Raw genomic sequence first — 56,415 nt, 5'->3', positions numbered from 1 at the left:
CCATCGACTGGTTCTCCGTGATGGTGCTGACCATCTGCGCCCTCGTACTGTGGCTGTTCTGGTTCGCCATCCTGACGGGCTGGCCGCCGCAACAGGCCCACAATGCACTGAAACTCGTGCCAGGATTCAAGCCCGAGCTGGAACTGGTGGCCTTCTTCGTGGCCGCCGGCGTCACAGCCGGCTGGATCGCCCTGGTGCACTGGCGCATCTCGCGCCAGCCTGCCGTGCTGTGGCGCGCCGTGGTGCTGTCGTCCGGCGGCCTGATCCTGATCTGGGTCCTGATCATGACCTTGTTCCTGCCGCCGCTGAACTACAGCAAGAGCTACGCCAGCGTGGCGCACCAGATTTCCGTCCACCTGCCTCCAGGCAGCAAGTGCATCAACAGCAACGTCGGCGCCGCCCAGCGCGCCTCGTTCGCCTACTACGGCCACCTGCCGTTTGCCAGCGTAGAGCAGCAGCAATGCGATGTGTTCTTGTTGCAAGACAGCATCAAGGTTCCTGACAGCAAGGAACAGCTGCCCGAGCATCACGGCGCGGACTGGATCAAGCTATGGGAGGGCCGCCGTCCCACCGACAATGTGGAGCGCTTCCGCCTGTACCAGCGCGTCAGGTAACCCACGAAAAAACCGGGCATGTCCCGGTTTTTTCTTGCCCGCCAGGCCAGCCTCGAGCATAGATAAAATGTTGCCTTTAACTATAGTCAATTAGCTAAAATGAACGACAATTGCTTTTTATATTATAATGTCGTCCAGCGCGATGGCGGTGTACTTGCTTTCCCGCCCTTCCGTCCCTATTACTAGAGAATATTTATGACATTTTTTGCCTCACGCACCTTGCCGCTCATCAGCGCCGCCCTGTTCGCTTTCTCCTTCAGCGCCTCGGCCCAGGCGACCGTGATTGACCTCGGCGTCGCCAACGGCTACTCGGCCTTCATCTTCGGCAACATCGGCAGCAGCAACGCCAGCGGCTTTACCAGCGTCGGCGGCAGCCTGGCCGCTGGCGGCAGTATCTACCTGGACGGCTACAGCGTCGGCACGAACAAGAAGCCGGGCAGCGCCGCCAACACGCTGGTCGCCGGTAGCAACCTGAACATCGGCGGCGGCAGCATCAACGGCACGGGCGTCTATGGCGTGAGCAATGCCAACGGCAGCGTGACAGCGCCATCGTGGTACCCAACGGGCACCTTCAGCAAGGGCAATGCCTCCACCCTGGACTTTGCAGCTGCCCAGCAGCAACTGACGACCCTGTCGGGCGATGTGGCCAAACTGCAATCGACCGGCACCGTGATCTCGCAAAACGGCAACATGACCCTGGTAGGCAATGCCAACGCCGACGTGAATATTTTCAATATCGATGCGTCGAACCTGCATAACCTGACGTTGAACCTGTCCTCGCTGAAAAGCACGGCCAGCATCATCATCAACGGCACCGCCACCAGCATCACCATGAGCGGCGGCTTCGACAATTTCGCCAGCTTCGCCAACCGCACGCTGTTCAACTTCGCCAACGCCACCACCACCAGCCTGCAGAACGTCGGCATCAACGGCAGCATCCTGGCGCCGAACGCCGCGTTTTCCGGTTCGGGCAGCATGAACGGCACGCTGGTCGCCAATTCGGTCAGCTCGATCAATTATGGCCACGTCTCGATGAACGGCTCCGGCTTTAACACGGTCAACGTCTCGGCCGTGCCGGAACCCGGCACCTGGGCCATGCTGCTGGCCGGCCTGGGCTTGCTGGCCTTCATGCGCCGCCGCACGCCAGCGCGCGCACCGCAAGCACAACTGGCATAAGCTTTACGCTAAAGCAATAAAAAACACCGGGCCGCGCGAGCGTCCCGGTGTTTTTTTATGTGCTGGCGAAACGATTACTCCGCGCTCAGCCCCAGATCCGTGGCAACTTGCTGGCGCAACAAATATTTCTGGATCTTGCCCGTCACCGTCATGGGAAATTCCTCGACGAAGCGCACATAGCGGGGAATCTTGTAATAGGCGATCTGCCCCTCGCAAAACGCGCGGATATCCTCGCTGGTGGCCTGCGTGCCCGGCCGCAGGATGATGCAGGCGCACAACTCCTCGCCATACTTGGCATCGGGCACGCCCACACATTGCACGTCGAGCACGCTTGGGTGGCGGTACAGGAATTCCTCCACCTCGCGCGGATAGATGTTTTCGCCGCCACGGATGACCATGTCCTTCGAGCGGCCGACGATGCTGCAAAAGCCGTTGGCGTCGATGACGGCCAGGTCGCCCGTGTGCATCCAGCGCGCCGCGTCGATGGCCTCATTTGTTTTTTCCGGGTCGCCCCAGTAGCCCTGCATCACGGAATAACCGCGCGTGAGCAATTCGCCCTTTTCGCCGCGCGGCACGATCCGGCCTTCCGCATCGACGATTTTCACTTCCAGGTGCGGATGGACACGGCCGATGGACGACACGCGCATTTCGCGCGGGTCTTCGATCGCCGTCTGGAAGCTGACGGGCGACGTTTCCGTCATGCCATACGCGATGGTAATTTCGGCCATGTGCATCAGTTCGATGACCCGCGTCATGACTTCCATCGGGCACGGCGAGCCGGCCATGATGCCGGTGCGCAAAGTCGACAGATCGTATTGTTTGAAATCAGGATGGTCGAGGATGGCGATGAACATGGTCGGCACGCCATGCAGCCCCGTGCAGCGTTCGGCTTGCACTGTTTCCAGCACCGCCTTCGGATCGAAACCTTCGCCCGGGAACACCATGGCCGCGCCATGCGTGACGCAAGCCAGGTTGCCCAGCACCATGCCGAAACAGTGGTACAGGGGCACGGGAATGCACAAGCGGTCCCGCTGCGTCAGGCGCATGGCTACACCGATGAAAAAACCGTTGTTCAGGATATTGTGGTGCGTCAAGGTGGCGCCCTTGGGCGCGCCCGTGGTGCCGGAGGTGAACTGAATGTTGACGGCGTCGTCAAACTGCAAGGTGGCGCTCACTTCGGTCAGGTGCGCCAGGTCGGCCTCCGTGATGCCCTCCATCACCGCGTCGAAGTTATGCATGCCTGGCGTGGCGGCCGCGCCCAGGCGGATGACGTGGCGCAATTGCGGCAGGCGCGGCGACTGCAGGGCGCCCGCGCGCGAACGGGCGATCTCCGGCACCACGTCCTGCACGATGGCCAGGTAATCGCTGGACTTGAAGCTGGGCGACAGGATCAGCGCGCTGCATTGCACCTTGTCGAGCACGTATTCGAGTTCCGAACGCCGGTAGGCGGGGTTGATGTTGACCATGATCAAACCGGCTTTCGCCGTGGCAAACTGGGTCAGCACCCATTCGGCACAGTTTTGCGACCAGATACCGATGCGGTCGCCCGGCTGCAAGCCCAGCTTCAGCAAGCCGGCGGCCAGCCGGTGCACGCGCTGCTGGAATTCGGCATAGGTCCAGCGCACGTTCTGGTGCGCCACGATCAGGGCATCGTGCTGGCCGTAGCGCTCGGCGACGCCGTCCAGGTAAGCGCCTATCGTTTCGCCGATCAACGGCGTCTCGTGGGCGCCATGTACATAACTCATTGCTTGCATGCTGTCTCCGGGGTGGGTGGCGCGACGCGCTCTTGTTATCATCTTCGATGCTGAAAATTATAGCCGCAACCGCCCCCGCCCGGCATCGGCTTGCTGTAATGTGCAGGCCAGCACACCAGACACTTACTGCTCCATGACAGGCAACGCGCAGCAACCGCCCGAACAGGGCTTTATTTTGACCCGCCACTGGCGCGACACGCCCGCCGGCACGGAAGTCGATTTCTGGCTGGCAACAGACGCCGGGCCACGCCACGTGCGCCTGGCCGTGCAGACGGCCGTCGCCTTCCTTCCCATGGAGCAGCGCGAGCAGGCGGAGCTGTTGCTGCGCGGCGAGCGCCACGCCGAGCTGCGGCCCCTGTCGCTGTGCGATTTTCACCAGCGCCCCGTGCTGGGCTTATATTGCAAGCAATACCGGCACTTGCTGAAGCTGGAAAAGCAGTTGCGGGCCCACGGCGTCGACGTGTACGAAGCCGACATCCGCCCGCCCGAGCGCTACCTGATGGAGCGTTTCATTACGGCGCCGGTAACGTTCAGCGGGGAAACAGGACAGGAAGTACAGCTGAAACCGGCGCCAGGCTACCGGCCCAGCTTGAAACTGGCATCGCTCGATATCGAGACGACGGCCCATGGCGAGCTGTATTCGCTGGCCCTGGAAGGCTGCGGCCAGCGCCAGGTCTACATGCTGGGGCCGCCAAACGGCGTCGACGAGGAACGCGATTTCGACCTTGAATACTGTGACACGCGCGCACAAATCCTCGAACGCCTGAACGCGTGGATGGCGGAACACGATCCGGACGCCATCATCGGCTGGAACCTGGTGCAGTTCGATTTGCGCGTGCTCAGGGAACATGCGGAGCGCTACAACACACCGTTGAAGCTGGGACGGGGCGGCGCCGTGATGGAATGGCGCGAACATGGCGGCAAGCAGGAACACTATTTTGCCGCCGCGGCGGGACGGCTGATCATCGACGGCATCGAAGCCTTGAAATCGGCGACGTGGAATTTTTCCTCGTTCAGCCTGGAAAACGTGGCGCAGACGCTGTTGGGCGAAGGCAAGTCCATCGACAATCCCTACCAGCGCATGGCCGAGATCGACCGGCGTTTCCGTGAGGATAAACCGGCACTGGCGCGCTACAACCTCAAGGATTGCGAACTGGTCACGCGCATCTTCGCGAAAACCGAATTGCTGACGTTTTTGCTGGAACGGGCCAGCGTGACGGGCCTGGCGGCCGACCGCAGCGGCGGCTCCGTGGCCGCCTTCGAACATTTGTACTTGCCGCTGATGCACCGCCAGGGTTATGTGGCGCCCAACCTGGGCGATATCTCGGGCGACAACAGCCCGGGCGGTTTCGTCATGGATTCCCAGTCGGGCCTGTACGATTCCGTGCTGGTGCTCGACTACAAAAGCCTGTACCCGTCCATCATCCGCACCTTCCTGATCGACCCGGTGGGACTGGTGGTGGGCACCAGCGGCGACGAAGCCGATACCGTGCCCGGCTACCGGGGCGCGCAGTTTTCACGCGTGAAACACTGCCTGCCCGCCATCGTGGAACAAGTGTGGCAGGGGCGCGAGACGGCCAAGCGCGAGCGCAATGCGCCCCTGTCGCAAGCGTTAAAAATCATCATGAATGCGTTTTATGGCGTGCTGGGATCGAGTGGCTGCCGTTTTTTCGATCCGCGCCTGGCCTCGTCGATCACCCTGCGCGGCCACGACATCATGCACCGCACGCGCGAGCTGATCACTGCACAGGGGTATCAAGTGATCTATGGCGACACGGATTCCACGTTTGTGTGGCTGAAAACGGCGCATAGCGACGCAGAGGCGGGCAAGATCGGCCGCGCCCTGGTGACGCACGTCAACGCCTGGTGGGAGCGCCACCTGCGCGAGGAATTCGGCCTGGACAATGCGCTGGAGCTGGAATTCGAGACGCATTACCGGCGTTTCCTGATGCCCACCATCCGCGGCTCGGAAGAAGGCAGCAAGAAGCGCTATGCGGGCCTGGTCGGCAAGCCGGACGGCAGTGAACAGATGGTCTACAAGGGCCTGGAAACGGTACGCAGCGACTGGACGCCGCTGGCGCAGCAATTTCAGCAAGAGTTATACCGGCGCATCTTCCAGCGCGCCGCCTACCAGGATTATGTGCGCGACTACGTGGCGCGCACCGTGCGCGGCGAATGCGACGCTTTATTGGTCTACCGCAAGCGATTGCGCCGCCCCCTCGGCGATTACCAGCGCAATGTGCCGCCCCATGTGCGCGCGGCGCGCACGGCCGACGCCTACAACCTGGCGCAGGGACGGCCGCTGCAATACCAGAACGGCGGCTGGATCAGTTATGTCATCACGGTGGCGGGGCCGGAACCGCTGGAAACGCAGCGCTCGCCCATCGACTACCATCACTACCTGACGCGCCAGCTGCAGCCGGTGGCCGACGCGATCCTGCCCTTCCTGGGCGACGATTTTTCGCGCCTCGTGTCGGGGCAGCAGGATTTGTTTTAGGTCAATTTTACTGACCGGCATGGCCAAGCTGAGGTAATATCGGCGCCTGCCAGGCCAGTCCGCAGGCGCTGTGCGCCGGGGCAGCGTAAAATACGCCATGGCGAAAGAATAAGAGCTGCATGAAGAAGATGCCATTCCAGACGAGAATCGTTCGCAACATGATTTTCCCAGCTGAAATGGCGCATCATTTAACACTATGTTGAACCAGCGGGCAGTCGCACCAGCCATCTGCCCTGCTAATTTTTGAATGAATTGACACCATGACCGAGATCACGTCCTTAAGAGACATCCCGCAAAAAAATATCTTCCGCAAGGGCGACACCTTTGTGCTGTTCGGCGAGCTGTTCGGCCGCGGCTATGTGAATGGCTTGCTGGACGAAGCGCGCAAGGCGGGCATGAATATCGTCGGCATGACGGTCGGCCGCCGCGATGAAAACATGGCGCTGCGCCCGCTGAACGCGGAAGAACTGGCCGAAGCCGAAGCCAACCTGGGCGGGCGCATCATCAATGTGCCGCTGATGGCCGGTTTCGACCTCGACGCGCCAGCCGGCGAACCGACGCCGACGGCCCTGCTGGCCGACATGACCCTGAAAAGCTGGCAAGAAGACAAGCTGGACTGGGCGCAGATCGAACGCTGCCGCGAAGCCGGCATCGCCCGCTTCAGCGCTTCCGTGGCGAAAGCCATGGCGGAACTCGATAGCCTGATTCCTGACGGCAGCAATGTGTATTTCGCCCACACCATGGCGGGCGGCATTCCGAAAGTCAAAGTCTTCCTGGCCATTGCCAACCGCATCTACAAAGGCCGCGGCGAGCGCTTCATGTCCTCGCGCGCCCTGCTCGACAGCGACCTGGGCAAATTGATCCTGATGAACTTCGACGAAGTCACGGCCAACACCCTGCAGCACCTGATCGACGGCAGCGCCGCCATCCGCGCGCGCATCGAGCAAACGGGCGGCCAGGTGCGCTACAGCGCCTACGGCTACCACGGCACCGAGATCTTGATCGACGACAAATACCAGTGGCAAACGTATAGCAACTACACGCAGGGCCTGGCCAAGATGCGCCTGGAAAACGTGGCCAAGGCGGCGTGGGAAAAAGGCATCAAGGCCACCGTCTTCAACTGCCCGGAAATCCGCACGAATTCGTCCGACATTTTTGTCGGCGTGGAACTGTCGCTGTTCCCCCTGCTCGTCGCGCTGAAAAAAGAAGGCGGCGGCGCCTGGGCCGAAGAGCAATGGAAAATCTGCCAGGGCTTGCTGGAAGACGGCGTCTCGCTGCAAGACTTGCTCGACCGTATCGCCACCTACAACGGCGACGCCACCAGCGTGCAGTTCCGCAACTTCGCCGCCTGGCCGATGGACAACACGCCAGAACTGGCCGACGTCATGATCGGTACCTCGGACGACATCACCAAGCTGCACAAGGACCGCAAGGAACTGATCACCGACCACCTGAGCTCGCTGGTCCTGGAAGGCACGGGCCCGCTGATGTTCCACACCATGTCGGAACCGCCAGCACCCGTCATCTGGCTCAACCACGACATCATCGCGCGCCAGCTGAACTCGGTTCACAACTGAGCCTGATGTAGCGCAAGGCAAGCTGCACCACACCGACGGCCCGGCTCATCCCCGGGCCGTCGGCGTTTCCGGTGCCGACTTACGCGCGCACGATCGACACGCCGCCATCGGCCAGCAGCGCCGTGCCGGTGGTGAAGCTGGACGCATCGGACGCCAGGTACAGCGCCGAGCGGGCGATCTCGTCCGGCGTAGCCAGGCGCTTCAAGGCATGCAAGCCCGCCACGAAGGCCTGCGCCTCGGGCGTATTTGCCACGGCCCGTCCCAAGGGCGTGTCGGTGCCGCCCGGCAGCAGGGCATTCACGCGGATGCCCGCCGCGCCATACTCGGCCGCCAGGGCCTTCGTCAAACCGATCACGCCCGCCTTGCTGGCCGCATACGCGGCCATGCCGGCCATGCCCAGCGTATAGCCGACAAACGTCGAAGTAAAAATCAGCGAGCCGCCGCCACGCGCCGCCATGGCGGGCAGCTGGTACTTGGCCGCCAGGAAGGCACTGGTGAGATTGGTATTGAGCACTGCTTGCCAATCTTCCAGGGCAAGCTCCGGCGTGGGCCCCATGGGCCCCAGAGTGCCCGCATTATTAAAAGCGATATCGAGGCCGCCAAAGCGTTGCAGTGCCAGCGCCACGGCCCCTTGCGCGCAGGCCGCGTCGCCCACATCGCCGGCGCAGGCCACGGCTTGCGCGCCGCCGTGCGCCAGCTGCGCCACCAGCGCATTGAGTTCCTTCCGCCGCCGCGCCACCAGCACCAGTTGCGCGCCATGGCGGGCGAACAGCCGCGCCGCCGCATGGCCGATGCCCGAGCTGGCGCCCGTGATGATGGCGACCTTGTTTTTCAGTTGTTGCATGGGGTATCCCTCCAGGTAGTGAAGGGATACGATAGGACGGCTGGCCAGACGCGGCACTCCGCTTCTTGCGCTGGAATCAGCGTCTCCAAGGATGCTACATGCTGGTGTAAAACACACGCCAAGCATAAAACTTGCCAGATTGTGACAAATCAGTGATAATGCGTCTCGCGTTGCCGGGATGGCGGAATAGGTAGACGCACGGGACTCAAAATCCCGCGCTGGAAACAGCGTGCCGGTTCGATTCCGGCTCCCGGCACCACAGAACACATCAAAGAAGTACCGATAAAGCCATTAAATCCAATGTAATCAAGGATTTAGTGGCTTTTTTCTTGTCCGTTCATTCCGAGCACCAGCGATTGTTTCCGATAGCGCTGCAGCGAGGCGCGCCATGACCCGCCTGCCGCTGCTGCCCTGGCAGCATCACTGCATCTGCCGGTGATTCCTTGCCATCATGAGTAGCTCATTTCCAGACCGGCCATCCTGACAACGAAGAAGGTGACGATCCCCAAGGCCAGGAGCAACAGCATGAAGACTGCGACCACCTTGCCGCTGGCGCGCAGCACCGCGCGATTCTGCTTCGCCTTATCCTGATCCTTCTTCCCTTGATCGTAATGCCACTTGATGGCGAAGAACATGCCCGTGCCGAGCACGAGAGCCTTGAAGGTAACTAAGACTATGGGGGTCCAATCGATCATTTTGCGTATTTCCAGTCTATTACTTGACACTATCTATCGTAAGGAGCACTGCCTCAAAACGCTGCTTCGGCAGCTTCTGTTCCAACCATCCCCCAGGCATCCTGTTTGACTCTTTCATTATAGCCACCTATGAAATAACAATGGCAGCGGGCGCAGTGATGGGCCAGAGAGGAGACAACGTCAGCGACTGCGATGCAAGGATGCTGCTGTACGTTCTGAAGCATACTACTTCAAAACAATTTCCATACATCGAGACAAAATGTCCCAGTTGAAAACCATGCAAGATGACCATTTGGCTATCTGCTTGCCGTGATTGGCCGGGAACAAGGGCGCGGGCACAGCAGCAGGGAAGCCGCCTCCTCCGGCTAGCCGAACGGCCGTACGCCAAACAGCACGCCGTGCAGCCAGAACGCCAGCAGCAGCCACAGCGCGACCCCGGCGCCGATGGCGATCAAGGTGCCTGGCATGGTGCCGCCCTGGTAGCGGGTGCCGGCCGCTCGGTCGCGTCGCACGGCGGCATGCAGATCCACTGACGACCAGGCGAGGAAGCCGCCGAACAGCAGCACGTCGGCCACGCTGCCGTTGGCCAGCAGATGCGCCACGGCCCAGAGTTGGGTGCCCAGCAGCATGGGGTGGTGCACCCAGGTCTTGATGCGGTTGCGCGGCACATTGGCCGCCGCCAGTAAAATCAGCGAGAACAGCATCAGCAGACCGCTGGCGTGGCGCAAGCCCATGGGCGGCGTCCACAGCACCAGCGCGTGCTGGCGCGCCAGGGCATAGCCCCAGATGATCAGGCCCAGCCCGGCAAACGCCACGAGCGAATACAGCCCCTTCCAGCGCTTTTCGCCGAGACGCGCCAGTTGGGCGCTGCGCCAGCCGTCGGCGACGATGCGCACCGAGTGCAAGCCCAGGAACAGCAGCAAACCGAGTATCAGCACCGTCATCGTCTTCCCTTCCAGTCAATAGCAGCGAGCATAGACGACGCCATGGCCGGCGTCGTCCGCCCAGATCAACGTTCCTCGCGATAGTAGTCGCAGCCCTCGAACGTGGTGCGCAGCGCCTGCTGCAGCTGGGCGTAGCGCTCCGGCGTCAGGTTGAAACGCACGTCGATCTGGCCATCGTCATCCATCTGCATGGCCGCCTCGGCATCCATCTGCACGGACAAGCGGTTCGGATGCAGGATCACGGCATGCATGTGGCCATACCAGGCAAATTCCTGGCCGCCATATTCAATATAGGGTTCGTCCATGCCCATGGCGACGTCCTGCTCGTCATACTCGTCGGCGCGCTGCAGCATCAGGTAGACGGGTTCGCCTTTGCCGGCCGGCGCGGCCAGGGTGGTGATCAGGGCGTCGTCTTCATTCATGACGGACAACTCGGTGGCGGTAAATCCTGCGGACATGGCGTGCTTTCAACAAATAGGGGGATGACGCCACCATAGCGCAAAAGCGCTGCAAACAACATGGCGCGCGGCGAATAAAGCGTGCCGCCTATAATGGTCATTCCATCCATATTGCACAGGAGAGCGCCTTGACCGCAACATCGCCCTACACCATCCGCCTGGCCATTCCCGCCATCGCCACCTACCAGCTGCTGCGCGTTGCCGCCGGCCTGAGCGCGAAAAGCACGGAGGCGGCGGCCAAGGGCTTGCCCAACTCCCTGTTTGCCGTGCAAGTGCTGCTGGGCGACGAGGTGGTGGGCATGGGCCGCATCATCGGCGATGGCGGCTGCTTCTTTCAGGTGGTCGATATCGCCGTGCTGCCGGCCCACCAGGGCAAGGGCCTGGGCAAGCGCATCATGCGCGAGATCATGCAATTCATCGAGACGGACGTGCCGCCAAGCGCGTATGTCAGCCTGATCGCCGATGGCCAGGCGCAAGACCTGTATGCGCAATTCGGTTTCAGGCACACGGCGCCCGCCTCCGTCGGCATGGCGCTGGTACGCTAGTGCCGGCCTGGCTGGCTGCCAGCATGGCGCTGGCGCTGCTGCTGAGCGCCGCCGCCTGGCGCGCCGAGCGCCTGCTGCAGCGGCGCGGACGCACGACGCGCTGGCTGTGGCTGGCGGCCATCGCCGCGTCGGCCATCGCGCCCCTGGCGTGGCTGCCCGGCGTGCTGGCGGCCATGCCGCCGGAGCAGGCGCAGCTGAAACTGGGCTGGTTTGTCTTATCCAGCGGCATGCTGATACTGCTGGCGCTACGCAGCGTCTGGCTGCTGTCGCACCAGCGCCGCTGGCAGAAAACATCGTTACTGGGCACCCCCGTGTACTTGAGCGGCGGCATCGGCCCCTGCGTGGCGGGCCTGCTGCGGCCGCGCATCGTGATGCCCGTCTGGCTGCAACTGATTCCTCCCCGACAACAGGCGCTGCTGCTGGCACACGCACAATGCCGGCTGGCAGCGCGCGACCCGCAGCTGCTGGCCCTGGCCTACGCCTTGATCGTGCTCATGCCGTGGAACCTGCCCCTGTGGTGGCAGCTGCACCGGCTGCGCTTTGCCATCGAAGTCGATTGCGACGCGCGCATGCTGGCGCACGGCCACGCGTTGCGCGACTATGCCACGGTGCTGCGTCGGCACGGCCAGTATTACTCGGGCTTGACGGGCGCCGCACCCATCGTGCTGGGCGACCCGCGCGCACTGCGCCGGCGCCGCCATCTGATGGCCAGATTTACCGGGAAGCCGGCGGCGAACTTGCTATAGTAGCGGCAACGCCGCGCGGCGCGCCCGAGTTCCCGGCTCCCCCCTTAGAAATCAGAGAGATACCATGCTTTACCTGCTTGCCATCGTGATCGTCATCGCCCTGCTGTACTACGTCTTCAGCGGCCGCACGCCCGCCAAACCGCTGCACAAGCCACTCATGTCCGTGCGCCAGTATGTGCCGGCGATTCCCGCAGGCGCACCGGCGCACCACTGGAACGACGAGGGGCGCTTTGCGTCGGAAGTGGAAAACGAAGCGATGTACCAACCCGCCATCGCCACACTGGCCGGCGAACACGGCCCCGGCAACGCGGAAGAAAAATGCCTGGCCCTGCTCGTCTGCGACGACGCCAATCCGTTCCAGGACAAGGCCATCGCCGTCTTCATCGATGGCCAGCTGGTCGGCTACCTGTCGCACAACGACGCCCTGCGCCTGCGCCGCAACCTGGGCCGCCAGGACCTGGTCGGCCAGCTGACCTCGTGCGACGCCGTCATCCGCGGCGGCGGCCTGTGGAACGGCAAGCGCCTGTCGTATGCCGTGTGGCTGGACTTGCAGCCCTACAATTAAGTGAACTCCCGCCACGGCCAGCGTTGTTGCGTCACACAAGAAAGTGCCGGACAGATGGCGCCGGCGCCGATGCAGACCACTGGAAGGGCAAGGAGTTCGAGACCATTATCGCCGGCAGGGGGATCGGCATTTTGATGCACATCAAATAGCTCACCATTTATTGGCGAAGACCTTGCAGATGGCCATGGCCCGTGTTTTTTTGACCCATATCAAGTTCAGCATAAGAAAACCGCCATCCGGCACGGCAATGCTGGACTTGCCCGTGTTGCCGTTCTAGCCTTGTTGCCATCCTGACTACCGAGTGACACCATGGCTTACAAATCCATCCTCGTCCACGCCGACCTGTCGCGCCATGCGCCGCAGCGCATCGCCATCGCGGCGCGGCTGGCGCACGCGCAGCAGGCGCACCTGATCGGCGCGGCGATGACGGGCCTGTCGCGCTTTACCCTGGAAAACAACCGTGGCATGCGCGGCGGCGCCGTGGCGGCGCAGATCAACGCGCTGCACGGGCAGGCGGAGCAGGCGCTGGATCAGTTCGAAACGCTGGCGCGCCAGGCCGGCGCCGTCTCGCTCGAGCGGCGCCTGATCGAAGACGATGCAGATGGCGGCATGGCCGTCAGCGCCCGCTACAGCGACTTGACGGTGCTCAGCCAGCACGACGCCAGCGAAGCGCTGCCCGGCGCCATGAGCGACCTGGTGCCGTATGTGATGCTCAACGCGGCCCGCCCCGTGCTGATCGTGCCGCGCAGCGGACAATTTACGGAAGTCAACAACACCGTGGTGGTGGCCTGGGATGGCAGCATGGAAGCGACGCGCGCCATCGGCCACGCCCTGCCGCTCTTGCGCGCGGCGCGCCTGGTGGTGCTGGCCCTGCTGCACCCGCCGGCCGGCCATGCGCAGCCGGCCCGCCATCCGGGCGCCGACATCGCCGCCTACCTGAGCCGCCATGGCGTGCCCGTCGAAGTGCGTCCCGCCATCGCCACGGGCGACATCGGCGCGGCGCTGCTGGCCATGGCCGCCGAGGTGCAGGCGAACCTGCTGGTGATGGGCGGCTACGGCCACGCGCGCTTCCGCGAAATCCTGCTGGGCGGCGTGACGGAAACCGTCTTGCGCCAGATGACCTTGCCCGTGCTGATGGCGCACTGACGTAAAAAAACCGCGCCACCCTGGCGGATGGCGCGGCTTTTACCGAAGAACAGCTAGCGCTTAGACTTTACGTTGCGCTACGGCATCGACGACGCACAAGGCCGTCATGTTGACGATACGGCGCACGGTGGCCGATGGCGTCAGGATGTGCACAGGCTTGGCGCAGCCGAGCAGGATCGGGCCCACGGCGATACCGTTGCCGGCGGCCGTTTTCACCAGGTTGTAGGCGATGTTGGCCGACTCGATATTCGGCATGACCAGCAGGTTGGCATCGTGCTTCAGTGCCGAGTTTGGCATGATTTTTTCACGCAGCTTGCTGTCGAGGGCCGTATCGCCGTGCATTTCGCCGTCGATTTCCAGGTCCGGCGCGCGTTCCTTGATGATGGCCAGCGCGGCGCGCATCTTTTGCGCCGAGGCGCTGTCGCTGGAACCGAAGTTCGAATGCGACAGCAGGGCCGCGCGCGGCGACAGGCCGAAACGGGTCATCTCTTCGGCGGCCATGATGGTGATCTCGGCCAATTGCCCGGCGTCCGGGTTTTCGTTGACGTGCGTGTCGACCATCACCAGCTGGCGCTCCGGCATGATCAGGACGTTCATGGCCGCGTAGACATTGCTGCCGGCGCGCTTGCCCAGCACCTGGTCGATGTATTTCAGGTGCAGCTGGGTGGTGCCGAAAGTGCCGCAGATCATGCCGTCGGCATCGCCCTTGTGGATCATCATCGAACCGATCAGGGTATGGCGGCGGCGCATTTCCAGCTTCGCGTATTCCTCGGTGACGCCTTTGCGGCTGGTCATCGCGTAATACGTGTTCCAGTAATCGCGATAGCGCTCGTCGAAGTCCGGGTTGATGACGTCGAAGTCGACGCCTTGCTTGAGACGCAGGCCGAACTTCTGGATGCGCGCTTCGAGCACGGGTGGACGGCCCACCAGGATAGGACGCGCCAGTTTTTCATCGACCACCACTTGCACGGCGCGCAGCACGCGCTCCTCTTCGCCTTCGGCGTAGACGATGCGTTTGAGTTCGGCCGGCGTGGATTTGGCCATCAGGAACAGCGGCTTCATGAAAGTGCCGCTGCGGTAGACGAATTGCTGCAGGCTGTCCGCGTACGCTTGCAAGTCCTTGATCGGACGCGTGGCGACGCCCGATTCCTCGGCCGCCTTGGCCACCGCTGGCGCGATCTTGATCAGCAAACGCGGATCGAACGGCATCGGAATCAGGTATTCAGGACCGAACGACAGGTTGCTGATGCCGTAGGTGGTGGCGACGATGTCGGACTGCTCGGCATGCGCCAGGTCGGCGATCGCGTGCACCACGGCGATTTCCATTTCGCGCGTGATCGTCGTCGCGCCGCAATCGAGGGCGCCGCGGAAGATGTACGGGAAGCACAGCACATTGTTGACCTGGTTCGGATAGTCCGAACGGCCCGTGGCGATGATGGCGTCGCTGCGCACGGCCTTGACTTCTTCCGGCAGGATTTCCGGATTCGGATTGGCCAGCGCCAGGATCAGCGGGTTCGGCGCCATCTTGCGCACCATGTCTTGCTTCAGCACGCCGCCGGCGGATACGCCAAGGAAGATGTCGGCGTCCGGGATGACTTCACCCAGGGTGCGCAGCGGCGTGTCTTGCGCGAAGCGTTCCTTGTCCGGGTCCATCAGTTCCGTGCGGCCCTTGTAGACGACGCCGGCCAGGTCGGTGACGTAGATGTTTTTCAGCGGGAAGCCCAGGTCGACGATCAGGTCCAGGCAGGCCAGCGCCGCGGCGCCCGCGCCCGACACGACCAGTTTGCAATCCTCGATTTTCTTGCCGACGGCTTTCAGGCCGTTCAGGATGGCCGCGCCGACGATGATGGCGGTGCCGTGCTGGTCGTCATGGAAGACGGGAATCTTCATGCGGTCGCGCAGCTGGCGCTCGATGTAGAAGCACTCGGGCGCCTTGATGTCTTCCAGGTTCACGCCGCCGAAGGTCGGTTCCAGCGAAGCGATGATGTCGACCAGCTTGTCCGGGTCCATCTCGTTGATTTCGATGTCGAAGACGTCGATGCCGGCGAATTTCTTGAACAGCACGCCCTTGCCTTCCATCACCGGCTTGGCGGCCAGCGGGCCGATATTGCCCAGTCCCAGCACGGCCGTGCCGTTGGTGATGACGGCCACCAGGTTGCCGCGCGCCGTATATTTATAGGCATTCGCCGGATCGATGACGATTTCTTCGCACGGAGCTGCCACACCTGGCGAGTAGGCCAGCGCCAGGTCGCGCTGGTTGGTCAGTTGTTTGGTGGGCGTCACGCTGATTTTGCCGGGGCGCGGGCACTCGTGATATTCGAGTGCGGCCAAGCGCAATTGTTGACGCAATTCTTCTTTTTTATCAGATGACGAATCCATGCTGTGCAGCCTTCCTGTTTGGTCGATCGGGTGTTCCGGATTTTATCAGACCGATTCTTTCAATTAGCTAGGTATTTTCCGCTAGCCACAGTCTGATATCACGAAAACGCATAACCTAGCATTGTAAGGCCGTCCGGCGGCACAAACGTGCTGAGCAGGAAAAACTATCAAATTTTAGATTTCAATTAGTTTTTATGATAGACGACCAGGGGCACGCCACAGCGGCAAGGCCTCGACGGCGCGCTCGAGATCGTCCATCTCATCCGCGCCCAGGGTGGTGTCGAACGCTGCGGACAGGATGCTGCGCATCCGCGCCAGGCGCGTCGTCGCTTGCTCCTCGTCGATGAAGCGCGTCGTTTCCGCGCAATACTGCGCGCGGCGCAAGGCATCGGCGCCGTCATCGTCGCCGTTGGGATAATAATGGCGGCCGATGTGATGCAGCGACTGCAGCAGCAATTCGATCTCGCGCAGGATGCGCAGCGCATCCTCGCCGGACAGCACGATGCGGCGGTTGGCGGGCAGCAGGGACGACGGCGCGGCCGGACTATTCAAAATTTTCATCGGTCAGGAAGGCATAGCCGTCATCGATCAGCATGTGCAGATAGGCGTCGAAGCTGTCGGCGATGACCAGGTAGCTATCGGGATCGTGCAGGAAGCGCACCACCTGCCCCACCTTGCCCGACGCCGCGGGCGTGAAATCGATATACAGCCGCGACGAGCCGCCATTGTTCATGCAATGCGAAAAACACAGGCGCTCGCCCTGCCGGACCCCGGCGTCGATGCGGGCGTCGACAATGCCGGGATCGTCGTCCAGGTAATGACCATAGATCTCGGCGATGCTGCGCTGGTTCGCCTGCCCATCCTTGAGGATCTGTTCGACCGAACTCAGGTAATACGGATACTCGAACACGTCCGAGCCCAGCATGTACACCAGCACCCTGCCGCCGGCATAGTCCTGATAATAGGTGCCGTTGTACTGGCCCAGCAAGCGCAGCAGGCTGTCCGGGCACAGTGGATACGTTTGGCGCAGGCTGGCCAGTTGCGCCGCGCTGGCGCCGCTGGCCAGGGCCAGCTCCGCCAGCGGCGCCGGCGGCAAGGCCTGGCGCAAGCCGGCTAAATAGTGGTCGACGATGTTCATGGCCGAAATATAGCAGTTGCCGGCACGCGGCAGGCGCACGCTAACGCGACGGGGCCAGATGAGCACCGGGCGCGAAACGCACGGCGATCAGCAATAACACCACCACGCCAGCGGCCATCACCATCCACGCCTGGGCCAGGCTGGACGAGTGCTGGCGGATCAGGCCGGCAATGAAGGGCATGCTGCTGGCGATGATGTAGCCGCCGCCCTGCACGAATCCCAGCAGCGCGCCGGCGCCGGTCGGCTCCGTCACGTGGTCCATGCTGACGATCAGCGACAGGGGGAACAGGGAACCGATGCCGCAGCCCAGCAGGATCACGGCGGGCAGCGCCAGTTGCGCCGGCGCCACGATCAGGCAAGCCAGGCCGCCCAGCACGGACAGCAAGACGGCCAGCAGCAGGATGCGGCGGTCGGGGAAGCGGTGGATGACGCTGGAAATCACCAGTCCCGCCAGCACTTCCACCAGGGTCAAGCCACCGAGCAGCAAGCCGCTGTCGGCCGCGCTCCAGCCCAGTTCCGTGTAAAACGGCGGCAGCCAGGCCAGCACCAGCGTGTAGGCGCCCGTGCCGATGCCGAAAAACACCATCAGCAGCCAGGCGCGGCCACTGCCCACGGGCAGGCTGGCGCCCGCCCCGCTGGCCACGTCCACGTGCGCAGCGGCAGCGCGGCGCCACAGCAGGGCGGCGGCCACGGCAGGCAGCGCCCACAAGGCCAGCAGCGCGTTCCAGCCCCAGCTTTGCGCCAGCGGTGAAGCGGACGCGGCGGCAATGGCCGCGCCACCCATGATGCCGGTCGTATACAACCCCATCAATTGCCCGGCCCGTTCGGGAAAATGGCGCTTGATGAAGGCTGGCAGCAAGGCTTGCACCAGTGCGATGCCCAGGCCGCCCAGGGCTGCCGTGGCGATCAGGCCGCCGCTGCCATGCAAGGGCCAGCGCAGCGCGCAGGCGGCAGCGATGATGGCGATGCCGATACCGATGCCGCGCGCCACGCCCAGCCGGCGCTGCAGCTGCGCACCGGCCAGCGCGCACACGCCCATGGCGAACACGGGCACGGTGGTCAGCAAGCCCGCGTCGGCATTGCTGATGCCCGTGCTGGCCTGGATGCTGTCGAGCAAAGGGCCGATGGCGGCCAGGATGGGCCGCAGGTTCAAGCCCAGCAGGATGATGGCGGCCACCAGCAGGGCCGGGGAAGCGGAAGAAGAAGGGGACGCGGCAGGTCGTGTGGAAGGCATGGGATAGTCCTTGCCTCGCTGGGAGGCACATGGTTTAATGCGTCATCAACTATGACTCGATGAAAAGTATCTTAACACAAAGATAGAAATCTATCTTGAGGTCGAGATACATGCATACCCATGACAACTACCCTGCAAGAACACACGCGCGCGCAATTTGCCGCAGCACAATGGCAGCGCGAATTACCGCAGATGGATACGCATGCCATGCAACTGGTGGGCCAGCTGGGCACGGTGGCGCAGCTGATGGCGCGCGACTGGCTCAACCCGCTGTTTGCCGAACATGGCTTGCAACCGGGCGAATTCGACGTGCTGGCCACCTTGCGCCGCTCGGGCGCGCCCTACAGCTTGATGCCGACGGCCCTGTACGAGGCGGCCATGCTGTCCTCGGGCGGCATGACCAACCGCATCGACCGGCTGGAAGCGGCAGGCCTGATCGAACGCCAGAAGCACCCGACGGACCGGCGCGGCGTGCTGGTGGCCCTGACGCCGAAGGGATTGGCACTGATTGACAAGCTGGTGTTGCTGCACGTGGAGAACGAACGCGCCATGCTCTCGGCTTTGAACTCGGACGAGCAGCGCCAGCTCGACGCATTGCTGGCCAAGCTGCTGCAGGGCATGGCGCAGGCGAAGAAAGTTTAAGTTTAGGAAAGCAGCTGCGCCAGCTCGCGCAGCGCCGCATTGCCGCGCCGCGCCAGGCGCTGCAGTTCGGCAGGGTCGCGGCTGTCGTACAGGGCCTGGACATGGCCCACGCTGGCCGCGCGCAAGTCGATATCGCTGTCGCGGTCGGGAAGCTGGGCGTCGGCCACGTGGCCCTCGACCAGGGTCAGATAGTAATGACGGGGATTGCCGCGCAAATTGGCGGCAAACTGCAGCACCAGGCCACTGTCGAACAACAGGGCGCCGCTGCGTCCTCCCTGTTCCAGCAGCACGCGAAACGCCGGCAAGGGCTGCCGCGCCGCGCGCAGGAAACCGGCAAGGTGCACCTGGTAACCGAGGTCCAGGCCATTCGCGCCCAGCTGACCGCGCTGCAGATACGCCTTGAACGACGCCTGCACCGATCGCTTGCCCCTGCGGAACAGACGCTCGTCCTCGTACAGGCACAGCTGGCCGCCGTCGCTGATGGCGTCGAAGCCCCACGCCACCAGTTCCTGCGCCTCGAAGGAGGCCAGGCCGACGGCTTGCGGGTCGCGCAGCCAGCCGTGGTCGAGCCAGGATTGCAGCAGATCGTGAATATCGAGAATGGGCATGGCAGGTTGCTCGGCAGTGGAAAAGACCCGTATTGTAGGCCAGCCTATAATAGCCGGGCCACACCATCACTCAACGCACAGACTACGCCATGGCCCCACACGACGCGCTTTCCGAATTCGACCTGATCAAACACTATTTCGTGCGCCAGCGCCCCGGCCGCGCCACCCTGGGCATCGGCGACGATTGCGCGCTGATGACGCCAGCGGCGGGCAAGCAGATCGCCATCTCGTCGGACATGCTGGTCGAGGACCGGCACTTCTTTGCCGGCGCCGACGCCCGCATGCTCGGGCATAAAAGCCTGGCCGTGAACCTGTCCGACCTGGCCGCCATGGGCGCGCGCCCCGTGGCATTTACTTTGGCGCTGGCGCTGCCGCAAGCCGAGCGCGCCTGGCTGGCCGGCTTTGCCGAAGGCCTGTTTGCGCTGGCCGACGCGTTTAATTGCGAACTGATCGGCGGCGACACCACCAAGGGGCCTTTGAATATCTGCATCACCGTATTCGGCGAACTGGCGCCGGACCAGGCCCTGCGCCGCAGCGCGGCCGTGGCGGGTGACGATATCTGGGTCAGCGGCACGCTGGGCGACGCGCGCCTGGCGCTGGCCGGCTACCGCGTGGAACAGGAGCTGGCGCCAGCCGACCTGCTGATGGCTGGTGCGCGCATGCACACGCCCTCGCCGCGCGTGGCGCTCGGTTGCGCGCTGGCCGAAGCGGGCCTGGCGCATGCGGCCATCGACATTTCCGACGGCCTGGTGGGAGACCTGGGGCACATCTTGAAAGCGTCGCAAGTGGGCGCCACACTCGACGTCGACGCCCTGCCTGCCGGCCCCGTGCTGGCGCGGCAAGACATGCAGCTACGCCGCCGCTACACGGCCGCCGGCGGCGACGACTACGAGCTGTGCTTCACGGCGCCGGCTTCCTCGCGCGAGGCCATCGCCGCGCTGGCGGCCAGCTGCGGCACGCCCGTCACGCGGGTCGGACGCATCGATGCCCAATCAGGCTTGCGGCTGGTCGATGCCAAGGAACAGCCGCTGGATCTGGCCTTGAGTTCTTTCGACCACTTCAGCGAGTAACAGATTGATGTTACTGCGAGATTTATGTTACTGCGCGTCGCTTGCCGCTTCCATTGCAATGTGTCCAGCAAAAGATGTAATGAAATTCTTCAGGCCTGTCAGCTGGGAAAGCTCTACGTACGCTCCACTATCAATAGCATCCCTTGGCGTAGCGATGACTGACGCAGCTGTGTAGAGCTGTTCTTGTACCAGGCGCTGACACAATACATCATATCGTTTCAGATAAGAGGCGCCTTGAAACTCTGCGAAAACAGGGAAGTGTAGCGATTTGTCCCGCACTGGCGAGCGCGATTTTGGTGCATCCTCGACAACCATCAGCCACCCTACAAAGGGTTTGGGTTGCAGTCCAAAGGCATTTTCTCGATAGGCTGTCCAGATATCGTGAGCTGTCCCTATTGCCTCTTCAGTCCGATTATTGAAATTATTTCCAAATGAAGGCCCAACCTGGCTCTTTAATTCAATGGCAGCGATAAGGCGTTTTTTATGAATGACCAGGAGATCCCATTTTTTGGTTGGGCGAAAGTAACCTGGCAGCGTCACCAGGGAAGAGGCTTGATGGATTTCGGCATGAGATAGTCCGTTAGCGTTCACCAAATCCAGGATAAGCGACACAAAACCATCAAGATTCTTACCGCCAGTCACACCCGCGCGCTCACCCTGATCAATTACACCCGCCTCGACCTGTTTCTGCCTGGCCTTCTCCCGGTTCCCCCAAAATGCCTTAATTGCATCTGCCGATTTTTGTTGATAATTTGCAAGGTCAAGAGCCATAATTTCTCAGTCAAAGAGCAAGGGCAAAACGTTCCTGCTCGGTTAGCAAATAAAGATCTGCGGTAACTTCGTTACATGCTTCAAAGTTCAATTCTGTAGCAGCGTTGATTAAACGCTCTCTCATTGGAGCGGATACACTCTCCCAACGAGGCAAACGTATCCTGCGTAGATATTGCGCTTGAAACCTCAAATATCCGCCTCGCATTTTTGTGGAATAAGTAGCTATGAATAAGCGTGCCACATTCGATAAAAGTACTGCTTGCAACGCTTTCAAATCCCATGTATCCGACACAATAAAATACAAATTGTGATGGGGGTAGAGGCGACCTTCTTCAAATGCCACTTGAGCATCTCCCCGTATATCCGGAATAAGGAGTTTGGGGCGATGAGATAATGATGGAGTAATGCGGTCAATTGTTCTGTACCAACTTCCAGGATTTTTTTTCGCTACATGCCTGCCAAGGATTTGCTCTCGATGATTGTCGAGATAACGACGAAGCTTTGGATATTTATCGAGATCAACCAGTCCCCCCTCATCGTTAAACGGATTAATCACACCAAAGCCGCGCCAAACAACATGACCGCTCGCTAAATCCTTGGCCATAGCCAAAGGAAGTTTTCTATCCACTTCGACATCCAGTTCATCAAATTTCCCGATGAAAACCTTGTCTGCCCCAGTAGCAACACCGATTCCCACTTTGCAGCCAACCTCCTCAAGTGCAGGATAAGACTCCTCAAGTCGGCGAATGAGTAACGTTTTATCCGACGAATCAAGTATCCATGGAGCACTACCCGAGACAATTCCAACTATTTCTCTGACTAGGTCACTCACTTCGCCTTGATCGCAGAAAGCAAGTGCCAGACTCCGCAAGAACTTCTCATTCAGTTCCGGCCGCTCCGCAATGCGGGTAGGGCCAGGGCGATTTCTCGCAATAACAGTGATAGCCGGGTATGCGCTCACTTCCGAATGAAACGCATCCGCATCCACCATATCTACGTACGCACGCAATTGAAAACCATTCGATACCATAGCCCTCAGTGGCCCACCGTACTTATTCTTCATCCAGCGATCAGAGCAGATAAAACTCAACTGCCCCCTATCCTTTAACAGGTAAAGTGAACGTTCGATGAAAGGAATATACAAGTCAGCTCTATCGTAGAGTGTTGTGAAGCGACGGCGGTACTCTTCAAGCAAAGGTCCGGGAATGAGCTCCTGTCGCACGTAAGGGGGATTGCCAACTATGACGTCAAACTCCGGACGAAGCTCTTCCAAAAGATAGTCGCCCTGCACGAGCCATATACCGGCAATACGGGTCGCTTCATCTTTGTGAAAACTGGAGCTTTCCAGCAAAGCAATAATTTTATTTTTGGTAACAATATAGCTTTCAGCGTGCAACTCGACCGCCTGGATGCAATGATCAATCGAGCCAATATCCTCGCCAGCCTGCAAACCACGATGACGCGCTGCCAGCAGCCGCTCGATTGCTGGCAGAAGAAAATCCCCATCACCGAAAGATGGCTCCAGAAGAGACATCGTGTAGAGATCAAGATTAGCTGTGTAGCCGACAAGGTCGAGAATAAAGTCGACCACGACCCGCCGCGTAAAAATGGCACCTCGTTCGTCGATACTCCGAGCATCACTTGTTCCGTGAAACATCGCTGTGCTTGCCCCAAAGCCGGAAAGGGAGAGTTGCTGTTGGGAATTTTTACGTTGATGTACAAGTGTCATATATTGAAGCGAACCGATCAGAGCATGCCAGAAAACAGCAGAAGGCAAACGTCGATTCTAACAGCCGAACGGCTCACCCCGAACGCTATCAGAATGCAAGAATGAGGAAAATTGGATTTTAGACATCTATAATTAACAAGCCCCTATCCCGGTCTCAAATGTTCGTGATGATGTCACCTCTAACGCACCGCCGCCCGCGCCAGCCCCGGCTGGTTCACCATCCAGTAGTGCTGGAAGGCCAGGCGGATGTTGTCGCGCAGCTGGGTGTCGTCCCACGGCTTCGTATAAAAACGGTAAATGGCGCCCCGGTTGATCGAGTCGAGCACCGCTTCGAGGCCCGTGTAGCCGGACAGGATGATACGGATGGTTTCCGGGTACAGCTCTTTGACTTTGCTCAAGAATTCCGTGCCGCTCATGCTGGGCATGCGCTGGTCGCAGACGATCACGTGGACCCTGTGCAGGGCCAGCATTTCGAAGCCTTCGGCCGGCGTGCTGGCCGTGAGAATCTGGTAGCCCTCGGGGCGGAACAGGCGGTGCAGCGAGGACAGCACGTTGACGTCGTCGTCGACGATGAGCAGGGTTTGCGCCGGCTGGGCGGCGGGATCGTGGCCAGGCGGCAGGCCCGCGCCGGCGGCGATCATCTGCCCCAGTTCCAGCGCCGGCAGGGCGCGGCTGAAATAAAAGCCCTGGATCTCGTCGCAGCGGTTACGCCGCAGGTATTCGAGCTGCGGGCGCGATTCCACGCCCTCGGCCACCACGCTCAGTTTCAGACTGTGCGCCATGCTGACGATGGCCAGCGCGATGGCCGCGTCATTCGGGTTGCTGGTGATGTTGCGCACGAAGGCGATGTCGATTTTCAGCTTGTCGATGGGGAAACGCTGCAAATACGCGAGGCTCGAGTAGCCGGTGCCGAAATCGTCGATGGCCACCTTGACGCCGATTTTCTTCAATTTGCCCAGCACGACGATGGTGCGCTCGGCGTTCGACATCAGCGCCGTTTCCGTCAGCTCCAGTTCCAGCAGTTCCGGCGCCACGCCATACTGCGCCAGCGCGCGCGTCACTTCGCCTTCCAGGTCGCCTTCGGCAAACTGGCGGCTCGACACATTCACGGCCACGCGCACAGGCCCCACCTCGCTGTCGCGCCACTCGGCGATCTGGCGGCAGGCGGCCTGGATCACCCAGGCGCCCACGCGCACGATCAGGCCCGTGTCTTCCAGCACCGGCACGAATTCGGCCGGCGTCACCAGGCCGTAGCCGGGACGGCGCCAGCGCAGCAGCGCTTCCACGCCGCTGATGCGGCCCGTGCGCAAGTCCACCTTCGGCTGGTAGTAGAGGATGAACTGCTCGTGTTCGAGCGCATGGCGCAACGCCAGTTCCAGGTCCAGGCGCGCCAGCACCTGCACGTTCATGCCGGCCGTGAAAAAGCGGTAGCCGTCGCGCCCCGCCTGCTTGGCGCCGCCCATGGCCGTATTCGCGTATTTGATCAGCGTTTCCGGGTCGGTGGCGTCGTCCGGATACATGGCGATGCCGATGCTGGCCGTCAGGGTGGCCGCGTGGCCGCGCAAGTCGAACGGCGCGCGCAAGGCTTCGCGCACCTGGTTCGCTACCGCCACGGCTTCCTGCTGGTTGCGGCTCATAGTGAGTATCAGTGCGAATTCATCGTTGCCCAGGCGCCCCACCGTGTCGCGCAGGCGCACGCATTCGACCAGGCGGTTGCTGAACTGGCGCAGCAGCTCGTCGCCCAGCGCCGCGCCCAGCGTGTCGTTGATGCTTTTGAAGCGGTCGAGCGCGATGAACAGCACCACGATGCGCCAGCTTTTTTCCTGCGCCAGTTCGACGGCCTGGGCCAGCGTCTGGTAGAACAGGCTGCGGTTCGGCAGCCCCGTCAAGCCATCGTAGTGGGCCAGGTGCTTCAGGCGCTCCTGCGCCTGGCGCCGCTCGCTGATGTCGCGCGCCACGGCGATCAGCAGCAGGCCGCCCGTGGACGGCCCGCCCGCCACGGGCGCCTGCGCATACCAGTGCCAGCCCAGTTCCACGGGCACCGGGCTCAGGTCGCGCCGCAGCAGTTCGCATTCCGTCACGTCCGTGGCCAGGTGGGCCGTGCCGCCCGGCAGCGCGGCCAGGGGCGGGGCCGGCGGCGACGGCAGCAAGGTGCCTGGCGCCAGCGCCAGCAGTTCGGCGCGCGCATAGCCGAGCAGGCGGCATGCGCCGTCGTTGACGTCGACCAGGGTCATGCCCAGCACGTCGACCAGGAAGATGGCGTCGGTGGCGGCGTCCATGGCGCCGCGAAAGCGCTGCAGTTCGGCCGTGCGCTGGCCCACCGTGCGTTCGAGCAAGGTGTTGTAGTGACGCGCGGCGCGGTGCAGCAGCCGCACTTCGAGCATGTTGCGGATGCGCGTGAGCACTTCGAGCGCGTCGAAGGGCTTGCTGATGAAGTCGCGCGCGCCCGCTTCCAGCGCCGCCAGCTTGGCGTCCGGGTCGGCGGCGATCACCAGCACGGGCAGGTAGCCTTCCAGTTCCAGCGGACGCAAGGCATCCATCACGTCGTAGCCGCTCATGCCGGGCATCACCAGGTCGAGGATGATCAGGTCAAACTGGTGGCGCTGGTGCAGTCCGGCCACGGCGTGCGCGTCGAGGGTGCTGCTGATGGCCGAGTAGCCGCCGCTGCCCAGCAAATGCTCGAGCAGGCGCAGATTGACGTCCTGGTCGTCGACGATGAGAATTTTCGCCGCATAGATATCGGCCTGGCTGATCATGGCGCGCCTGCTCCCTTTTGCCGGCGCTGCTGCGCCACATAGGCCAGGGTGCTGTTGATCGCCTCGGTAAATTCATCGAGGTTGATCGGCTTGGTCAGATAGCGATAAAAGCCCAGCGCCATGCTGCGCTCGACGTCGCCCGGCATGGCGTTGGCCGTCAGGGCGATGACGGGGATGTGCGCCGTGCGCGGATCGGCGCGCAGCAGTTTCAGCGCATCCGTGCCGTTCACATGCGGCAGGTTGATATCCATCAAGATCAGCTGCGGCAAATGCGTGCGCGCCATCTCCACGCCCAGGCGGCCATCGGTTGCCGTCAGCAGCTGCAATTGCGGGCAGTAGCGCACGATTTCCTCGACCAGGATCAGGTTGGCGGGATTGTCTTCCACGTACAGCAAGGTGACGGGGGCGCTGTGCTCGAGCAGCGCGCCGGCCAGGTCCGGCAGCGGCAAGGCCGCAGCGGCGGGAATGGGCACGGCGTCGACCACGCGCAGCTCGATCCAGAAGGTGCTGCCCTCGCCCGGCGCGCTGGAGACGCCGATGCTGCCATCCATCAGTTCCACCAGGCGCTTGGTGACCACCAGGCCGATGCCGCTGCCTTCTTCCGTGCCGCCCTCCTGCCCCAGCCGGTTGAAGGGCTGGAACAGCAGCGCCAGTTGTTCGGCATCGAGACCCACGCCCGTGTCGCGCACGCTGATGCGCACGCGTCCGCCCGCCTGCGGCGCGCACTCGATGGCCACCTGCCCCTGCTCGCGGTTGTACTTGAGCGCATTCGACAGCAGGTTCAACAGAATTTGCTTGAGGCGCGTGCGGTCGGCCAGCACGTTGAGGGGGCAGGCATCGGGGAAGGCCATGCCGATGCCGCGCTGGCTGGCCAGCGGCGCGATCATGTCGCGGCATTCCTGCAAGATGACGTCCAGGCCCACCGGTTCCAGTGACAGGCTGACCGTGCCCGACTCGACCTTTGCCAGGTCGAGGATTTCATTGATCAAGGTCAACAAATGGCGCCCCGATTTGAGGATATGGCCGGCGAATTCCTTCTTTTGCTCCAGGGTCGACGGCAGGCGGTCGGAACTGAGGATTTGCGCGAAGCCCAGGATGGCGTTGAGCGGCGTGCGCAATTCATGGCTCATCGACGACAGGAAGGCCGACTTGGCATAGTTGGCGCTGCGCGCCTCTTCCATCGCCATGGCCAGTTCGCCATTCGTCATTTCCAGCTGCATCGTGCGCTCGTGCACGCGCACTTCCAGTTCCTGGTTCAGGCGCATGACTTCCTGCTGCGCCTCGGTGCGCTGCTCGCCCTCGCGCGCCAGTTCGCCGTTCGAGCGTTCCAGCGCGTGCGTGCGCAGCTCGATCTCGGCCAGCATCTTGTTGAAGGAATCAACCAGCTGCGCCACCTCGTCGTCGCTGAGCTTGCGCGCGCGGCGCGAGTAGTCGCCCGTCTCGATCACTTCGCGCGCCACGTCGGCGATATCGAGGATGGGCTGCGTGATGACGAAATCGAGGCGGCGCAGCAGCAGCAAGGCCACCAGCAGCGCCAGCACCGTCACGCCCAGCGCGATGGCCAGGTAATCGGCCGTGCGGCCGGACAGCTCATAATCGGCGCGCAGATACACGGTGCCCAGCAGCTCGCCATTGTCGACGATGGGCTTGAACAACTCCACCGAGCTGCCGGCGATGCTTTCGCCTTCCTTGCCCACCTTCGCCGGCAGCGCGCCCACGCGCTCGTTCGCGCGGTAGCTGGCAAACAGGCTGCCATCGGCCTTGTACAGGGCGCCGGCCGTCACGCGCGGGCGGATGCGCATCAGGTTGAGGTTTTCCTGCGCCAGGCGTTCGTCGTCGAAGGCCAGCGCGGCCGAACTCATGTGCCCGAGCAGCTCGGCCTGGGTACTGATATCGGCCACCAGGTTGCGGTGATAGGCGCGCAAGTCGTAGACGACGATGGTGCCCAGCGAAATGACGAGCGCCACCAGGCTGGTCAGCAAGACCACCGACATCAGCTTGTGGCGGATGGAACGCAGTCGCAGCATGGTCAGGCGCCCCCCGTCTGCACGCGATAGGCCGCCAACAGCATGCGCGCGCTGATGCGGATATGCGCCTGCGCCACGGGTTTCAGGGCCACGTCGAAGCGCACCTTGTCTTCGGCCATCACAAAATTGATCATGCTGCCCATCGCGTAGACCTCATCCGAATCGGACACCGTCAACAACGCCAGGCCACGGCTGGCGGCCAGCATCTCCTGCAGCGCCGTTTTTTCCAGCGCGCCCAGGTACAGCACGTGCAGCCCGGCCAGCGCTTCGCCGCGGCGCACTTTTTTCACTTGCACGGCGCGGCCATTGACGCTGTGCCCTGCCACGCTCTGTTCGAGCTGCTCGGCCAGCGCATCGGCGCCCGCCACGCCGATCACCAGCGGCGAGTCGGGCCGGACAAAACTGCCGTCTGGCCACTCGACATAACCGGCAAACTTGTACAGATACCCGGCCTTGACCTGGCGTTCCAGCTCGCCCGGCACCTGCGCCCGCGCGTCGGCGCACAGCACGCCCAGGAGCAGCAATAGCCAGCCCAAGCGCAGGGAGTGGCGGCCGGCGCCGCGCACGGGGCGGCGCAGGGGGCCAGGATGACGCCACCAGGAGCAGTTCAGAATTGCCATGACTACCGAGTAAAGAGAATGCATACGAAGGCGCGGCACCATGCCGCTTGCCGGTTCGGGCGATGCACACCAGGGTGGCACAGCGACAGAGCGCCTGCCGGCCCAAAGTGGTAGCAAATGTATAAAAGAGTGTACGCATTTTCGCTGTGACCGGGGAAAGTTTCTTTTACCGTTGACCATGCTACAGTCTCGCCACCCTTACCACCGCATGCAGGAGTCCTCCATGAGCAACGCACTCGCCCCCCTCTCCACCGCCGTCGGCCTGGCCTTGCAGGCGAAGGGCCTGCTGCTGGCCACGGCCGAATCGTGCACGGGCGGCGGCGTGGCCCAGGCCGTCACCGACATCAGCGGGTCGAGCGCCTGGTTCGAACGGGGCTTCGTCACCTATTCCAACGGGGCCAAAAGCAGCATGCTGGGCGTGCCCGCCGAGCTGATCGCCGCACACGGCGCCGTCAGCGAGGAAGTGGCCGCCGCCATGGCGCAGGGAACGCTGGCGCACAGCGAGGCCCAGGTGGCCGTCTCGACCACCGGCATCGCCGGCCCTACGGGCGGCGTGCCCGGCAAGCCCGTCGGCACCGTCTGCTTCGGCTGGGCCATGGATGGTCGCGTACAAACAGAGCGCCGAGTATTCGCCGGCGACCGGCAAGCCGTGCGCGAGCAGGCCGTCCTCCATGCGCTGCAGGGGCTCTTGCGCTTTATCCAGTAGCGTCGGCGATGCAGGCGCGGTCGCGGCCCGCCTGCTTGGCCGCATACAGGGCGCTGTCGGCGCGCAGCAGCAAGTCGTGGCGGCCGGCGCCATGGCGCGGATACTCGGCGATGCCGGCCGAAAAGGTGCAGCCGGTCAAGCTGTGTGGCGCCTGGCGGATCAGCAACTGGCGGTAGCGGGCGGCGATATCGTCGATCTTGTGCGCGGCGATGACGCTGTCGGCTTCGCGCAACAGCAGGCAGAATTCCTCGCCGCCATAGCGGCACACCATGTCGCTGCCGCGCAGCTGGCTCTCGACCAGGCGCGCGAACTGGATCAGCACCTCATCGCCAAAGTTGTGCCCATACGTATCGTTGACGCGCTTGAAGAAATCGAGGTCGATGATGGCAATGGCCACCGGCGCATCCGCATCGGCCGCGTGCAAAATGGCGTTCAGGCAGGTTTCAAAATGGCGGCGGTTGTACAGGCCCGTCAGGTGGTCGCGCATGGCCTGTTCCTTCAGGCTGTCCTGCAGCGAATTGACGTGCAGGATCTGGTGCGCCAGCTCGCGGTTCAGGTGCTCGAGCTTGACGTTTTCCGACTCGCGCGCCGCCTGCAGCTCCAGCGCCTTGTCGCGCTCGGCTTTCAGGCTGTGCATTTCCTTTTCCAGGTTGCGCATCAGGCTGCGCGAGGCGCGCGCCGACTTGCTGCTGGCCTCGTAGGCGGCCTGGTATTGCTGCAAGAAACCATAGGCAATGTGCCATTCGCCCAGCTGGGCATTGATCTCGGCCAACCCCCGCAAAATCTGCTGCTGGTGAAACGGATTGCGCGTCCAGCTCAGCAGGCTGTGCGCCTGCGTCAGCGAGGCCAGCGCCTGCGCCGTCTGGCCCGCGTGCAGGTCCAGCTTGCCGCGCACCAGCCACGCATGCATCTGCTCTTCCAGGTCCTGGCCGCGGCGTGCATAGTCCTCGGCGCGCAGCAGCAGTTGCAAGGCGTCCTCGGGCTGGCGCAGCAGGATGGCGGCGTGCGCGGCAACGCAGAATAAAAAGGCGCGCACGGCCAGGTCTTCTTCCTGCCACGCGTAAAACGGTTCCACCAGTGCCAGCGCCTCGGCCGGCTTGCCCGTCGCCAATAAACACATGGCCAGGTTGGCCGAGACGATGGTTTGCTGGTATTTGAGCTTTTGCGTGCCGATGATCTCGAGCGCCTCGACCAGCAGGGGGATGGCGTCTTCATCGTTGCCCAGGTCATGCTGCGACGACGCCAGATTCGACAGGCTGTTGACCCGGTGCGCGGGGCTGCCGAAACGTTCGGCGATGTCGAGCGCCAGCAAAAAATTGCGCGGGCCGTCTTGCGTATCGCCACGGTTCAGGGCGTCGACGCCCAGGCGCGCATACAGCATGAACTTGTGCAGCGAGTCGGGTATCTGCGCGGCCAGGCTGCGCGCTTGCAGGAAATGCTGCTCGGCATCGGCAAAGTCGCCGCGCCGGCTCGCATACGCGCCCTGCAGGGCCGCCACTTCCATGCCCCCTTCCAGGTCGCCGCTGTGCTGGAAATACGCGCGCAGGCGCGCGCACGACGGTTCGGCCTCGCCAGCGTAATACGCCAGCCAGCAATGATTCAGTTCCGCATACGCGCCGCCGCGCGCATACTGTTGTCGTTGCGCCGCCGTCAGCGCCATCTGCGCCAGCCGCCGCGCCTGGCGGCGGTTGCCGACCAGGCAAGACAGGGATTGCTGATTCAAACGGTCAATGTCGGCTTTATCGAGACTGGAGATCGGCACTGCGTCCTCGTTCACACTCTGGGGGTGGATTTTTCACACAAAACTTGCTCTATATCAATGGTATCCTGATTAACATCATAACCAGATTCGCTGTTCCGCATGGCATATTCGCAAACGATTGTGGTAAAAATGCCAGTCGTGGCCTGGCCTGGCGCCAGCGCCGCTGTCACGAATCTTTGATTGTCACTGACGCAACAACTTGGAGTAGTCGCAATGCAAAACACGGTACATTTCATCCTGCAGGGCAAGGGCGGCATCGGCAAGACCCTGGTATCGACCCTGCTGGCCCAATGGATAGGCGGCAAGGACGACACGCCCTTGCGCTGCTATGACACCGATCAGGAAAACGCCACGTTCTCGCGCTACAAGGCGATGCAGGTCAAGCACGTGCCCGTGATGACGGATGCGCGCAACATCGACCCGAAACGCTTTGACGCGCTGATGATCGACATCCTCGACACGGACGGCAACTGCGTGATCGACAATGGCGCGAATACCTTTTCGCCGCTGATGGGCTATCTGCTGGAAAACGATTGTTTCTCGCTGCTGGAAGAATCGGGCCGCAAGGTGTACATCCACACCATCGTCGGCGGCGGCGACACCTTGCACGATACGGCCACGGGTTTTGTCGCCACGGCGCAAGCGACGACAGTGCCGCTGGTACTGTGGCAAAACGAACACTTCGGCCTGCTGCAATCGGCGTCCGGCAAGCAGTTTATCGAATCGCAGTCGTATGCCGACAACCGCGCGCGCGTCAAGGGCAGCATCACCTTGAGCCAGCGCAATCCCGACACCTTCGGCGCGGATGTCAAGAAAATGAATACGGCACGCCTGACGATGCAGGAAGTAATGCAGAACGACAAATTCAACATCATGGAAAAACAGCGCATCAAGGTCGTCTACCGCGACATCTTCGAACAACTCGACAAGGTGCAGTGGTAGATGGACCAGCACAAACTGCGCAGCCATGTGTTCGACAAAACGGGCATCAAGATCGACGTCGATGACCCGATATTCGCCCTGGTGGCGCTGAACGAAGCGGTGCTGGCGGAAACCGTCGAGCGCCAGCTGGCCCTGCTGGACGCCGCCACGCAGGCGCTGGCGGCGCAGGCGCGCGCGGCGGGCGGCTTGCCTGAGCTGCCGCCCGCGTCCTTGGCCAGCCTGGCCAGCCCTGCCGATAATGCGGCGGCGCCCACCGCCGGCTTTACGCCGCGCGAATGGCGTTTGCTGGGCGCGGCCGCCATCGTCTCCGTCGCTTGCGCGCTGCTGGTGCTGGGCGGCGCGGCCCTGCTGTATAAACTGTAGCACCGAGCGTAGCACTGTCGCGCTGCGCCAGCCACGAGCCAAGCGCAGCGTCTTCCCCCCACCCTAGCCTGGAAGCATGCATGAAACCGATCAAATTGCTGGCCATACCCGCCCTGTTGCTGTCGCTGTACGGCGCCCCCCTGAGCCTGGCCCACGCCGCCGCTGCGGCCGCCGCGACGGCAGGCACGAGCGTGCCAAATGTTGCGTACGAAAAATACACGCTGCCGAATGGCCTCGACGTGATCCTCGTGGAAGACCATAAATTGCCCGTCACGGCCGTCAATGTCTGGTATCACGTGGGTCCGGCCAATGAAGCGCCGGGCCTGACGGGCTTTGCGCACTTGTTCGAGCACATGATGTTTGCCGCCACCAAGCACGTGCCGCGCGGCATGGCCGACCAGTTGCTGGAAGGCGCGGGCGCCACCGATTCGAACGGCAGCACGGATTTCGACCGCACCAATTATTTCGACACGGTGCCGTCGAACCAGCTGGAACTGGCCTTGTGGGCCCATTCCGACCGCATGGGCTATCTGCTGGACGTGCTCGACCAGACGGCGCTGACGAACCAGCAGGACGTGGTGCGCAACGAACGCCGCCAGAGCGTGGAAAACGCACCATATGGCATCGTGCAGGAAGCCCTGTATCACCAGCTGTTCCCGAAGACCCACCCGTATTACGCCAGCGTCATCGGTTCCCACGCGGACATCCAGAACGCGAAGCTGGCCGATATCAAGGAATTCTTTACCAAGTACTATGGTCCCAACAACGCCAGCCTGGTGATCGCCGGCGACATCGACAAGGCGAAGACCAGGCAACTGGTCAACAAATACTTCGGCAGCTTCAAGAGCGGCCCGGCCGTGCCGAAACCCGATGTCGTGACGCCGCCCATCACGCAGGAACGCCGCATCGTGGTGCAGGACCGGGTCGAGTTGCCGCGCGTCTTCATGGCCTGGCTGACGCCGTCCGCCTACGCCAAGGATGATGCGGAACTGTCGATGGCCGCGCACATCCTGGCCGGCGGCAAGTCCAGCCGCCTGTATAAATCGCTGGTGTACGACAAGCAGATCGCGCAGGACGTGGGCGCGAACCAGAGCTCGAACGCCCTCACCTCGGTGTTTACCATCGACGTGACGGCGCGCCCCGGCCATCAGCCCGAAGAAATCGAGCAAGCCATGCAGGCGGAGCTGGAGCAATTGCGCGCCAAGGGGCCCAGCGAGAAGGAAATCGAACGGGCCCGCAACAGCATCGAGACGAGCATGCTGAGCCAGGTGGAAAAAGTGGGCGGCAACGCCAACCTGATGAACCAGTACAACCAGTACCTGGGCGACCCCGGCTACCTGGCTAAGGATATCGAACGCTACCGCCAGGTGACGGCGGCCGGCGTGCAGCGCGCCGTCGACACCTACCTGACAAACCAGGCGCGCGTGGTCGTGTATGGCGTGCCTGGCACGCCGGACCTGGGCGCGGAAGTGGCGACGCCGGCGCCGGGCAAGGTCAAGGCGGCGCCGGGCACGGCCATCAATACGGACGAGCCGTGGCGTAACAAGGTGCCGGCCGCCGGTCCCGCACCGAAGATCGTGCTGCCGCAAGCGACGTCCTTCACGCTGAGCAATGGCTTGACCGTGATCCACAATTACAACCCGGCCGTGCCACTGATTTCCAGCCAGCTGGTGGTGAAAAGCGGTTCCGGCGCCAATCCGCTGGCGCAGCCGGGCTTATCCAGCTTTACGGCGCAATTGCTGCAGGAAGGGACCAGTACGCGCAGCGCGCCGCAGATCGCCGATGATGTGGCGCAACTCGGTGCCTTCCTGGGCACGGGCTCCGGTGCGGATGCCTCGTTCGCCCAGCTGACGTCGCTGAAAACCACCTTCCCGCAAGCGCTCGACGTGCTGGCCGACGTGGTGCAGCACCCGCAATTCCCCTCGGCCGAGGTGGAACGCCAGCGCGCCAGCCGCATCGGCGAACTGGCGCAGCAGCGCGAAAACGCGGGGGCCGTGGCGGCCCGCGTGGAAGCGGCCGCCCTGTATGGCCCGCAACATCCGTACGGCTTTATCCAGCTGGGCACGGAAACGGCCCTGAAAGCCACCAGCCGCGCCGACCTGCAGGCGTTCTGGCAACAGCATTACGTGCCCAACAATGCGGCCCTGATCGTCTCGGGCGACATCGGCGCCGCGGAATTGAAAGCGCTGGCCGAAGCGAAGTTCGGCAGCTGGAAGGCCGGTACGGTGGCGCCTTCAGTGACAGCGGCGCCGGTCACGACAAAAGCCAGGCTGATCCTCGTCGACAAACCGGGCGCGCCGCAGACGGCCGTACGCCTGTCGACCATCGCCGTGGCCCGCACGACGCCCGATTATGCGCCGCTGCAAGTGATGAATGCGGCACTGGGCGGCTTGTTTACGAGTCGGCTGAGCAATAATCTGCGCGAAGAAAAGGGTTACACGTATGGCGTGCGCTCGCAATTCCAGTACCGCAGCCTGCCAGGTCCATTCTCGATTGCCGCCGGCGTGCGCACGGACGTGACGGGTCCGGCCGTGTCGGAAACCTTCAAGGAAATCCGCGCCATGATCGCCAAGCCGTTGACGGCCAAGGAATTGTCGAATGCGCGCAATTCGCAGGTGCTGTCGCTGCCGGGCCAGTTCGAGACGAATGCCAGCATCAGCGCCAGCATGGCCAACACGTATATCTACGGCCTGGGCCTCGACTACTACGCGACCCTGCCGCAGCGCTTTGCGGGCGTGACGGACAAGCAGGTGCAACAGGTGGCGAAGAAATACCTGCAGCCGGAAAAGCTGATCGTCATCGGCGTGGGCGACAAGGCGAAGATCGCCCCGCAATTGTCGAAGCTAAAACTGGCGCCCGTGGAATTGCGCGATGCCGAGGGTAACCTCAAGGAGGGTAACGCCAAGTAAGACTAGCGGCGCTTGAACAGCGCCAGCTTGTCGATGAACGCCGCCACGGCCACACCGGCCGTGTAGGCGATCAAGTCGGCCCAGCCGAAGGTGGAGCCGAGCACCAGGTGCCCCAGCGGATGCGCACGCAACTCGACGAGCCACGGCGCCTGGACCAGCTGGCCGAATTCCACGGCAAAGCAGATCAGCAAGGACCACGATGCCAGCTGCCACGTGCGCATGCGCGTGGCGAGGGCGCCCAGCGCAAAGACGATCATCATGGCCCACAGGGCGTCGCCCGGATATTTGCCGAGCGTGACGGGAAGAAATTGGGGATAAGCACGCGAGGCCAGGCCCAGCGCGATGACAGCCACGGTTGCGCCCACCTGCAGCAGGCGGCGGCGTTCAGGTTTTACCAGGAACATATTTCCATTCAAAGACACAATTCGGACCGAACCATTGCGGCCCGTCCGATATTGTACTGCGCCTGCCCTGCCTGCCTGGCGCCTATTTCGCCATGGCAAGTTCAACCGGCAACCTTGCGCTGCGCCGGTCAAGCGGGGCCACCTGCGCAGCCCCGCCGGACGGATAGGTTCTCAGTCGCCCAAGCCCGCATACAGCGCCGTGCTCAGGTAGCGCTCGCCAAACGACGGGATGATGGTGACGATGGTCTTGCCCGCGTTTTCCGGGCGGCGCGCCACTTGCAGGGCGGCCCACAGGGCGGCGCCCGACGAGATGCCGACCAATAAACCTTCATCGCTGGCGGCCAGGCGCGCCGTGGCGAACGCATCGTCGTTCTTCACGCAGATGATTTCGTCGTAGATGGCCGTGTTCAAAATCTGCGGCACGAAACCGGCGCCGATGCCCTGGATCGGGTGCGGCCCTTTGGTGCCTTTCGACAGCATCGGCGACGCTTCCGGTTCCACGGCAATCACTTGCAGACCGGGCTTGCGTTCCTTCAGCACTTCGCCGATGCCGGTAATCGTGCCGCCCGTGCCCACGCCGGCGACGACGATATCGACTTGTCCATCCGTGTCGCGCCAGATTTCCTCGGCTGTCGTGGCGCGGTGGATGGCGGGATTGGCCGGATTGTTAAATTGCTGCAGCATCAGGTAGCGCGGCTCGGCCGCGACCATTTCCTCGGCCTTGCGGATGGCGCCCAGCATGCCTTCGCTGCCCGGTGTAAGCACCAGCTCGGCGCCGTAGGCGCGCAGCAGGATGCGCCGTTCGCGGCTCATGGTGTCGGGCATGACGAGGGTGCAACGGTAGCCGCGCGCGGCGCAGACCATGGCCAGCGCGATGCCCGTGTTGCCACTGGTAGGCTCGACGATGACGGTATCGGCATGGATCTTGCCGGCCGCTTCGGCCGCAACGATCATGGACAGACCGATGCGGTCCTTGACGCTGTGCGCGGGATTATAGAATTCGAGTTTGGCCAGGATGGTGGCCACACTGCCGGCGGCGATGCGGTTGATGCGCACCAGGGGAGTGTTGCCGATCAGTTCAGTGACGTCGTTGGCGATGTTCATGGAAGGAATCTCCGCTATTTCAAGAAACCCCAGTCTACCGCTTTTAGCGGCAGCGCGAGCATGCGCCGCCGCCAAACGGAACAATTACTTAACGTCCAGCAATTCCACGTCGAAGATCAGTGCCGAGTTCGGCGGAATGTCGCCATTGCCGGCGCCGCGCGGGCCGTAGGCCAGTTCGCCTGGAATGATCAGGGTGCGCTTGCCGCCCACTTTCATGCCGGCCACGCCCTGATCCCAGCCCTTGATGACCATGCCCTTGCCGAGCGGGAAGTCAAACGGGCCACGGCCCACGGAGCTGTCGAACTTCTTGCCGCGCGAATCTTTCGCCAGGGGACGATACAGCCAGCCCGTGTAGTGCACGGTGACGTTATTGCCGGCGGACGCTTCCTTGCCGGTGCCGACCTTGTTGTCGATCACGATCAGTTTATCGGCGACAGGGCCGGGGCTCAGCGAGACGGCGGAGGCGGGGACAGGCGCTGGCGCCTGTGCCTGCGCCAGCGACGCGGCGACGGAGCAGATCAGGGCAAACAAAACGGAGCTACGCGTCATGATGGTTTCTTTCAGTGAGTTTCGGTAAGATCCCTGCAGTCCAGATAGCGCAGGGACAACAATAATAGCAAACCGCTGCCCGAAGTTGAAAACCCTGTCACAAGACTTACACTTTCCACGCCCGCTGCTGGCACGCAAGAAGAACTGGCGCTGCCGGCATGGACTTAGAGGTCCGGCAAGGCTGAGGCAACAGGCTGGCGCAAGCTTTTCAGTGCATGGGCGGCCGCCACCATGCCGAAGCTGGCCGTCACCACCACGCTGGAACCGAAACCCGCACAGTTCAGGCCCGTGACGCCGGCCGGCGCGCTGCCATCGATGGCGCATGCTTCGGCGCTCTCGGGCGTGCTCAGCGGCTCCATGGAAAACACGGCGTCGACGTTGAATTTGTTTTTCACGCCACGCGGAAAACCATATTCGGTACGCAACAGTTTGCGGACACGCTTGAGCAGCGGCTCCTGCTCCGTTTTCGACAAATCGCGCACGGCGATCAGGGTCGGGTCCGTCTGCCCGCCCGCGCTGCCGATGGTCAGCATGGGAATGTTGCGCGCACGGCAATACGCGATCACGGCCGCCTTGGCCTTGGCATTGTCGATGGCGTCGACCAGGTAGTCGAAATCGCGCCCGCCCAGCAACTGCTCCAGGTTATCGGGGGCAATAAAATCCTCGATCTGCGTCACCTGGCACAAGGGGTTGATCAGCTCGATGCGTTCGGCCAGGGCCGTGATCTTGGCCTTGCCGATGGTGTCGCTCATGGCCTGGATCTGGCGATTGATGTTCGATTCGGCAACATTATCGAGGTCGATCAGGGTCAGGCGGCCGATGGCGCTGCGCGCCAGCGCTTCGACGATCCAGGAACCGACGCCGCCCACGCCGATCACACACACATGGGCGGCGCGGAAGCGGGCCAAAGCGGGGGCGCCGTACAGGCGGGCAATGCCGCCGAAACGCCGGTCAAAATCGATCTCGGTCAAGTCCATGGAAATTAGTTCATTGGTGGAGGTATGCATGGCGCCATTTTAACGGACACTGCGCTGGCAGATATTCTAAAATAGCCGAATTGACACAGCGACAAGCCGCACTGTCGCCATGCCCCCACACCGCCCACCACGAGAACTCGCCATGACCGCTCCCCTGTTCGACTCCGTTCCCGGCTTTGACCAGCCCATCGCCGTGCTCAAGCATTGCCACGACAAGATCCGCAAGCAGCTGACGACCTTGCAAAACCTGCTGGGCCACCTGGGACAGAACGGCAACACGCCGGAAGCGCAGCAGGCGGCCAAGGCGGTGTTGCAATACTTCAATAAAGCTGCCCATCTGCACCATGCTGATGAAGAGCAAGACCTGATGCCCATGCTGCAGGCGACGGCCACGGGCGAGGACGCGGCCCTGCTGGCCACCCTGGTGCCGGACATCCTGGCCGACCACCAGCGCATGGACCAGGCCTGGCTGACCCTGCGCCCGGAACTGGACGCCATCGCCGCCGGTACGGACTCGCAGCTGTCGCATGATGGCGTGCGCGACTATATCGCCGCCTACCAGGCCCATATGGCCAAGGAAGAAGGACAACTGGCACCGATGGCCAAGCGCCTGTTCAGCGCGCAGCAGATGGAGCAGCTGGGCACGGCCATGCAGCGCCGCCGCGGCATCGCGCCCGATGCGCCGGAAGCGCCGGCAGTGCCGGACGCGGCCGCCGTGCTGGCAGCCATGCGCACCGATTACGTGCAATCGAGCCTGAGCGAGACGGATGTGCTGGCAGATCCCATCGCCATGTTCCAGAAATGGTTTGCCGAAGCCGTCAAGGCCCAGGTGATGGAGCCGAACGCGATGGACTTGTCCACCGTCACTCCCGATGGCAAGCCCAGCTCGCGCATCGTGCTAATCAAGCAGTTCGACGAGCGTGGCTTTACCTGGTACACGAATTACCACAGCGACAAGGGCCAGCAGCTCGATCACAATCCCAACGCCGCCCTGCTGTTCTTCTGGCGCGAGCTGGAGCGGCAAGTGCGCATCGAAGGCACGGTGGTGAAAACCACGGCGGCCGAGAGCGACGAGTATTTCAATGTGCGCCCCCTGCAAAGCCGCTTGTCGGCGATTGCCTCGCAGCAAAGCGCCCCCATCGATAGCCGTGCCACGCTCGAAAGCCATTACGAAGCGGTGGCCGCCGCCCTCGGCGACGCCCAGCCGCCGCGTCCGGCCCACTGGGGCGGCTACCGTCTGCAGCCGGAGCGCATCGAATTCTGGCAGGGACGCCGTTCGCGCTTCCACGACCGCATCGTGTTTACGCGCGGTGCTGACGGGCAATGGAGCATGCAACGCTTGCAACCCTGAGCAAGCTGGTCAAGGCGGCGCAAAGCAAGCTGGTCAATATACGTGTAGGCTATGAGGGTAGAAGTTACTAAATGACATTGTTTCTCAATTTGCGGCTGCCACGGCGGCCGCTGCATTGGAGGCCATTTTGTTTATACAAAACCAACTCAAGTCCTGGATCGCCGGCATCCGCAGCAAGACCGCCTTGCCGCTGCGCATAGAATTGTGGAACGGCCAGCATGTCGATCTGTCCAGCGAAGCGCCCAGAGTCACGATCCGCCTGCCGACCGTCGCCTCGGCCCGCTATCTGCTGAACCCCTCGCTGGCCAATCTGGGCTCGGCCTACGTGGAAGGCAATATCGAGGTCAAGGGCACGGCGATGGACATGATTGCCATCTGCAATGCCCTGGCCCGTAACACCTTGAAGCCGGAAGGCAAGCTGGCCCGCATCGTGCGCAGCTTTACGCACGACAAGAGCAAAGACGCCGAAGCCATCCGCTACCACTACGACGTGTCGAACGCGTTTTATGAACAGTTTCTCGACCCCGCTCTCGTATATTCCTGTGCCTATTTCGAACATGGCGATGAAACGCTGGCGCAGGCGCAAGTCAAGAAGATCGACCATATCCTGAAGAAAATCCAGCTGCAGCCGGGCCAGACCCTGCTCGACATCGGCTGCGGCTGGGGCGCGCTCGTCATGCGTGCAGCACAGCAATATGGCGCCCGCTGCGTGGGCGTGACCCTGTCGGAAAACCAGTATGCGCTGGCGCGCCAGCGCGTGGCGGCAGCCGGCCTGGCGCACTTGATCGAGATCCGCCTGCAAGACTACCGCGACGTGACGGGCCAGTTCGACCGCATCACCAGCGTGGGCATGTTCGAGCACGTGGGTTTGAAACATTTACCCGACTACTTTTCCATCATCCACAAGCTGCTGGCGCCGGACGGCATGGCGATGAACCACGGCATCACCTCGACCGACCCGGAGAATGGCGAAACGCCGTACGGGGGCGGCGAATTCATCGAGAAATATGTGTTTCCGCACGGCGAGCTGGCGCACATCGGCAATGTACTGAAAACCATGCAGCAAGGGGGACTGGAAGTGCTCGACGTGGAAAACCTGCGGCGCCACTATGCGCGCACCTGCGCCCTGTGGACGGAGAACTTCGAAGCCAACGCCGAGCAGATTCGCCCGCTGGCGGGCGAGCGGCGCTTCCGCATCTGGCACGTCTACCTGGCCGGCTGCGCCTATGCCTTCGAGCAAGATTTGATCAGCCTGTACCAGATCGTCTGCGTGAAGGCAGGCCGGCGTTCCTCCACGCTACCCTGGTCGCGCAACTACATGTATGCGCACGATGCCAGACCCGCGCCGACGCTCACGCCCTGACAGGCGCGCGCGGCGCCGGGGACTGCCTCACTTCAGACGCCCCGCATACATGGCGCGGAATTTCTCTACCTTGGGCGCGACGACGAGGGCGCAATAGCCCTGCAAGGGATGCTGCGCGACGTAATTCTGGTGGTAATCCTCGGCCGGGTAAAAGGTGCTTGCCGGCACCAGCTGCGTGACGATGGGCGCATCCCACACGCCGGCCATCTCGGCCAGCACCTTGCGCGCCACGCTCTCCTGTTCGGCCGACTGGTAAAAGATGACAGAGCGATATTGCGTGCCGACATCATTGCCCTGGCGATTCAGGGTGGTGGGGTCGTGCAGCGTGAAAAACATTTCCAGCAAATCGTGGTAGGCGATGACGGCGGGATCGAATTCCAGGCGCACCACTTCCGCGTGGCCCGTATCGCCCGTGCATACCTGTTCATATGTGGGATCGGGCACGCTGCCGCCCGTGTAGCCGGATGTGACGTGCGTCACGCCGCGCACTTGCGCGTACACGGCAGCGAGGCACCAAAAACAGCCGCCGCCCAATACCGCCACTTCCATTTCCGCACGCATCTTGTACTCCCTTCTCCCAATGGGCCATGAAGGCAATAATGCTATTTAAATTACTATAAACCAAACCGCCAGCGGCTGCATTGCAGCCTGCATGCTGCGGGCTGATAAGGCAATCGCATGGAACATTTTGTCATTTGACCATCATGCACGGGCGCAGCTATACTGCATTGAAAGTTTCCCATAGGGAATAATTGCATCACGGATGTCGTATCACGGATGTTTCATCTCTCACTCCAAGGCAAAACATGAAGGAATACACTGGCGACTATCTGGAAATCGGCCCGAGCAAGCCAAGTGGGAAATGGCGTCAGTACACGTATATCAAGATCGGTACCGAGACCATCAAGAGTGCCTACATCGACGAACGCCTCAGCATTGTCTTGCGTGATCAAGTGAAACGCGGGGGGCATGCGAAACTGTGGATCATCCAATGGGCATTCCGGCCTTTGATTATCGGCATTACCCAAAATGACGGGCAAACCTTCCGGCAGAGTCTTTTCACACAATACGGTTTTGCCGGCATATGCCTTGCCATTGCGGCTGGCACGCTGATGGCATGGGATATAGGGAAATTCATTCTGCCTTTGGCGATTCTCGGCGCCTGGCTTAATATCGGACTGATCAGCAAAATCAAGAAAATTCCGGCTGACCATATTTATTGATGTCGCCGATGCATGCTCTGGCGTCATTTCGCTATTGGCCTTCATGACGGGAAAGTACTGGCGCGGCCGATTTTTGGCATAATGGAGGCAAACAGACAGGTCTCCCATGAACACACGCTCCCCCCGCGCGCCAGCGCAAGAATTCGATACGACACATTTCCGTCAGGCATTGTCGCAGTTTGCCACCGGCGTGACGGTCATCACCACGCGCCTGGCCGACGGCAGTTTCCGCGGTTTGACAGCCAGTTCCTTCAATTCCGTCTCGCTGTCGCCGCCGCTGGTGCTGTGGAGCCTCGGTTCCGTGGCGAACAGCATGCCCATCTTCAGCGGCAACTCGCATTACGTCATCAATGTGCTGGGTGCCGAGCAGGCGGAACTGGCGCAGCGCTTCGCGCGCCGCACGCCGAATCCCTTCGACGACGTCGAATACGAATTGTCGCGCACGGGCCAGCCCATCCTGAAAGGCGCGTCGGCGTGGTTCGAATGCCATAACCGCAGCCGCTATCCGGAAGGCGACCACGTCATTTTCGTGGGCGAAGTGGAACAATGCGCATTTGCCGCGCAGCCGCCCTTGATCTTCCACAATGGAAAGTTCAATACACCGCCAGCCTGAGCGGGACAAAAAAAAATCCGCCGAGGCGGATTTTTTGTTTTACAGCGTAAAGTTGTACCCGATGCTGATACTCACGGCAACCGGGTCGAGCTTGATGTCCTGCGTCTGCCCCGTCGAGAATTTCGCCTTGGTTTTCAGGTAGGTCTTGACCACGGCCACATCGGCAAACCAGCGCTCGTTGATGGCTACGGTGCTGCCGACCACCAGGCTGCCCGTCAGCTTGTTGTCCATGCGGTAGGTGACCGGTTTTCCACCCGGATCGAGCAAGGCCGTCATCTGGCCCGAGCCGGTTTCCTTCTGGAAATAGGCATACGTCAAGCCCGCGCCCACGTAAGGGCGGATCATCGCATTGGGCTGGAAGAAACGGTACTGGATGAAGGCCGTTGGCGGCAAGGCTTCGGCCGTCCCCAGCTTGCCCGTGCCCTTGATCGAACCGTCGCCCATCAGGTCATGCTTGTACGGCACGCCCAGGATCATTTCAGCGGAAATATTGTCCGTGATCATGTAGGCAAAGGTCAGGATGGGCTTGGTATCGGCCTTGACGTCGGCTTTCGTACCCGGCAGTGCCGGTGCGGAAATGTCGCCACTGTCCACGTGCGGCGTGATCTTGTTGAGGCCAACCTTGGCCATCCAGGTGCCGGCGCTTTGCGCCGAAGCGCCCGTCGCCACGGTCATCGCGGCAACTGCGGCCAGTACGCGCACGGCGGTATTCAAATGATTCTTCATCTTGTCTCCTGATTCAGTATGTGCGGAGTGTTCCGCTATCGAGTCTTGTCGCTGCCGGCACCGGCCGCGCCTCCCAGGCACAGCCGGTGCGGCCATCCCTTACAGCCAGCCCCGCACGACCATGTCCTTGGCCACATAACGGGCCAGCAACAGGTTGTTGAACGGCGTAGGATGCACATCGTCGGCATACGAGTAGTGGCTGACATCGCCCGCTTTCAGGTTCGTGCCATTGCACACCAGCGAGCTGCCCAGGATATTGCCTGGCGCGGTCAGGTCGCATGCCGTCTCGCTGACATTGGTCAAGCCATACGGGCCGGGATTGACGCCCTGGTCATGGCTGACGGCAAACACGTCGACCAGCAGGACTTTCGCATTGCCGCTCAACCCGCCGCTCAGTTCGCCATTGAAGGCGCTGACCATGGCATTGATGAGCGCTTTCGTGTTCGCATCCTTGCTCAGGCCCGATGGCGTACCGGCCACGTCCGGCAGGTTGTTGACGATGACATAGTTGGCGCCCTTGGCAATGATCTGGTCCTTGACCAGCACCACCAGTTCGGCACCCGCTTGTTTCATGGAGGCAACCAGCAACGGCCCCTGAGCCGCAGCGTAATCGGCACCGGCCTTGGCGCCGGCAGCGTTGCCCGTCACCGTCGCATCGGCTTGCGCCTTGGCGGCCAGCGGGCCATACACGGTAGGCGAGGCGGCAGCGGTATTGCCGGCATTCACGGCAGCTTGCACGGCGGCGCCGACGATGGTCGTCGACGTGGCGCCAGGCGCCGCGCTGGCCGTCTTGATGGCGGCGCCGATGGCTGCTGCTGCCGTGGCAGGATTGGTGGCGCCGGCAGCCAGGGCCATCGCCAGATTGGTGGCGAAAGCCTGGGCACCCGCGGTAGCACCCGCCGTCTTGCCCGCAGCCGTCGCACCCGCTTGCAATGCACCCAGCTGGTACAGCACGTCGTTACCGCCGGCCATCACGAACACGGCTTCCGTGCCGCTAAACTTGCCACCGGACACGGCCAGGTGGTTCGCGATCTGCGTCACCACGGGCACGGTCAGGGCACCCAGTTCGCTGCCCGTCGCCTGGTTGTTCGGGCCAACCGGATTGGTCACGCGCGAGCCGCCCATGGCGTAGCCGTAGCAACCGGCATGCTTGACGCGCGGCACGGCCAAGCCCTTCAACGCATTGCCTTCCAGGCCAGTCTCGGCGGCGCATGGCGCGGCCAGGCCGAATTGCGCGGCCAGGTGCTCGGTCCAGTTCTTGCCGGTCAGTTCAGGATTGATCTTGGTATTGTCGCCATTGATGGTGAACTTGCCGCCACCTTTCGCCGCCACCGTGCCGACGGCATACGAACCGACATCGGACAGGCTGTCGCCGAACGACACCTGCGCCGTGTATTTGACTTTCAAAGTTTGATCACCGCCACTGGCGCCGCCGCAACCTGCCAGGACAGCCGCAGCCAGCACGGCCAGCGCGAATTTTGTTTGATGCATTTTGTCTCCTCGGTCTTTTTTCTGGTTTCTAAACGAACGGGCGTGCTATTCGCTACCCAACTAATATGCCATCGTTCCTCAGGCTTGTATAGAAAATATGTTTTAAAAATCAACGAAATAACAACACCACCGGCGCCCTGTCACGAGCGGGCGATCGCCTGAATTATGGAGGATATAAGATGTTTCGTGGCAAGCATCGCTATTGCGCTGCATCAAGAAAAAGCCCCTTGCGGGGCTTTTCATTATGCGGATAGAAACTGCTGCAAGATACCACTTGAGCCGAACGCGGCGCGCCGCAAACGGTCATTCACGCCCAACCACGCGGGGCCGGTGGGCGGTGCTTCGACGAGTATCAGCTCGGCGCCGACCTGGTCCATCGTGCGCAGCGAGGCATACAGCGCGTGTGCGTAATTTTCCGGGCTGGCTGCCAGGCGCACGCTGGCGCTGGCCGGTGGCAAGTCCGAGTAATGGATCAGGGCCACGCGGCGCCCGTCGTTGAGCAGGCGGTTCAAGGTGGCGCACACGTCGTCGCTGTGCTGCATCGCAACAGGCGTATGTGGCGCGTAGTGCGATTCCAGCGTGCCCGAGGCGCGCGGCGCGGCCGCGTCCGCCACGGCCGGTGCGCGACCGATGACGGCGGCGATCTGCTCGCTGCTGATATGGCCGGGACGCAACAGCACGGGACCGTGCGTGGCCAGGCGCGACAGGTCGACGATGGTCGACTCGATGCCGACCTCGCTCTGGCCGCCATCGAGGACCAGGCCCAGCAAGCCGCTGTCCAGTTCCGCCGCGAATTCATCGCGCACATGCTGCGCCGTGGTGGGGCTGACATTGCCGAATTTGTTCGCCGACGGCGCCGCCAGGCCGCCCTTGCCACCCTTGAAGGTGCGTAGCAATGCAATAGCCACCGGATGCGATGGGCAGCGCAGGCCCACCGTATCCTGGCCGCCGGAAACGGCGTCAGGAATATGCGCGGCGCGCTTGACGATCAGGGTCAGCGGACCGGGCCAGAAGGCGGCCACCAGTTGCTGCGCCTCGGGCGGAAGATCATCGGACCAGTGTGCCAGGTCGGCATCGGGCGCCACGTGCACGATCACGGGGTGGTCCGAGGGACGGCCCTTGGCTTCATAGATGCGCGCCACGGCGGCCGGGTTTTCCGCATCGGCGCCCAGGCCATATACGGTTTCCGTCGGGAAAGCGACGAGGCCGCCCGCTTCCAGTACGGCGGCGGCCGCCGCCAGGTCGTGTGCGGGCACGCTCACGGCGCGATTCCCAGGATCAGGCAAGCGTCGCGCAGGCGCTGCTGCGCTTCCGGCAAGCTGGCGGCGATGAAGGTCAGGTGGCCCATCTTGCGGCCACGGCGCGGATCATCCTTGCCATACAGATGCAGGCAAGCACCCGGCAGCGCCAGCACCTGGTCCCAGGCCGGTTCGCTGGCGGCATCACTGTCGTCGGCAAACCAGGCGTCGCCGAGGATGTTGAGCATCACGGCCGGCGAATGCTGGCGCACGTCGCCCAGCGGCAGACGCGCCATGGCCCGCACCTGCTGCGCGAACTGGCTGGTGATGCAGGCATCCATCGTGTAGTGGCCGCTGTTGTGCGGGCGCGGCGCCATTTCATTGACCACCAGGCTGCCATCTTCCAGCACGAAAAATTCGATGCACAGCACGCCGACATAGCCGAGCTCGGCGACCATGGCTTGCGCCGCGCGCTGCGCCCTGGCGGCGCAGTCGTCCGACACGTTCGGGCCCGGCACCGTGGTGGTAAACAAGACGCCGTCGCGGTGCACGTTTTCGGCGATCGGATACACGACCGATGCGCCGTCCACGCCGCGCGCCGTCAGCACCGACACTTCATACGCCAGCGGCAGCATCTTTTCCAACAGGCAAGTTACTTCGCCCATTTCGGCAAAGGCGGCGCGCACGTCTTCACGCGTGCGCACGCGGAACTGGCCCTTGCCGTCATAGCCCATGCGCACGGTTTTCAGGATACCCGGCAGCAAGTCGTCGGCTATGCTGTCGATATCGGCCTGCGTGGCGATGACCATGTGCGGCGCCGGCAGCACGCCGGATTTGCTGGCACAGTCGACAAAGAAACGCTTTTCCGCGATACGGTCTTGCGCCACTGACACGCCGTGGGCGTTGGGGGCAACAAACACGCGTTCGGCCAGGCGCGACAGGCTGTCGGCCGGCACGTTTTCAAATTCCGTGGTGACGGCCAGGCATTGCGCCGCCAGGGCGTCGAGGCCGGCCGCATCGCTGTAGCCGGCGTTGATCAGACGCTGCGCCACCTGCCCCGCAGGGCAGGCGTCCGATGGTTCCAGTACAGCCACCTGGTAGCCCATGCTCTGGGCAGCCTGGGCAAACATGCGGCCGAGCTGGCCGCCGCCCATCACGCCCAGCCACGCCGGTGGGTTGGCGGCGGGCAGCAAGGGGGAAGTCGATTTACTATTCATTATTTTTCAAACACATTAGTCAGGCAAGACCATGGCCTTGGCGGCGGCCGTTTGCGTGGTACGGAAGGCTTCGAGCTGGTCGGCCAGGGCGTCGTCATTGGCGGCAAGCATCGCCACCGCCGTCAGCGCCGCATTCGCCGCGCCCGCTTCGCCGATGGCGAAGGTGGCCACCGGCACGCCCTTGGGCATTTGCAGGATGGACAGCATGGAATCTTCGCCGCGCAAGTATTTCGACGGCACGGGCACGCCCAGCACGGGCACGATGGTCATCGCCGCCACCATGCCAGGCAGGTGGGCGGCGCCGCCGGCGCCGGCGATGATGGCGCGCAAGCCGCGCGCGCGCGCGCTTTTCGCGTACGCATACATCTCGTCGGGCATGCGGTGCGCGGAAATGACTTGCGCTTCGTACGGCACGCCAAACTGTTTCAGTATGGCAACTGCGTTCTGCATCACTTCCCAGTCCGAGGACGAGCCCATGATGACGCCGACCAGCGGCTTATTCTGCTCGCTCATCTCAGGCCTTCAGCTTCTCGCCCGTCAGGCGTTCGATGGCTTCGAAGTACTTGGCCTGGGTTTTTTCGATGACGTCGGCCGGCAGCGCAGGCGCCGGTGCGGTCTTGCCCCAGGTCAGTGTTTCCAGGTAGTCGCGCACGAATTGCTTGTCGAACGACGGTGGCGAGATGCCAGGCTGATAGGAATCGGCAGGCCAGAAGCGCGACGAGTCGGCCGTCAGCACTTCATCCATCAAATGCATGACGCCATTGTCGTCCAGGCCGAATTCGAACTTGGTGTCGGCGATGATGATGCCGCGCGTGGCGGCGTACTCGGCGGCCGTCTTGTACAGCGCGATGGCGACGTCGCGCATCTTGGCAGCCAATTCCGCGCCGATGCGCTCTTCCATTTCCGCAAAGCTGATGTTTTCGTCATGCTCGCCCAGCTCGGCCTTGGCCGCCGGGGTGAAGATCGGCTCCGGCAGTTTTTCCGCCTGTTGCAGGCCGGCTGGCAGCTTGATGCCGCAGATGCTGCCCGTGTCCTGATAGTCTTTCCAGCCCGAACCGATGATGTAGCCGCGCACGACCGCCTCGACCATGATGGGTTTCAATCGCTTGGCCACGACGGCGCGGCCCTTGACTTGCTCCACTTCATCGGGCGCCACCACCGATTCCGGCGCCACGCCGGTCAGGTGGTTCGGCACGATGTGGCCCAGTTTCTCGAACCAGAAGTCACTCATCTGGTTGAGCACCTTGCCCTTGCCGGGGATAGGCTCGTTCATGACGACATCGAAGGCCGACAGGCGGTCCGTGGTGACGATCAGGATCTTGTCGTCGCCGACGGCGTAATTGTCGCGGACCTTGCCGTGGCCCAGCAATGGCAGGGAGTGGATGGAAGTCTGATAGAGGCTGTTCATAGCGGGGGGAATAGTTGGATGAAACGAAACCGGCAGGCAGGGAAGGCGCCCGCCGGTCGAGAAAATCGGGCACGGAGATGCGGCTTCCGGCCCGTTCCAGACAGAATTTTACTTCACAATTTGCGACAGCTCGCCGGCCTTGTAGCGCTCGGCCATTTTTTCCATCGTGATGACCTTGATTTTCGACGCCTGGCCTTCGCAGCCAAATGCCTGCATGCGCGCGCGCACGATTTGCTCTGCAGCAAGACGGGCTGGCTTCAGGTAATCGCGCGGGTCGAATTTCGATGGATTTTCAAACAGGTACTTGCGGATCGCGGCCGTCATCGCCAGGCGGATATCGGTGTCGATGTTGATCTTGCGCACGCCGTGACGGATGCCTTCCTGGATTTCCTCGACTGGCACGCCGTAGGTTTCCTTCATGTCGCCGCCGAATTCACGGATGATGGCCAGCAATTCCTGCGGTACCGACGAGGAACCGTGCATGACCAGGTGGGTGTTCGGGATGCGCGCGTGGATTTCCTTGATGCGGTCGATGGCCAGGATGTCGCCCGTTGGCTTGCGCGTGAATTTGTAGGCGCCGTGCGAGGTGCCGATGGCGATCGCCAGGGCGTCGCACTGGGTGCGCTGCACGAAGTCGGCCGCTTGCGCCACGTCCGTCAGCAATTGCTCGCGCGTCATGGTGCCGTCGGCGCCGTGGCCGTCTTCCTTGTCGCCCTTCATGGTTTCCAGCGAACCGAGCACGCCCAGTTCCGCTTCCACCGTCACGCCGATGGCGTGCGAGAATTTCACCACTTCACGCGATACTTCCACGTTGTATTCGTAAGAGGCGACCGACTTGCCGTCCGCTTCCAGCGAACCGTCCATCATCACGGAAGTAAAACCCGAGCGGATGGCGGCCATGCAGACGGCCGGCGACTGGCCGTGATCCTGGTGCATGACGACGGGAATGTGCGGATACGCTTCGACGGCGGCGTCGATCAGGTGGCGCAGGAACGCTTCACCGGCGTACTTGCGCGCGCCAGCGGACGCTTGCATGATCACCGGGCTGTTGAGCGCATCGGCGGCAGCCATGATGGCTTGCACTTGCTCCAGGTTATTGACGTTGAAAGCAGGAATGCCATAACCGTTTTCGGCGGCATGGTCCAGCAGTTGACGCATGGATACGAGAGACATGGTAATACTCCAGATAACAATAGAAACCGTTGCGGCGCTTCGCGGTGGTCAGTAACCGCGCCAGCGCCTGAATTATTCCAACTAAACTAGAACGTCCACCAAACTGTTCAGGGCTAGGCGCGTTGCCGAAGGCAGTACGACTAGTACGACGAGGCAATGCAACAACGCCCTGGACTGTTTGTGGGCGTTCTTAGTCGAATTCGCCTACTTTGACAATTTTCAGGGCGTTAGTACCACCCACCTGCCCCATCGGCTCGCCCCAGGTAACGACGATCATGTCACCCTTCTTGACGATGCCCTGCGCCACCAGCAGCTCTTCCGCCTGCTTCAGCACTTGCGCGCTGGGGGCGTTCTGCATCAGATGATACGCCCGAACATTGCGGTACAGCGCGGCTTTGCGCAAAGTGGTGACACTGGGCGTGAGCGCGTAAATCGGCGTGTCGATACTGTGGCGGCTCATCCACAAGGCGGTGGAACCGGATTCCGTCAGCGCCACGATGGCTTTTACGCGCAGGTGATGGGCCGTGAACAGCGCGCCGTACGCGATCGACTGGTCGATGCGGGTAAACGTGACGTTGAGGAAATCGGCATCGAGCTTGTTGTATTCGGACTGTTCCGCTTCGACGCAGATGGCGGCCATCATTTCCACCGTCTCGATCGGATACTTGCCCGAGGCCGTTTCGGCCGACGTCATGACGGCATCCGTGCCATCGAGCACGGCATTGGCCACGTCGGACACTTCCGCGCGCGTGGGCACGGCGTTGACGATCATCGATTCCATCATCTGCGTGGCCGTGATGGCCAGCTTGTTCGACGCGCGCGCCATCTTGATCATGCGCTTCTGCAAGGCCGGCACGGCCGCATTGCCCACTTCCACGGCCAAGTCGCCGCGCGCCACCATGATGCCGTCGGAGGCATCGAGAATTTCCTGCAGGGCAGGAATGGCTTCGGCGCGCTCGATCTTGGCGATCATCATCGGCTTGTGGTGGTAGGGTTCGCCGGCGATATTGGCCAGCTGGCGCGCCATTTCCATGTCGGTCGCGCATTTCGGGAAGGAAATGGCCAGATAGTCGGCCTGGAAACTCATGGCCGTCTTGATATCTTCCATATCCTTGGCCGTCAGCGCGGGCGCGGACAGGCCGCCACCCTGGCGGTTGATGCCCTTGTTGTTCGACAACTCGCCGCCGATCTTGACGGTGGTATGGATTTCGCTGCCGTGGATGCGCTCGACGATCAGCACGATGAGGCCGTCGTTCAGCAGCAGCACGTCGCCCTTGTGCAGGTCGCGCGGCAAGGCCTTGTAGTCGAGGCCGACCCGCTCCTGGTTGCCCAGTTCGCCGTTTTCGCCCCACTTGGCGTCGAGGATGAAGCGCGCGCCCGCTTCGAGCTCGATGCGCGTGTTTTCAAACTTGCCGACGCGAATCTTTGGCCCCTGCATGTCGGCCATGATGGCCACTTCGCGGCCGCATTCCGCTGCCGCCAGGCGCACCAGCGCGGCGCGGTCGATATGGTCTTGCGCCTTGCCGTGGGAAAAATTCAAGCGCACCACGTCGACGCCCGCACGTATCATTTTGACCAGGATATCGAAGTCCGTGGAGGCGGGGCCGATTGTTGCTACGATTTTTGTACCACGTGGCATAGGAGTCCTTGTGCGCGAGCGAAGGTGAGCAAGACCTGGCGGCTGAACCGCCCGGCAAGGTAAAAGCGCAGCGATCAGGCTGCGCTTGGTACTGAACTGCTGACTGCTGCTGAATTAAACAGCGCGTTGCATCAGGATCTCGACGGCGGGTAAGGTCTTGCCTTCCAGGAATTCCAGGAAAGCGCCGCCACCGGTCGAGATATAGCTGATTTGATCGGTAATGTCGTATTTGGCAATCGCCGCCAGGGTGTCACCACCACCGGCAATCGAGAAAGCTTTCGATTCGGCAATGGCCAAGGCCAGGGTCTTGGTGCCGTGGCCGAACTGGTCGAACTCGAACACGCCGACCGGGCCGTTCCACACGATGGTGCCGGCGGCGGCGATCTGCTGCGCCAGCAGGGCGGCCGTTTTCGGACCGATATCGAGGATCATGTCGTCGTCCGCCACGTCGGCCACATCCTTGACGGTGGCAGCGGCCGCAGGCGAAAACTCCTTGGCGCACACGACATCGACGGGAATCGGCACTTGCGCGCCGCGCTTGGCCATGATCTCGATGATGGCTTTCGCTTCTTCGACGAGTTCCGCTTCCACCAGCGACTTGCCGACGTTCAAGCCAACGGCTTTCATGAAGGTGTTGGCGATGCCGCCGCCAACGATCAGGTTATCGACCTTGTCGGACAGGGCTTTCAAGATGGTCAGCTTGCTCGATACTTTCGAACCGGCGACGATGGCCAGCAATGGACGCGCTGGCGCGTGCAGCGCTTTGCCCAGCGCATCGAGTTCGGCGGCCAGCAGCGGGCCGGCGCAGGCGACAGGAGCGAACTTGGCGATGCCGTGCGTGGACGCCTCGGCGCGGTGGGCCGTGCCGAACGCGTCATTGACGTAGATATCGCACAGCTTGGCCATTTTTTGCGCCAGTTCATCGCTGTTTTTCTTTTCGCCCTTGTTGACGCGCACGTTTTCCAGCAGGACGACCTGGCCGGCAGCCAGGTTTTCCAGGCCGGCGCCGTCGATCCAGTTTTGTTTCAGTGCCACTTCCTGGCCCAGCAGCTCGGACAAACGGGCCGCCACGGGTGCCAGGCTGTCGGCCGGCTTGAACTCGCCTTCCGTCGGACGACCCAGGTGCGACGTCACCATGACGGCGGCGCCAGCGTCGAGCGCGGCGCGGATCGCCGGCACCGAGGCGCGGATACGCGTATCTTCGGTGATCTTGCCACTGTCATCTTGCGGGACGTTCAGGTCGGCGCGGATAAACACGCGCTTGCCTTGCAGTGCATTGTGGGCGATCAAATCTTGCAGACGGATGAAGTTGAGAACAGCTGACATGGCGATCCAGATGACGAGTGGAAGGAAGTGCGCTATTTTACCGCAATGACCAGAGCAAATCCCCGATTTGTCCTGCTTTACTGAAAAACATGCAACAGTCGCAAGCCCGTGAAAACCAGCATGCCAAACACGATGGTTTGCAACATATTGCGGCGCATCACGAAAAAGAGCGTGGCGGCAATACCGGATAACAGTTTCAAATTCGACAATTCGAAGTGCACTTGCTGCCCCTCCATCAGCATGTCGGGCGCGATGATGGCCGCCAGCGCGCAGGCTGGCGCATAGCGCAGCATCTCGCCCACGCGGCGCGGAATGCTGATGTGATGGCCGACCAGCCAGAAGGTGCTGCGCGTGGCCGCTGTCGCCACCACCAGCACGGCGATGGCGATCCACACGTCGGCCCTGCCCCAATCGATGCCGTCAAACATGGCGTTTGTTCCATTTCTCGGTCAATTCTTCCACGGCCATGGCGCTGACCATGCCCACCAGCACGGCCACCAGCAAGCCCAGTTTATACGGCAGGCCGAAGGCCAGCACGGCCACCGTGCCCGCCACCAGCACCCCGCACAGGGCGGCGCGGCTGAGGATCAGCGGCACCGTCACGCACAGGATCGCCAGGGTGCCCGCAAAGCCCAGCCCCCATTCGGCCGGCACGACGGCGCCCAGCACGATACCGATGAAGGAACCGATTTGCCAGGCCAGCCAGTTGGGGTAAATCAAGCCTTTCAGGAAAGGCAGCTTGGCCGGGTCCGGCGTTTCATGGGGGTAGCGCTGCAGGAACAGGCCCACGGTGATATCGCCCGCCACATAGCCGAGCGCAAAGCGCTGGCGCCACGGCAGATGGGAAAAATGCGGGGCCAGCAACACGGAAAAGATGACAAAACGCAAATTGACGACGAGCGCCGTGGCGAAGATCACCCACACGGGCGCCTGCGCGGCCAGCAGCGGCAGGGACGCGAGCTGGGCCGAACCGGCAAAGACGAACAGGGTCATGGCCCCCGCCTGCGCCACCGTCAGACCGCTTTTCACCATGGCCACGCCCACCACCATGCCCCAGGCGGCGATGCCCAAGAGGGTGGGCGCGCCCAGGTTCAGGCCGGCGCGCCAGGCATCTTTCAGCAGGGCGTCATCCTTGGCGGCCGGGACGGCGTTCACGCGGGTGTGCATGCGCCCCCCCGGCAGGCTGAGTGTGGTAACTGCACAACAATGGTGCATGACGACAAGGGCGGCAACGGTGATACCGGCAAGGCAAATCCAGTCAGTGTGGCGCTGCAGCTGCCGAATTTGCGCAAAAAACCGCGCCGCAGCCGCAGATGATCGAGCCGCCATTTTAGCCATGATTTTTGCTGTCTGCCTGAATCCGTTAAAATCGTGCTTTTGGCAGCAGCCGACTTCCTTCCATACAGCCTCACGGAGCATGACAAGATGACAAAAACCACCCAGCCAGCGGTCGAACTCGACGGTAAAGACTTGCCAGCCCACTGCCCTAACCCGGCCATGCCGCTGTGGTCGTCGCATCCGCGCGTGTTTCTGGAATTCAACAAAGACGGTATCGCCAAGTGCCCGTATTGCGGCACGGCGTATACCTTGAAGGAAGGCGCCAGCGCCGGCCATCATTAAACTGCCCAGCGGCGCGCCCCCAGCGCGCCGTTTTTATTTGCATCAACTTAGTTGTACCGCTCAAGCCGGAGTCGTCATGAAACGTCTGAAAGAACTCAATGGCAGCGCCGCCGAAGTCGAAGCGGCTTTCTACGATGCCTTGCACCGCGCCGACCTCGAAGCGCTGATGGCGCTGTGGGCCGACGATGAAGAAATCGTCTGCATCCACCCGGGCGGCGCACGCCTGATCGGCCATGCCGCCATCCGCGCCTCGTGGGAAACCATTTTGACGGCCGGCGGCCTGCACATCGTACCGGCGCAGCTGCATGAAACGCACAATTTGATGAGCTCGGTGCACACGGTGATCGAAGGCATCACCGAAGAAGAAGGCGGCACGGCGCATCTGCTGGCCACGAACGTGTACGTGAAAACGCCGCGCGGCTGGCGCATCGTGCTGCACCACGCCTCCGTCGCCCCCGGCGGCGCGCCGGCCGACGCCACGGGAACGCAGATATTGCACTGATGTCCTTGCTTCTTTCCTATACCGCCCCGCTCTGGCTGCCCGGCGGCCACGCGCAGACGATTTATCCTGCCGTGTGCCTCGCCAAGCCGGCCGTGGCCTTCCGCCGCGAACGCTGGCAAGCGCCCGATGGCGACTTCGTCGATGTCGACCTGGTCGACGGCCAGCCGGGCCAGCCCTTCGTGGTGCTGTTCCACGGCCTGGAAGGCTCGTCGAACAGCCATTACGCGCGCGCCCTGATGAGCGAAGTGGCGGCACGCGGCTGGTCAGGCGCCGTGCCACATTTTCGCGGCTGCTCGGGCGAAGCCAACCTGGCGCCGCGTTTCTACCATTCAGGCGATGCGCAGGAAGTGGACTGGATCGTGCAGCGCCTGCGCCCGCGCGCGACGGGCAAGTTTTACGCGGCCGGCGTGTCGCTGGGCGGCAACGCCCTGCTGTGCTGGCTGGGCCAGTCGCAGCACCAGGCCGATTTCATCGATGCGGCCGCGGCCGTGTCCGCGCCACTGGACCTGGCGCAAGGAGGCAAGGCACTGTCATCCGGCGCCAACCGGCTCTACACGCGCATGTTTTTGAACACACTCAAACCCAAGTGCCTGGCCAAGCTGGAACAGTTTCCCGGCCTGTTTGCGCGCGACGCCATGCTGGCCGCGCGCGACTTGCACGCCTTCGACAATGTCGTCACGGCGCCGCTGCACGGCTACCGCGACGCCGACGATTACTGGCACCGCGCCAGCGCCAAGCACGTCTTGCAGGACATCACCGTGCCGACCCTGGTGCTCAATGCGCAGAACGACCCTTTCCTGCCCGGGCACTTCCTGCCGCGCAGCGCCGCGCCGCAAGTCACACTCGAGTATCCGCGCCACGGCGGCCATGTCGGCTTTGCCGCTGGCAAGTTGCCGGGAAGCACACGCTGGCTGCCGCAGCGCCTGATCCATTTTTTTGAAGGCGGCAACACGGCGCCCTCTTCCCCGCAAAGCTGTCAGGCTGGCGGGGCACGCACTCACACGGAAAACGCACCACATGGATGAACTCGTCAAACAGGCGCTGGCCAAATGGCCGAACGTGCCGCACTGCTACGGCTGGCTGGGCCTGGACGCGCGCGGCCACTGGCGCATGCGCGACCAGCAGGCGCAACAGCAACAACTGCCTGGCGACAAGATCGCCCATGCAGCGCTGTTGGGATTTATCAACCGCAATTACGCCCAGGACGACCGCGGTTGCTGGTTTTTCCAGAACGGCCCGCAGCGCGTGTATGTGAATCTGGAAGCGACGCCGTA

At 62.5% G+C, this 56,415-nt stretch carries 55 protein-coding genes and 1 tRNA gene (2 of these 56 running past the window's edge); 23 read left to right on the top strand and 33 right to left on the bottom strand.

The genetic code is table 11. The features are described from left to right. Both ACP7DW_RS01560 and ACP7DW_RS01555 read left to right on the top strand, forming a co-directional pair. Nucleotides 1-614, top strand: partial view of an ArnT family glycosyltransferase gene (locus ACP7DW_RS01560; RefSeq protein WP_426053683.1) — the end only. The gene continues 1,111 nt to the left of window position 1, outside the view; 614 of the gene's 1,725 nt are visible here — the last part of the coding sequence; the start codon falls outside the window, past its left edge; it ends in the stop codon at nt 612-614. Nucleotides 615-809: 195 nt separating this feature from the next. Continuing rightward, entirely contained in the window at nt 810-1,790 is a 981-nt protein-coding gene (locus ACP7DW_RS01555) for a choice-of-anchor A family protein (RefSeq protein WP_426053684.1), read from the top strand. Nucleotides 1,791-1,864: 74 nt separating this feature from the next. Here ACP7DW_RS01555 and ACP7DW_RS01550 read toward each other — a convergent pair whose 3' ends face one another. After that, nucleotides 1,865-3,544 carry an AMP-binding protein gene (locus ACP7DW_RS01550; RefSeq protein WP_426053685.1) on the bottom strand — a complete coding sequence of 560 codons (1,680 nt, stop codon included), beginning with the start codon at nt 3,542-3,544 and terminating at the stop codon, nt 1,865-1,867. Nucleotides 3,545-3,677: 133 nt separating this feature from the next. Here ACP7DW_RS01550 and ACP7DW_RS01545 point away from each other — a divergent pair, with 133 nt between their 5' ends. After that, nucleotides 3,678-6,041 carry a DNA polymerase II gene (locus tag ACP7DW_RS01545; protein WP_426053686.1) on the top strand — a complete coding sequence of 788 codons (2,364 nt, stop codon included), beginning with the start codon at nt 3,678-3,680 and terminating at the stop codon, nt 6,039-6,041. A gap of 7 nt (nt 6,042-6,048) precedes the next feature. Here the strand turns inward: ACP7DW_RS01545 and ACP7DW_RS01540 are convergent, their stop codons facing one another. Continuing rightward, the gene (locus tag ACP7DW_RS01540; protein ID WP_165829550.1) at nt 6,049-6,201 is read right to left on the bottom strand and encodes a hypothetical protein; all 153 of its coding nucleotides are present in this window, start codon (nt 6,199-6,201) and stop codon (nt 6,049-6,051) included. A gap of 100 nt (nt 6,202-6,301) precedes the next feature. Here ACP7DW_RS01540 and ACP7DW_RS01535 point away from each other — a divergent pair, with 100 nt between their 5' ends. Next, complete coding sequence (locus ACP7DW_RS01535) at nt 6,302-7,618, top strand: enoyl ACP reductase FabMG family protein (protein ID WP_426053687.1); 1,317 nt, start codon at nt 6,302-6,304, stop codon at nt 7,616-7,618. A gap of 79 nt (nt 7,619-7,697) precedes the next feature. Here the strand turns inward: ACP7DW_RS01535 and ACP7DW_RS01530 are convergent, their stop codons facing one another. Beyond that, nucleotides 7,698-8,462, bottom strand: coding sequence for an SDR family oxidoreductase (locus ACP7DW_RS01530; RefSeq protein WP_426053688.1), 765 nt, complete (start codon nt 8,460-8,462; stop codon nt 7,698-7,700). Between the two features lie 172 nt (nt 8,463-8,634). On the opposite strand from ACP7DW_RS01530, the gene ACP7DW_RS01525 reads away from it, so the two are divergent. Further along, nucleotides 8,635-8,721 (top strand) — tRNA-Leu (locus tag ACP7DW_RS01525). A gap of 190 nt (nt 8,722-8,911) precedes the next feature. Here the strand turns inward: ACP7DW_RS01525 and ACP7DW_RS01520 are convergent. From ACP7DW_RS01520 to ACP7DW_RS01510, 3 genes are all read right to left on the bottom strand, one after another. Beyond that, the gene (locus ACP7DW_RS01520; protein WP_071075378.1) at nt 8,912-9,157 is read right to left on the bottom strand and encodes a hypothetical protein; all 246 of its coding nucleotides are present in this window, start codon (nt 9,155-9,157) and stop codon (nt 8,912-8,914) included. Nucleotides 9,158-9,522: 365 nt separating this feature from the next. Beyond that, on the bottom strand, nt 9,523-10,101 hold the full coding sequence (locus tag ACP7DW_RS01515) for an NnrU family protein (RefSeq protein ID WP_426053689.1): 579 nt from the start codon (nt 10,099-10,101) through the stop codon (nt 9,523-9,525). Nucleotides 10,102-10,166: 65 nt separating this feature from the next. After that, entirely contained in the window at nt 10,167-10,559 is a 393-nt protein-coding gene (locus ACP7DW_RS01510; RefSeq protein WP_071075376.1) for an Imm10 family immunity protein, read from the bottom strand. A gap of 128 nt (nt 10,560-10,687) precedes the next feature. On the opposite strand from ACP7DW_RS01510, the gene ACP7DW_RS01505 reads away from it, so the two are divergent. The 4 genes from ACP7DW_RS01505 to ACP7DW_RS01490 all read left to right on the top strand — a co-directional run bounded on the left by ACP7DW_RS01505 (nt 10,688) and on the right by ACP7DW_RS01490 (nt 13,561). Then, nucleotides 10,688-11,104 carry a GNAT family N-acetyltransferase gene (locus tag ACP7DW_RS01505; protein ID WP_298402465.1) on the top strand — a complete coding sequence of 139 codons (417 nt, stop codon included), beginning with the start codon at nt 10,688-10,690 and terminating at the stop codon, nt 11,102-11,104. Continuing rightward, complete coding sequence (locus ACP7DW_RS01500) at nt 11,104-11,850, top strand: M56 family metallopeptidase (protein ID WP_426053690.1); 747 nt, start codon at nt 11,104-11,106, stop codon at nt 11,848-11,850. Before ACP7DW_RS01505 ends, ACP7DW_RS01500 begins: the two co-directional genes overlap by 1 nt. 64 nt (nt 11,851-11,914) lie before the next feature. Next, nucleotides 11,915-12,415, top strand: coding sequence for a hypothetical protein (locus ACP7DW_RS01495; RefSeq protein WP_426053691.1), 501 nt, complete (start codon nt 11,915-11,917; stop codon nt 12,413-12,415). Between the two features lie 309 nt (nt 12,416-12,724). Further along, nucleotides 12,725-13,561, top strand: a complete 837-nt coding sequence (locus tag ACP7DW_RS01490) for a universal stress protein (RefSeq protein ID WP_426053692.1) — start codon at nt 12,725-12,727, stop codon at nt 13,559-13,561. Nucleotides 13,562-13,621: 60 nt separating this feature from the next. Here the strand turns inward: ACP7DW_RS01490 and ACP7DW_RS01485 are convergent, their stop codons facing one another. From ACP7DW_RS01485 to ACP7DW_RS01470, 4 genes are all read right to left on the bottom strand, one after another. Continuing rightward, on the bottom strand, nt 13,622-15,940 hold the full coding sequence (locus tag ACP7DW_RS01485; protein WP_298402473.1) for an NADP-dependent malic enzyme: 2,319 nt from the start codon (nt 15,938-15,940) through the stop codon (nt 13,622-13,624). Between the two features lie 192 nt (nt 15,941-16,132). Next, a complete protein-coding gene (locus tag ACP7DW_RS01480; protein ID WP_426085186.1) occupies nt 16,133-16,492 on the bottom strand; it encodes a hypothetical protein in 360 nt (119 codons plus the stop codon). Then, nucleotides 16,485-17,117, bottom strand: a complete 633-nt coding sequence (locus tag ACP7DW_RS01475; protein WP_426053694.1) for an SMI1/KNR4 family protein — start codon at nt 17,115-17,117, stop codon at nt 16,485-16,487. The genes ACP7DW_RS01480 and ACP7DW_RS01475 overlap by 8 nt, the downstream gene beginning before the upstream one ends. A gap of 1 nt (nt 17,118) precedes the next feature. Next, nucleotides 17,119-18,312 (bottom strand): MFS transporter, encoded by a 1,194-nt coding sequence (locus ACP7DW_RS01470; RefSeq protein ID WP_426053695.1) that lies wholly within the window; start codon nt 18,310-18,312, stop codon nt 17,119-17,121. A gap of 120 nt (nt 18,313-18,432) precedes the next feature. Between ACP7DW_RS01470 and ACP7DW_RS01465 the strand changes: the two genes are divergently transcribed. Then, nucleotides 18,433-18,954, top strand: a complete 522-nt coding sequence (locus ACP7DW_RS01465; protein WP_426053696.1) for a MarR family winged helix-turn-helix transcriptional regulator — start codon at nt 18,433-18,435, stop codon at nt 18,952-18,954. A gap of 2 nt (nt 18,955-18,956) precedes the next feature. Here the strand turns inward: ACP7DW_RS01465 and ACP7DW_RS01460 are convergent, their stop codons facing one another. Beyond that, entirely contained in the window at nt 18,957-19,562 is a 606-nt protein-coding gene (locus ACP7DW_RS01460; protein WP_426053697.1) for a hypothetical protein, read from the bottom strand. Between the two features lie 89 nt (nt 19,563-19,651). On the opposite strand from ACP7DW_RS01460, the gene thiL reads away from it, so the two are divergent. Next, nucleotides 19,652-20,632 (top strand): thiamine-phosphate kinase, encoded by a 981-nt coding sequence (gene thiL, locus ACP7DW_RS01455; protein WP_426053698.1) that lies wholly within the window; start codon nt 19,652-19,654, stop codon nt 20,630-20,632. Nucleotides 20,633-20,659: 27 nt separating this feature from the next. Here the strand turns inward: thiL and ACP7DW_RS01450 are convergent, their stop codons facing one another. The 5 genes from ACP7DW_RS01450 to ACP7DW_RS01430 all read right to left on the bottom strand — a co-directional run bounded on the left by ACP7DW_RS01450 (nt 20,660) and on the right by ACP7DW_RS01430 (nt 28,535). Further along, nucleotides 20,660-21,403: a PaeR7I family type II restriction endonuclease gene (locus ACP7DW_RS01450; protein ID WP_426053699.1), complete on the bottom strand. Its 744-nt coding sequence runs from the start codon at nt 21,401-21,403 to the stop codon at nt 20,660-20,662. Nucleotides 21,404-21,413: 10 nt separating this feature from the next. Then, nucleotides 21,414-23,180 carry an Eco57I restriction-modification methylase domain-containing protein gene (locus ACP7DW_RS01445; protein ID WP_426053700.1) on the bottom strand — a complete coding sequence of 589 codons (1,767 nt, stop codon included), beginning with the start codon at nt 23,178-23,180 and terminating at the stop codon, nt 21,414-21,416. 131 nt (nt 23,181-23,311) lie between these two features. After that, on the bottom strand, nt 23,312-25,888 hold the full coding sequence (locus tag ACP7DW_RS01440) for an EAL domain-containing protein (RefSeq protein WP_426053701.1): 2,577 nt from the start codon (nt 25,886-25,888) through the stop codon (nt 23,312-23,314). Then, on the bottom strand, nt 25,885-27,915 hold the full coding sequence (locus tag ACP7DW_RS01435) for an ATP-binding protein (protein WP_426053702.1): 2,031 nt from the start codon (nt 27,913-27,915) through the stop codon (nt 25,885-25,887). Before ACP7DW_RS01435 ends, ACP7DW_RS01440 begins: the two co-directional genes overlap by 4 nt. A 2-nt stretch (nt 27,916-27,917) precedes the next feature. After that, complete coding sequence (locus ACP7DW_RS01430; protein ID WP_426053703.1) at nt 27,918-28,535, bottom strand: YfiR family protein; 618 nt, start codon at nt 28,533-28,535, stop codon at nt 27,918-27,920. A 223-nt stretch (nt 28,536-28,758) separates the two neighbouring features. On the opposite strand from ACP7DW_RS01430, the gene ACP7DW_RS01425 reads away from it, so the two are divergent. Then, nucleotides 28,759-29,241 (top strand): CinA family protein, encoded by a 483-nt coding sequence (locus ACP7DW_RS01425; protein ID WP_426053704.1) that lies wholly within the window; start codon nt 28,759-28,761, stop codon nt 29,239-29,241. On the opposite strand, the gene ACP7DW_RS01420 is transcribed toward ACP7DW_RS01425, so the two are convergent. Continuing rightward, complete coding sequence (locus ACP7DW_RS01420; protein WP_426053705.1) at nt 29,231-31,003, bottom strand: diguanylate cyclase; 1,773 nt, start codon at nt 31,001-31,003, stop codon at nt 29,231-29,233. The two genes, ACP7DW_RS01425 and ACP7DW_RS01420, sit on opposite strands and share 11 nt — an antisense overlap. A gap of 213 nt (nt 31,004-31,216) precedes the next feature. On the opposite strand from ACP7DW_RS01420, the gene ACP7DW_RS01415 reads away from it, so the two are divergent. From ACP7DW_RS01415 to ACP7DW_RS01405, 3 genes are all read left to right on the top strand, one after another. Continuing rightward, the gene (locus tag ACP7DW_RS01415; RefSeq protein WP_298402498.1) at nt 31,217-31,945 is read left to right on the top strand and encodes a hypothetical protein; all 729 of its coding nucleotides are present in this window, start codon (nt 31,217-31,219) and stop codon (nt 31,943-31,945) included. Next, a complete protein-coding gene (locus ACP7DW_RS01410; RefSeq protein WP_426053706.1) occupies nt 31,946-32,308 on the top strand; it encodes a hypothetical protein in 363 nt (120 codons plus the stop codon). 80 nt (nt 32,309-32,388) lie between these two features. Next, nucleotides 32,389-35,217, top strand: coding sequence for a M16 family metallopeptidase (locus ACP7DW_RS01405; protein WP_426053707.1), 2,829 nt, complete (start codon nt 32,389-32,391; stop codon nt 35,215-35,217). A gap of 2 nt (nt 35,218-35,219) precedes the next feature. Here ACP7DW_RS01405 and ACP7DW_RS01400 read toward each other — a convergent pair whose 3' ends face one another. The 4 genes from ACP7DW_RS01400 to ACP7DW_RS01385 all read right to left on the bottom strand — a co-directional run bounded on the left by ACP7DW_RS01400 (nt 35,220) and on the right by ACP7DW_RS01385 (nt 38,281). Further along, nucleotides 35,220-35,621, bottom strand: a complete 402-nt coding sequence (locus ACP7DW_RS01400) for a DUF2809 domain-containing protein (protein WP_426053708.1) — start codon at nt 35,619-35,621, stop codon at nt 35,220-35,222. A 171-nt stretch (nt 35,622-35,792) separates the two neighbouring features. Further along, on the bottom strand, nt 35,793-36,725 hold the full coding sequence (gene cysK / locus ACP7DW_RS01395; RefSeq protein WP_298402506.1) for a cysteine synthase A: 933 nt from the start codon (nt 36,723-36,725) through the stop codon (nt 35,793-35,795). 84 nt (nt 36,726-36,809) lie between these two features. Then, complete coding sequence (locus ACP7DW_RS01390) at nt 36,810-37,274, bottom strand: FKBP-type peptidyl-prolyl cis-trans isomerase (RefSeq protein ID WP_096237983.1); 465 nt, start codon at nt 37,272-37,274, stop codon at nt 36,810-36,812. 164 nt (nt 37,275-37,438) lie between these two features. Next, nucleotides 37,439-38,281 (bottom strand): tRNA threonylcarbamoyladenosine dehydratase, encoded by an 843-nt coding sequence (locus ACP7DW_RS01385; RefSeq protein WP_426053709.1) that lies wholly within the window; start codon nt 38,279-38,281, stop codon nt 37,439-37,441. A 112-nt stretch (nt 38,282-38,393) separates the two neighbouring features. Here ACP7DW_RS01385 and pdxH point away from each other — a divergent pair, with 112 nt between their 5' ends. Both pdxH and ACP7DW_RS01375 read left to right on the top strand, forming a co-directional pair. After that, complete coding sequence (gene pdxH, locus ACP7DW_RS01380) at nt 38,394-39,602, top strand: pyridoxamine 5'-phosphate oxidase (RefSeq protein WP_426053710.1); 1,209 nt, start codon at nt 38,394-38,396, stop codon at nt 39,600-39,602. 127 nt (nt 39,603-39,729) lie between these two features. Next, entirely contained in the window at nt 39,730-40,965 is a 1,236-nt protein-coding gene (locus ACP7DW_RS01375; RefSeq protein ID WP_426053711.1) for a class I SAM-dependent methyltransferase, read from the top strand. Between the two features lie 27 nt (nt 40,966-40,992). On the opposite strand, the gene msrA is transcribed toward ACP7DW_RS01375, so the two are convergent. After that, nucleotides 40,993-41,526 (bottom strand): peptide-methionine (S)-S-oxide reductase MsrA, encoded by a 534-nt coding sequence (gene msrA / locus ACP7DW_RS01370; protein WP_426053712.1) that lies wholly within the window; start codon nt 41,524-41,526, stop codon nt 40,993-40,995. Nucleotides 41,527-41,771: 245 nt separating this feature from the next. Here msrA and ACP7DW_RS01365 point away from each other — a divergent pair, with 245 nt between their 5' ends. Continuing rightward, a complete protein-coding gene (locus ACP7DW_RS01365; protein WP_426053713.1) occupies nt 41,772-42,188 on the top strand; it encodes a hypothetical protein in 417 nt (138 codons plus the stop codon). 106 nt (nt 42,189-42,294) lie between these two features. Next, entirely contained in the window at nt 42,295-42,801 is a 507-nt protein-coding gene (locus ACP7DW_RS01360; RefSeq protein ID WP_096237985.1) for a flavin reductase family protein, read from the top strand. A gap of 39 nt (nt 42,802-42,840) precedes the next feature. Here the strand turns inward: ACP7DW_RS01360 and ACP7DW_RS01355 are convergent, their stop codons facing one another. The 11 genes from ACP7DW_RS01355 to ACP7DW_RS01305 all read right to left on the bottom strand — a co-directional run bounded on the left by ACP7DW_RS01355 (nt 42,841) and on the right by ACP7DW_RS01305 (nt 54,186). Further along, on the bottom strand, nt 42,841-43,527 hold the full coding sequence (locus tag ACP7DW_RS01355) for an OmpW/AlkL family protein (RefSeq protein WP_071075348.1): 687 nt from the start codon (nt 43,525-43,527) through the stop codon (nt 42,841-42,843). A 99-nt stretch (nt 43,528-43,626) separates the two neighbouring features. After that, nucleotides 43,627-45,018 carry an SGNH/GDSL hydrolase family protein gene (locus ACP7DW_RS01350; protein ID WP_426053714.1) on the bottom strand — a complete coding sequence of 464 codons (1,392 nt, stop codon included), beginning with the start codon at nt 45,016-45,018 and terminating at the stop codon, nt 43,627-43,629. Between the two features lie 242 nt (nt 45,019-45,260). Continuing rightward, a complete protein-coding gene (locus ACP7DW_RS01345; RefSeq protein ID WP_426053715.1) occupies nt 45,261-46,280 on the bottom strand; it encodes an L-threonylcarbamoyladenylate synthase in 1,020 nt (339 codons plus the stop codon). Then, the gene (locus tag ACP7DW_RS01340; protein WP_426053716.1) at nt 46,277-47,473 is read right to left on the bottom strand and encodes a 5-(carboxyamino)imidazole ribonucleotide synthase; all 1,197 of its coding nucleotides are present in this window, start codon (nt 47,471-47,473) and stop codon (nt 46,277-46,279) included. The genes ACP7DW_RS01345 and ACP7DW_RS01340 overlap by 4 nt, the downstream gene beginning before the upstream one ends. A gap of 15 nt (nt 47,474-47,488) precedes the next feature. Further along, a complete protein-coding gene (purE, locus tag ACP7DW_RS01335; protein WP_071075344.1) occupies nt 47,489-47,986 on the bottom strand; it encodes a 5-(carboxyamino)imidazole ribonucleotide mutase in 498 nt (165 codons plus the stop codon). A gap of 1 nt (nt 47,987) precedes the next feature. Next, the gene (locus ACP7DW_RS01330) at nt 47,988-48,881 is read right to left on the bottom strand and encodes a phosphoribosylaminoimidazolesuccinocarboxamide synthase (RefSeq protein WP_332862110.1); all 894 of its coding nucleotides are present in this window, start codon (nt 48,879-48,881) and stop codon (nt 47,988-47,990) included. A gap of 108 nt (nt 48,882-48,989) precedes the next feature. Beyond that, nucleotides 48,990-50,054 (bottom strand): class II fructose-bisphosphate aldolase, encoded by a 1,065-nt coding sequence (gene fba, locus ACP7DW_RS01325; protein ID WP_071075342.1) that lies wholly within the window; start codon nt 50,052-50,054, stop codon nt 48,990-48,992. Nucleotides 50,055-50,244: 190 nt separating this feature from the next. Further along, on the bottom strand, nt 50,245-51,693 hold the full coding sequence (pyk, locus tag ACP7DW_RS01320; protein WP_426053717.1) for a pyruvate kinase: 1,449 nt from the start codon (nt 51,691-51,693) through the stop codon (nt 50,245-50,247). Nucleotides 51,694-51,807: 114 nt separating this feature from the next. Further along, nucleotides 51,808-53,019, bottom strand: a complete 1,212-nt coding sequence (locus ACP7DW_RS01315; protein WP_426053718.1) for a phosphoglycerate kinase — start codon at nt 53,017-53,019, stop codon at nt 51,808-51,810. Nucleotides 53,020-53,096: 77 nt separating this feature from the next. Further along, on the bottom strand, nt 53,097-53,447 hold the full coding sequence (locus tag ACP7DW_RS01310; protein ID WP_426053719.1) for an AzlD domain-containing protein: 351 nt from the start codon (nt 53,445-53,447) through the stop codon (nt 53,097-53,099). Continuing rightward, nucleotides 53,440-54,186 (bottom strand): AzlC family ABC transporter permease, encoded by a 747-nt coding sequence (locus ACP7DW_RS01305; RefSeq protein ID WP_426053720.1) that lies wholly within the window; start codon nt 54,184-54,186, stop codon nt 53,440-53,442. Before ACP7DW_RS01305 ends, ACP7DW_RS01310 begins: the two co-directional genes overlap by 8 nt. Before the next feature lie 258 nt (nt 54,187-54,444). Between ACP7DW_RS01305 and ACP7DW_RS01300 the strand changes: the two genes are divergently transcribed. The 4 genes from ACP7DW_RS01300 to ACP7DW_RS01285 form a co-directional block, all read left to right on the top strand. Next, complete coding sequence (locus ACP7DW_RS01300; RefSeq protein ID WP_070220739.1) at nt 54,445-54,639, top strand: zinc-finger domain-containing protein; 195 nt, start codon at nt 54,445-54,447, stop codon at nt 54,637-54,639. 76 nt (nt 54,640-54,715) lie between these two features. Beyond that, nucleotides 54,716-55,141 carry a YybH family protein gene (locus ACP7DW_RS01295; RefSeq protein WP_426053721.1) on the top strand — a complete coding sequence of 142 codons (426 nt, stop codon included), beginning with the start codon at nt 54,716-54,718 and terminating at the stop codon, nt 55,139-55,141. Then, complete coding sequence (locus ACP7DW_RS01290) at nt 55,141-56,166, top strand: YheT family hydrolase (RefSeq protein ID WP_426053722.1); 1,026 nt, start codon at nt 55,141-55,143, stop codon at nt 56,164-56,166. Before ACP7DW_RS01295 ends, ACP7DW_RS01290 begins: the two co-directional genes overlap by 1 nt. Further along, nucleotides 56,159-56,415, top strand: the beginning of a protein-coding gene (locus ACP7DW_RS01285) for a DUF2946 family protein (RefSeq protein WP_426053723.1). The gene runs 340 nt beyond the window's last position; the window shows 257 of its 597 coding nt (coding positions 1-257); it begins with the start codon at nt 56,159-56,161; the stop codon falls past the right edge of the window. Before ACP7DW_RS01290 ends, ACP7DW_RS01285 begins: the two co-directional genes overlap by 8 nt.

The organism is Janthinobacterium sp. PSRC1-1, assembly GCF_049897525.1.
GTDB classification, from domain to species: Bacteria; Pseudomonadota; Gammaproteobacteria; order Burkholderiales; family Burkholderiaceae_D; genus Janthinobacterium; species Janthinobacterium tructae.
This window is presented reverse-complemented; position numbering and strand designations above follow the sequence as displayed.

Coding starts and splice junctions, on each gene's coding strand:
- ACP7DW_RS01390 (WP_096237983.1), bottom strand. CDS start 37,274: ATGACGCGTAGCTCCGTTTTGTTTGCCCTGATCTGCTCCGTCGCCGCG.
- ACP7DW_RS01520 (WP_071075378.1), bottom strand. CDS start 9,157: ATGATCGATTGGACCCCCATAGTCTTAGTTACCTTCAAGGCTCTCGTG.
- ACP7DW_RS01400 (WP_426053708.1), bottom strand. CDS start 35,621: ATGTTCCTGGTAAAACCTGAACGCCGCCGCCTGCTGCAGGTGGGCGCA.
- fba (WP_071075342.1), bottom strand. CDS start 50,054: ATGTCTCTCGTATCCATGCGTCAACTGCTGGACCATGCCGCCGAAAAC.
- ACP7DW_RS01515 (WP_426053689.1), bottom strand. CDS start 10,101: ATGACGGTGCTGATACTCGGTTTGCTGCTGTTCCTGGGCTTGCACTCG.
- ACP7DW_RS01510 (WP_071075376.1), bottom strand. CDS start 10,559: ATGTCCGCAGGATTTACCGCCACCGAGTTGTCCGTCATGAATGAAGAC.
- ACP7DW_RS01485 (WP_298402473.1), bottom strand. CDS start 15,940: ATGGATTCGTCATCTGATAAAAAAGAAGAATTGCGTCAACAATTGCGC.
- ACP7DW_RS01340 (WP_426053716.1), bottom strand. CDS start 47,473: ATGAATAGTAAATCGACTTCCCCCTTGCTGCCCGCCGCCAACCCACCG.
- pdxH (WP_426053710.1), top strand. CDS start 38,394: ATGACCGCTCCCCTGTTCGACTCCGTTCCCGGCTTTGACCAGCCCATC.
- ACP7DW_RS01295 (WP_426053721.1), top strand. CDS start 54,716: ATGAAACGTCTGAAAGAACTCAATGGCAGCGCCGCCGAAGTCGAAGCG.
- cysK (WP_298402506.1), bottom strand. CDS start 36,725: ATGAACATCGCCAACGACGTCACTGAACTGATCGGCAACACTCCCCTG.
- ACP7DW_RS01355 (WP_071075348.1), bottom strand. CDS start 43,527: ATGAAGAATCATTTGAATACCGCCGTGCGCGTACTGGCCGCAGTTGCC.
- ACP7DW_RS01470 (WP_426053695.1), bottom strand. CDS start 18,312: ATGCCTTCCACACGACCTGCCGCGTCCCCTTCTTCTTCCGCTTCCCCG.
- ACP7DW_RS01290 (WP_426053722.1), top strand. CDS start 55,141: ATGTCCTTGCTTCTTTCCTATACCGCCCCGCTCTGGCTGCCCGGCGGC.
- ACP7DW_RS01535 (WP_426053687.1), top strand. CDS start 6,302: ATGACCGAGATCACGTCCTTAAGAGACATCCCGCAAAAAAATATCTTC.
- ACP7DW_RS01430 (WP_426053703.1), bottom strand. CDS start 28,535: ATGGCAATTCTGAACTGCTCCTGGTGGCGTCATCCTGGCCCCCTGCGC.
- ACP7DW_RS01310 (WP_426053719.1), bottom strand. CDS start 53,447: ATGTTTGACGGCATCGATTGGGGCAGGGCCGACGTGTGGATCGCCATC.
- ACP7DW_RS01360 (WP_096237985.1), top strand. CDS start 42,295: ATGAACACACGCTCCCCCCGCGCGCCAGCGCAAGAATTCGATACGACA.
- ACP7DW_RS01550 (WP_426053685.1), bottom strand. CDS start 3,544: ATGCAAGCAATGAGTTATGTACATGGCGCCCACGAGACGCCGTTGATC.
- ACP7DW_RS01450 (WP_426053699.1), bottom strand. CDS start 21,403: ATGGCTCTTGACCTTGCAAATTATCAACAAAAATCGGCAGATGCAATT.
- msrA (WP_426053712.1), bottom strand. CDS start 41,526: ATGCGTGCGGAAATGGAAGTGGCGGTATTGGGCGGCGGCTGTTTTTGG.
- ACP7DW_RS01330 (WP_332862110.1), bottom strand. CDS start 48,881: ATGAACAGCCTCTATCAGACTTCCATCCACTCCCTGCCATTGCTGGGC.
- pyk (WP_426053717.1), bottom strand. CDS start 51,693: ATGCCACGTGGTACAAAAATCGTAGCAACAATCGGCCCCGCCTCCACG.
- ACP7DW_RS01315 (WP_426053718.1), bottom strand. CDS start 53,019: ATGTCAGCTGTTCTCAACTTCATCCGTCTGCAAGATTTGATCGCCCAC.
- ACP7DW_RS01495 (WP_426053691.1), top strand. CDS start 11,915: ATGCTTTACCTGCTTGCCATCGTGATCGTCATCGCCCTGCTGTACTAC.
- ACP7DW_RS01555 (WP_426053684.1), top strand. CDS start 810: ATGACATTTTTTGCCTCACGCACCTTGCCGCTCATCAGCGCCGCCCTG.
- ACP7DW_RS01365 (WP_426053713.1), top strand. CDS start 41,772: ATGAAGGAATACACTGGCGACTATCTGGAAATCGGCCCGAGCAAGCCA.
- ACP7DW_RS01540 (WP_165829550.1), bottom strand. CDS start 6,201: ATGTTGCGAACGATTCTCGTCTGGAATGGCATCTTCTTCATGCAGCTC.
- ACP7DW_RS01385 (WP_426053709.1), bottom strand. CDS start 38,281: ATGCATACCTCCACCAATGAACTAATTTCCATGGACTTGACCGAGATC.
- ACP7DW_RS01435 (WP_426053702.1), bottom strand. CDS start 27,915: ATGCTGCGACTGCGTTCCATCCGCCACAAGCTGATGTCGGTGGTCTTG.
- ACP7DW_RS01350 (WP_426053714.1), bottom strand. CDS start 45,018: ATGCATCAAACAAAATTCGCGCTGGCCGTGCTGGCTGCGGCTGTCCTG.
- ACP7DW_RS01305 (WP_426053720.1), bottom strand. CDS start 54,186: ATGCACACCCGCGTGAACGCCGTCCCGGCCGCCAAGGATGACGCCCTG.
- ACP7DW_RS01530 (WP_426053688.1), bottom strand. CDS start 8,462: ATGCAACAACTGAAAAACAAGGTCGCCATCATCACGGGCGCCAGCTCG.
- ACP7DW_RS01545 (WP_426053686.1), top strand. CDS start 3,678: ATGACAGGCAACGCGCAGCAACCGCCCGAACAGGGCTTTATTTTGACC.
- ACP7DW_RS01300 (WP_070220739.1), top strand. CDS start 54,445: ATGACAAAAACCACCCAGCCAGCGGTCGAACTCGACGGTAAAGACTTG.
- ACP7DW_RS01415 (WP_298402498.1), top strand. CDS start 31,217: ATGCAAAACACGGTACATTTCATCCTGCAGGGCAAGGGCGGCATCGGC.
- ACP7DW_RS01425 (WP_426053704.1), top strand. CDS start 28,759: ATGAGCAACGCACTCGCCCCCCTCTCCACCGCCGTCGGCCTGGCCTTG.
- ACP7DW_RS01440 (WP_426053701.1), bottom strand. CDS start 25,888: ATGATCAGCCAGGCCGATATCTATGCGGCGAAAATTCTCATCGTCGAC.
- ACP7DW_RS01460 (WP_426053697.1), bottom strand. CDS start 19,562: ATGCCCATTCTCGATATTCACGATCTGCTGCAATCCTGGCTCGACCAC.
- thiL (WP_426053698.1), top strand. CDS start 19,652: ATGGCCCCACACGACGCGCTTTCCGAATTCGACCTGATCAAACACTAT.
- ACP7DW_RS01490 (WP_426053692.1), top strand. CDS start 12,725: ATGGCTTACAAATCCATCCTCGTCCACGCCGACCTGTCGCGCCATGCG.
- ACP7DW_RS01410 (WP_426053706.1), top strand. CDS start 31,946: ATGGACCAGCACAAACTGCGCAGCCATGTGTTCGACAAAACGGGCATC.
- ACP7DW_RS01405 (WP_426053707.1), top strand. CDS start 32,389: ATGAAACCGATCAAATTGCTGGCCATACCCGCCCTGTTGCTGTCGCTG.
- purE (WP_071075344.1), bottom strand. CDS start 47,986: ATGAGCGAGCAGAATAAGCCGCTGGTCGGCGTCATCATGGGCTCGTCC.
- ACP7DW_RS01465 (WP_426053696.1), top strand. CDS start 18,433: ATGACAACTACCCTGCAAGAACACACGCGCGCGCAATTTGCCGCAGCA.